This window comes from Sulfitobacter sp. PR48 (assembly GCF_028807335.1).
GTDB lineage: Bacteria > Pseudomonadota > Alphaproteobacteria > Rhodobacterales > Rhodobacteraceae > Sulfitobacter.
In genome coordinates, this window is sequence record NZ_JARAMM010000010.1 from 114074 (window position 1) to 170705 (window position 56632).

Genomic DNA, 56632 nt, shown 5'->3' on the forward strand with positions numbered 1-56632 from the left:
GCACCAGCAGGGTCCGGCTGGTCCGGTCCACTACCGTGTCGATGGCGGCCACTTCGCCGGTCAGGACGGTATCGCGCAGACCCAGCGGCATGACGGTGATCTGCTGACCCGGCCGTATCTTGCCCACGACCCGTTCCGGTACGCGGAAATCTATCAGGATGTCGGAGCGGTCGGTGATTGTTGCCAGCACGTCCTGCGCGTTCACGCGGTCGCCGACTTCGACATCGGTGATGCCGACCCGGCCCGAGATCGGCGCGGTGATCTGGCGCTGCGACAGGTCGAACTGCGCTTTGCGCACGGCCAGCTCGGCACTGCGCAGGGCCACTTCGGTTTCCCGCAGGCGCACTTCCGTCACCGCACCGGTGGATGACAGCTGTTTGATCCTGGTCTCTTCGCGCTGCGCCTCGTCAAGGTTGATCTGCGCTTGCTCCAGCGCGATCTCTTCTTCCTCGTCCAGCAGGCGGGCAAGCACGGTTCCTGCCTCTACCGCGATGCCCGGCGACAGGTTCAGTTCGGTGATGACCCCCACCGCATTGGAACGGACGGTGACCGACCGTTTTGCGCGCCCGTCGCCAATCGCGGTGATCCGGTCCGCGATCGCGGTTTCCCCCACCGTGGCAATCGTGACATTGGCCGGGCCGCCGCCGCCACGCGGCCGCTCCTGTTGTGTCGCGGCCTCGGCCTGAGGAAGCTGGATGCCCAGCAGGTCGGGAATGCCGCTGCGTTCAATCAGGGGGCGGGCCGCTGGAACATAGATGATCCAGACATAAAGGCCTGCACAGAGCACAGCCAGAAATATGAGTGTTTGTTGCAGGGCTTTCATCGGTGGTTTTGCTATCTCAGGTCAATGCGGGCGAAGCTTAACCCGTTCTTGCGGGGTAAGCATCATAATCATTAGGGTAAGGTGCGATCTGACGGATCACGCTTTTGTCAGACGCAGATAGAGCCTTTGCAGGTCGGATCGGGGCAATCCGATCTTTTCCAGGTAGCCCCTGACGCCGCCATAGTTCCGGTCGATGTGATCCAGTGTTGCGGCTATGGCGGTTGCGGGGCTTTCCAGCAGTCTGGCATAGCTTTCCACATCACCGCCGCGCGCGCGGGACAGGTCCAGGAATTCTTCCACCAGATCGGGGATGAGATCGGCGGTCAGGGCATAATCCGCGATGATCTGGTCGCGGTCCACATCCGCGATGCCCAGCAGCAGGGCAGCAATGATCCCGGTTCGGTCCTTGCCCGCGGTGCAATTGAACAGCACGGCACCCTCAGGCAGTTCGGCCATGGTGGACAGGACCTTGCAGATCGCCGTGGCCCGCGTTTCCAGCGCTGCCAGGTAAAAGGTCAGCAGGGGATGGGCATCTGCCACTTCGGCGCGGGCCATTGCCTGCGGCGACAGGTCGTCAAACAGCGGCAGGTTGGCAAAGTGAACATCCGCAAAGGCGGCAAAGGGATTGGGCGCGCTTTCGACCTCATCCGGCGTGCGCAGGTCGATGACCAGGCGCAGACCCTCGTCGTAGAGCCGCGTAACATCTGCCGGGTCGAGCCGGTGCAGGCTGTCGGCGCGCAGGAACCGCCGCCAGGGGATCACCCCGCCGCCCGCGGTGGTGTAACCGCCCAGCTCGCGGATGTTATAGGCCCCCCGGACCGGCAGATGTCGCGACATCGGTCTCATGTGAACGCCAGCAGCCTCTTGCGGTCGATCATGCGCAACTCGCGCGCGGCGGGCGACAGCGGCACAAAGCTGACCGACAGGCCCGAGGGGCGCCATTCGCAGATGCCCATGCCGGTGCCTTCGACAATGCGCAGGCCGTCGGTTGCCAGCAGGTCGATGGTGGAATCCTGACCGTTGGAGATGACAATCGGAATGCCGTACCAGTGGTTGACCTGGTTGATGTGGATATGCCCCGAAAGGATACCGGCCACCTTCTGGCCCTGCAGCATCTCTGCCAGCCGTTCGGTCGCCGGCATGTCGATGCTGCCCCAGGGCAGGCCATCTGCATCCACGCGCGGAGGGTGGTGCATAACGATCAGACGCGGCAAGTCAGAGTGGCGCGACAGCGCATGTGCCAGAAAGTCGAACTGCGCATCGCAGATCGTACCGGCCACATGCCCCGGCTTCATCGTGTCCAGCGTGATCACATGCATCCCGCCATGCACGACATCGTGGAAATAGGGTGCGTCCGACCCCGCATTGCCAAGGACCTCGTGGAACGGCGCGCGTTTGTCGTGGTTTCCCAGGGCCATCACCAGCGGCGGGGCAAGCGGTTCCAGGATCTCTTGCAGCAAGCGGTAGCTGGCGGCATCGCCCATGTTGGTCAGATCGCCGCTGGCCACCACAAATGCGGGCTGCCGCTCCATCGCGTTGATCACCTGCACCACCCGCCTGAGCGTTTCCACCGCGCCGGATTTGTCGCTTGGGTCCGGCGATCCGGGGTGCGAGATGTGCAGATCGGTCAGGTGGATGAAACGGGTCATATGGATACTCCGGCGGCCTTGAGCAGGGTTTGCGTGTAGCTGTGGGCGGGTTGGCGCAGGATGCGGGCGGCGGGTCCGGCTTCCAGCGCCTTGCCATGCTGCATGACCAGCAGATGATCGCAGATCGAGGCGACAACCGCCAGATCATGGCTGATGAAAAGGATGCCCAGCCCCAGGTCGTCCTGAAGATCCATCAGCAGGTTGAGGATCTGCGCCTGCACCGACACATCGAGCGCCGAGACCGCTTCATCCGCGATCAGCAGGGCGGGACGGGTGACAATGGCGCGGGCGATGGCGATGCGCTGGCGCTGCCCTCCCGAAAATTCATGCGGGTATTTGTCGCCGTCGCGCGGGTGCAGGCCGACCTGTTCCAGCGCCTCGGCTGTGCGACGCGGAGTGTCCGCATCCACGCCGATGGCGCGCAGCGGTTCCGCGATGGACCAGCCGACGGTGCGGCGCGGGTCGAGCGATCCGAACGGGTCCTGATAGACCATCTGGAAGTGTCGCCGCTGGCGGCGCAGTGCCGCGGCAGACAGGCTGTGCAGGTCCTCGCCCTGAAACAGGATTTCGCCCGCGTCGGGTCTCTCGAACGCCATGACCATGCGCGCCAGTGTGGATTTGCCCGAACCGCTTTCCCCCACGACCCCCAGCGTTTCGCCCGCGCGGATGGTAAAGCTGATCTCATCCACCGCCGTCAGCACCGGCGCGGCACCCAGCAGCGTGTTGCGCGGCAGCTTGTAGCGCCGGGTCAGGTTGCGGGCGTCGAGCAGGGGGGCGGTCATCTCGTCCCTTCCGTCAGCAGATGGCAGCAGGCGCTGCGGCCCTGGCCGAGGTCGGTCAGGCCGGGGCGGGTGCTGGCGCAGCGCGCGATCTCGACCGGGCAGCGCCCCGAAAAGCGGCAGCCCTGCGGCAGGTCCGGCAGCCCTGGCACGGTGCCGGGGATTGTTGGCAGGCGCGGACGTTTGCCGCCCGGTGCGCGGGTCTGTGCGACGGGGTCGGGACGTGCCGCCAGCAGGCCGCGGGTATAGGGATGGGCCGGGTCGGCCAGTACCTGATCGGTGGGGCCGCGTTCGACCATGTCGCCACCGTACATGACCACGATGTCACGGGTCGCGCGGGCGACGGCGGCAAGGTCATGTGTGATAAAGACCAGTGCCATGTCGCGCTGGCCGGCCAGCCGCACCAGAAGGTCGGTGATCCGCAAGGCGATATTGGCATCCAGAGCCGTGGTCGGTTCATCCGCGATCAGCAGCGCGGGATTGCAGGCAAGCGCCAGCGCGATCAGCACCCGCTGGCGCTGACCTCCGCTGAGTTCATGCGGGAACTGGCGCATGCGGGCTGCGGGGTCGGGAATGCCGACCTCTTCGAACAGCGCCAGCACGCGGGCCTTTGCGGCCTGGCGGCTGAGACCCTCATGGACCATGATCGGCTCTGCCACCGTGTCGCCCACCCGCACCAGGGGGTTCAGCGCCGCCATCGGTTCCTGAAAGATCATGGCGACACGCCGCGCCCGCAGGTGTTGCCAGCTGTTCTCCTCTGCATGGGTCATGTCCTGCCCGTCGATGCGCAGCGCCCCGCTCAGCTGCGCGCCATCGGGGGCCATGCCCATCAGACAGAGCGCCAGCATGGTCTTGCCCGATCCGCTTTCTCCCACGATGCCCAGCCGGTCACCGGAACGGATCGTCAGCTTGGCATGGCGCAGGGCGGTGGCAGAGCCGAAAGCGGCGGAGAGATTGTCGAGCTCGAACATCTATCGCTCCCGCGCCAGCCGGGGGTCGGTCATGTCGCGCAGCCCGTCGCCCAGCAGGCCAAAGCCCAGCACGGCAACGACAATGCACAGGCCCGGATAGATCGCCAGTTGCGGGGCGAGATACATGAGCGTCTGCGCCTCTGACAGCATGCGGCCCCAGCTTGATGCCGGGGGCTGCGCGCCAAGACCGAGATAGGACAGCGCCGCCTCGGCTAGGATGGCGACGGCAAATTCGATGGTGGCCTGCACGATGATTGCGGCGGCGATGTTGGGCAGGATGTGATCGCGGCTGATGGCAAAGCGGTTCATCCCCGCCGCCCGCCCCGCCGAGACGTAATCCAGCGTCCAGACCTGGTTGGCCGATCCGCGCGCCACGCGGGCAAAGACCGGGATATTGATAAAGGCGATGGCCAGCACCGCGTTGGTCAGCGACGGGCCAAAGACTGCCGCCAGCATGATCGCGAAAAGAAGCGCCGGAAAGGCAAAGCCGAGATCGGCCAGCCGCATAACGCCGTCCTCCACCCAGCCACCGATGGCCGAGGCCAGCAGCCCCAGTGTGACTCCGACCGATCCGCCCAGCAGCACCGCGATCAGCGCCACCGCCATCGAGTTGCGCGCCGCCGCCATCAGCTGGCTGACCACGTCGCGGCCCAGTTGATCGGTGCCCAGCCAATGCGCGGCGGAGGGGTCCGCGAACTTGTCGCGGATGTTCATCGCAGTGGCATCATGCGGTGTCCAGACCAGCGACAGCGCGGCGGTGCCGACGACGAGCGCGACCAGCACCGCGCCGATGACGAAGTTGGCGGGCAGGCGGCGGCGGGTCATGCGCGTGCCTTCAGGCGCGGGTCGATCACCACGTAAAGCAGATCGACGACGAAATTCGCCGTGACCACGATGGCAGCAAAGAGCATCACCAGCGCCTGCACCGTGGGCAGGTCACGGTTGGAGATCGACTGGAAGATCAGCCGCCCGAGGCCGGGCAGGTAGAAGACGTTTTCGATGACGATAGTGCCGGTGACAAGGGCGGCGAACTGCATGCCGACGATGGTGACGATGGGCACCAGCGCATTGGGCAGGACGTGCCGCCACAACACCCGGCGGCGTGACAGCCCGCTGGCGCGGGCGGTGCGGACGAAATCCTGCCGCATGACCTCCAGCGCGGAGGACCGCGTGACACGGGCCAGCACCGCCGATTGTACCAGCGCCAGCGCGATGGTGGGCAGGATCAGCGACCGGGCTGCCGCGACCGGGTCGGACCAGCCGGCAAAGCCGCCCGGCGGCAGCCAACGCAGCTTGACCGCGAACAAAAGCACCAGCAGCATGGACAGCCAGAAGGCGGGTACGGCGATCCCGAGCTGGCTGAGGAACATCACGCCCCAGTCCCCGATCCTGCGGTGCCGCGCCGCGGCACCGATCCCGAGGGTCAGGGCGATGGCAAGCGTTGCGATCATCCCGGCGACCGCCAGCGCGACGGTCATGCCAAGCCGTTCGCCGATCAGGTCGGAAACCGGCACGCGGAAGGAATGGCTGATGCCGAAATCGCCCTGCAGCGCGTTCCATATCCATGAGAAATAGCGCGTCAGCAGCGGCTCGTTCAGGCCCAGCTGCTCGCGCAGGGCCGCCAGCGCGTCATCGGTGGCATCCAGCCCCAGGATGGTCAGCGCCGGATCACCCGGCAGGACATTCATGACCGCGAATACCACCACGGACACCGCGAGCAGTGTCAGGATGAAACCGGCGGTCCGGCGGAACAGGAAATACCACATGAAAGATTACAATCGGGCCGGGGGGCTGCGCGCGCCAAAAGCCCGCGCAGCCGGTCCTGTCAGCCGCCGTTGCTGACCCCCTTGAGGGGCATGTAGAGCACGGGTGAGGAGGACCAGTAGCCTTCGACCCCGGTGCGGAACACGCCCAGCAGCGGCAATTGGAACAGGAAGGCATGAACCGACTGATCTGACAGATATTGCTGCCCCTGCTTCAGCAGCTCGTCCCGTTTCGCCGGGTCGGCCTCCGTCTCGATGCTGTTCCAGAGCGCGGTGAATTCCGCGTCGTCATAGCCATAGAAGTAGTCCGGCCCACGCGCAAAGTTGCCCATGTCGTTGGGCGAAGTATGGGCGATGATCGTCATGTCGTAGTTCTTTTTCTTGTAGACCTCGTCGATCCAGAAACCCCATTCCACGTTCTCGACCTTTGCGTCGATGCCCGCGTTGGACAGTTCCTGCTGGATGATCTCGGCAGAGCGCATGGCATAGGGGAAGGGCGGCACGCGCAGGGTCATCGTGGTGCCTTCGACACCGGCCTCGGCAAACATTGCCTTTGCTTTCTCGGTGTCATGGGGATAGGCGCCAGTCAGGTCCACATAGGCGGTGCCATGCGGCGGATAGAAGCTGCCGATGGGCACGGCCTGGCCGTACATCGCACCTTCGATGATCTCGTCACGGTCGATGGCGGTGGCCACCGCGCGGCGCACCTCGATGTTGTCAAAGGGGGGCTTGGCGTTGTTCATTGCCAGGATCACCTCACCCTCGGTCGAGCCGATGTTCACGCGAAAGCGGGGATCGGCCTCGAACTGCGGCAGCAGTTCCGGCGCGGGAAAGCCGGGGAAGGCGTCCAGCTCCTCGGCCATCATCGCGGCGGTTGCGGCAGCAGGGTCAGAGATGAAGCGGAATTCGACCTTGTCCAGCGCCACGCTGTCCGCATCGCGGTAATCGGCGTTCTTGACCAGTGTCAGCCGGTCGCCGCGCGTCCAGCTGTCCAGCTTGAAGGGTCCGGTGCCGACGGGGTTGGTGTTGTTGGTATCCGCCGATTCAGGGGCGACGATGGAACTGTCGCCCTGGCCCATGTTGAACAGAAAGAACGCATCCTTGTTCTTCAGCTTGATCTCGACCGTCTGCGGGTCCAGCGCGGTGACGGAGGCGATGGGTTTGAAAATGTCCTTGGAGGGGTTCACACTGTCCTCGGCCATGGCGCGGTCGAAGGAGAACACCACATCCTCTGCGTCAAAATCGGTGCCATCGTGGAACTTCACCCCCGAGGCGAGTTTGAACGTATAGGTCAGGCCGTCGTCGGAGACCTCCCATTCGGTGGCCAGGTTCGGCCCGACCTGGCCGTTCTCGGCCACGATGGTCAGGGATTCGTAGACGTTCATCGTCAGCATGCCGTCGATGGAGGCGGTGGCATCCGCTGTCGGGTCAAGCGAGGTTGGTTCCTGCTGAAGGCCGACCACCAGCGTATCCGCCAGCGCAGACAGGGGTGCGGCCGTCAGGCCGACGGACAGGGCCAGAACGGACAGGGCGGGAAGTTTCGATAAGCCAGGCATGTGCAGAACTCCTTGCTGAGCATGAGGTGAGGGGCGGCAGCCACCCCGCATGACAGCAGTTTGCGCAGCAGGATCGGCCGGGTCAACGCAGATGCACAGGAATCGCGAAAACATCGCAAAGCTGAAACCTGCCTGGGGGTCAGCTCAGACGGCTTTTCAACAGGTCGCCGGTTCTGGCCAGGATCGGATAGCCGACCATGGAGAATGCCGTGTTGATCTGCTTGAGCGAACGCAGGGTTTCCTGGTGGATGCTGCTGGTTTCGATGCTTTCGGCAAGCCCCTCACGCAACCGGCCTAGGTGGTTGCGTTGCAACTTCTGTTCCACCGCGCGGACCTTTTCCTTGGCTTCGACAAGGTCGCGTGCCTCGGCCGGGTTCTGGTTCATCATCACGTTGAGTGCCAGATGCACGTTGCCCTGCACCCGGTCGAGAAAATCGTTGATCTCATCGCGGCCGACCTCGGAAAAGGCGACGCCTTCGCTCTCGCGGCGTTTGGCCAGCGTCAGCAGGCTGCGCACAATGGTGTCGGAGGCCGCTTCCAGCGCGGTGGAGATGCCCGCCAGTTCCATCGACCGTTTGCCCAGATCCTCGTCCAGACCGCCGCGGCCAAGCTGGGCAAGGTAAAGCTTGATCTCGAAGTGGATCTTCTTGACCGTCTTGTCCTGTTCGCGGATCGCTGTGGCGGCGGCGCTGTCCCAATGGTCATAGAGGGGGCCCGTGGCATTCAGCATCCCTTCGATCTTCTGACCCATGCGCAGCAATTCGCGGGCGGTGGAATCGAGGCCGCGGCCGGGGCGGTCCAATGCATTCGGGTCCAGCGCGCTGATTTCTGCCAGTGTGGAGGTCTCCTTGTCGGAGGCGCTTGTGATCAGTTTTGCGCTGAGCGCGGACAGCGGGTGGATCAGCCCGAGGGCCGCCAGCGCCAGGACCGCGTTGAAGGCCAGATGCAGGTTGATGGCCTGACGGCTGGCATTCGCCCCCAGATACTGCAGCAGATCAGGTTGTCCCGACAGGACCAGCAGCAACAGCACAGCACCGCCGCCGCGCAGCATCAGGTTGGCGCAGATCATCTGCCGCGCCGGGGCGGGGGAGGCGAGGGTGAGCACATAGGCGATGAACCCGCCGCCCAGGTTGGCCCCCAGTACCATGGCGGCGGCCCCTTCGACCGGCAGCAGCGATTGCGCGGCGAGCGTCACGAACAGCAGCACCGCCGCGACGCTGGAATGCACCGCCCAGGCAAAGAGTGCGCCAACCGCGAAGGCGGAGAAGATGTCGCGCCCGAGATAGGCCATGACCGCCTGTGTGCCGGTGCTGTGGACCATGGGTGCGGTGGCATCCCGGATCATGTCCAGAGACAGGAAGATCAGCGCCAGACCGATCAGGATACGCCCTGTCTGGCGCAGGGTTCCTGACTGCCCGCGCAGGAACAGCGCGACGCCAGCCAGCAGCAGCAGCGGGATGAGAAAGGACTGCCGGATCAGCAGCAGTTGTGACACGATGGCAGAGCCAAGGTCGGCCCCCAGCAGGATCGCCAGCCCGATGGCGGGGATCAGGCTGCCCTTGGCGACGAAATTGGCAACCAGCACCGCCACTGCGGTGGAACTTTGCAGGAAGACCGCGGCCAGGGTGCCGGTGCCCGCTGCCAGCAGCCGGTTGCGGGAGGCGCGGCGCAGCGATTGGCGCAGCTGGGTGGCGAAAGCACGCTCGACCCCCGTGCGCACCAGACGCACCGACCAGATCAGCAGCGCGGCAGCCCCGGCAATATGGAGCAGAAAGGAAAGGAGTGCGGGTTCTTGCAATGGAAGACTTTCAATGCTGGCGGGTCGCAGGCCGCAATACGGGGCCGGACGAGGGTTTGTAACAGGTTTGTAAAGATAGGCCAGACGCGTCATCTGTCGACGTCAAAGCCGGCACCAGATCTGCCGGATTGGCAGCGGTAACCCAAGCGGTGCGGCGCATTTTTCTGCCCGTTTCCACCCTGCCCCGAGGTTGGCCCCGGCGTCATGGAAAAATCCCCCGGCTTTGCAGAAAACGTCATAAATTCGTTACAGAACAGGAGGATACAACGCCGCGCGCGAAAGATGAATGATGTGTTGCCAGCACAGGTAGTTACCCACTACGCTGGCGCAGCCACTGAAAATGGGGGAGAGATGTAATGATGATGCGAAACACGATGATGGCCAGCGTTGCGGCCATGATGGCGGCGGCGCCTGCCATGGCGCAGACCGAGGTCGAGTTCTGGCACGCCTTTACCGGCCGTCTGGGCGAGCTGGTGGCGGAGCAGGTCGAAACCTTCAACAACGCACAGTCCGACTATGTTGTGACCGCGACCCACAAGGGCAATTATTCCGAGACGTTGAACGCAGGCATCGCCGCGTTCCGCGCGGGCGAACAGCCGGACATCCTGATGGTCTTCGAGGTCGGCACCGCAACGATGATGGCCGCCAAGGGCGCGATCAAGCCGGTTTATGAGGTGATGGCGGATGCCGGTGCCGATTTTGATCCCGATGGCTTTATCGGTTCGGTCAAGGGCTATTACACCACTGCCGACGGTCAGATGTTGTCGATGCCCTTCAACTCCTCCACGCCGGTGCTCTGGGTCAACCGCGATGCGCTGGAAGCGGCTCAGATCGACCCCGATGTGGACCTGAGCACCTGGGAGCAGGTGGGCGAGGTGCTGGATACGCTCAAGGCATCGGGCAACGACTGCCCGCTGGTCACCGCATGGCAAAGCTGGATCCATCTTGAGAACCTCAGCGCCTATCACAATGTGCCCTTTGCCACCGAGGCCAATGGTTTTGCCGGGCTCGATACCGAGCTGTCGCTGAACGGCCCGGTCCAGGCCAAGCACATCGGCACGATGGGCCAATGGGCCAAGGACGGCAAGTTCATCTACACCGGCCGGCGCAACGAAGGCGGTGCAAACTTCCGCAGCGGTGAATGCGCGCTCTTTACCGAAAGCTCTGCCGGTTATGCCGGGATCAAGTCGGAGGCGACTTTCGACTTTGAAGTGCGACCGCTGCCCTATTGGTCGGATGTCGAAGGCGCACCGCAGAACACCATCATCGGGGGTGCATCGCTTTGGGTAATGGCCGGTCAGTCGGACGAGGAATACAAGGGTGTTGCGACCTTCCTGAACTTCCTGTCCTCGCCCGAGATCCAGGCCAAGTGGCACCAGGACACCGGCTATCTGCCGATCACCCAGGCAGCCGCCGACCTGACCCGCGAGCAGGGCTTCTATGAGGCGAACCCCGGCACCGACATCGCGGTCACGCAGATGACAGCCAAGGAGCCGACGGAGAATTCCAAGGGTCTGCGCCTGGGGTCCTTCGACCAGATCCGCGGCATCATCGACGAGGAGCTGGAAGCGGTCTGGGCCGGTGACAAGGACGCGCAGGCAGCGCTGGACAGCGCGAAGGCACGCGGCGACGAATTGCTCCGCCGTTTTGAGCAAGCGAACCGCTGAACGGAACGGGATGGGCAGGTCAGCCTGCCCATCCTTCTTCTTTGCCAAGACGGGCAACAATGTGTTTGAAATGATCCTGACCGCTCCTGAAAACAGCGAATATGCGGATGACCTGCATGTCCGGATCGGGGTGGAACCAGAAGATGCATCGTTCGATCGTGACGTGTCGTATGCCGTCCATGAGGGCAGGATGCTGAGTGCCGATCTGTGGCACGCCGACAAGCCGTTCTGCGAGGTCCAGCATCCTGACGATGCCGTCGCGCGCCAGGGCCATCGCTTCGTCCGGTGCATAGCCGAATGCGATCTGCGATTTCAGCAAATGCGCATGGTGCAGGTCGAGATCGGCGTAGGCTTCTTCGGAAATTTCAATCGTCCAGGTCAAACGTGCCCGCCTTTTGGTCCAGTGTCCGCATCATGTTCTCGCGGAACGTCGACAACGGCACGAAGCCGCCTTTCGCGCGGCGTTCGAGCAGAGTGCGAAACGCCTCTTTCTCCGCCTCATATTCCTCGTCCTCCTTGCGCTTGGCCTCAAGCGCCTGCTGGATTACCGCGGAAGTCGATGAAAACCGGCCCTCGGCCACCTGTTTGCGGGCATATTCGGCCTGTTGATCCGAGATGGAGACGGAAATCTTGACGGTCATGGCTGAACTCCTTTCCGATAAAGTGCTACTCAGTCGCACCGGAGTCAAGTGATGGAAAAGCGCGTCACCTTCAAGGGCATCTGGCTGCCCCTTCTGCTGGTTCTGCCGCAGCTGATCGTCACGGCGGTCTTTTTCTTCTATCCGGCGGGGCAGGCGATCTGGCAGTCGCTGTTCATTCCGGACCCTTTTGGCCTGTCGATGCAATACGTGGGGCTGGGCAATTTCGAATATCTGCTGGGCAATGCCTATTACCGGGCAAGTTTTGTCACCACTGCGATCTTTTCCATCGCGGTGACCGTAGTGTCGATGGGCGTGGCGCTCTACCTCGCGGTGCTGGCGGACCGGCTGATCAAGGGATCGGGCGTTTACCGCACGCTGCTGATCTGGCCCTATGCGGTGGCCCCTGCAGTGGCCGGTGTGCTGTGGCTGTTCATGTTCAACACGCGGGTCGGCGTGGTGACATGGTACCTGGGCATGCTGGGATATGACTGGAATCATGTCCTGAACGGGGAAGAGGCGATGGGCCTTGTCGTCGTCGCCTCCGCCTGGGGGCGGATCAGCTATAACTTCCTGTTCTTCCTGGCGGGTCTGCAGGCCATCCCGCGCAGCGTGATCGAGGCGGCGGCGATTGACGGCGCGCGGTTCTGGACCCGGTTCCGTACCATTGTCTGGCCGCTGCTGTCGCCGACAACCTTTTTCCTGCTGGTGGTCAACATCGTCTATGCCTTTTTCGAGACCTTCGGCGTGATCCACACCATCACCAGCGGCGGTCCGCAGCAATCGACGACGATCCTTGTCTACAAGGTCTACAAGGATGGCTTTGTGGGGCAGGACCTCGGCTCTTCCGCGGCGCAATCGGTGATCCTGCTGCTGATCGTGGGGGCGCTGACCATCGTGCAGTTCAAGTTCATCGAGCGCAGGGTGCATTACTGATGGCAGGCATGGTCGAAAAACGCGGTCTTGGGCACTGGATGACCCATCTGGGGCTGATCGTCGGGTTGCTGTTTGTCTTTTTCCCGATCTGGCTGGCCTTTGTCGCCTCGACCGTGTCGCAGCCGGAAATCGTCAAGCCGCCGATGCCGCTTCTGCCGGGCGACCAGTTCCTTGAAAACTACCGCAAGGCGCTGGTGTCGGGCATCAATGCGCCGGTGGCGCTGATGATGCTGAATTCACTGGTGATGGCGCTGGGGATCACCATCGGCAAGATCGTGATCTCGCTGCTGTCGGCCTTTGCCATCGTCTATTTCAGGTTTCCGGGGCGGCGCCTGTTCTTCTGGCTGATCTTCCTGACGCTGATGTTGCCGGTGGAGGTGCGCATCGTGCCGACCTATGAGGTCGTCGCGAATTTCGGGATGCTCAACAGCTATTCGGGCCTGATCTTTCCGCTGATCGCCAGCGCCACGGCGACCTTCCTGTTCCGCCAGTTCTTCATGACCGTGCCGGACGAACTGGCCGAGGCGGCGCGGGTGGACGGGGCAAGGCCGATGCGGTTCTTCTGGGACATCCTGTTGCCGATGAGCCGGACCAACATCGCGGCGCTTTTCGTGATCCTGTTCATCTATGGCTGGAACCAGTACCTCTGGCCGCTGCTGATCACGACCGACCCGTCGATGAACACCATCGTCATGGGCATCAAGCAGATGTTCCCCAGTGGCGACGACATCGCCGACTGGCCGGTGATCATGGCAACTTCCATCCTGGCGATGATCCCGCCGGTGATCGTGGTGATCAGCATGCAAAAGCTGTTCATCCGCGGTCTGGTAGACAGCGAGAAATAACACATGGCGACAGTCAGCCTGAAGGGCATCAAGAAGACATTCGGCAAGACCGAGGTGATCCACGGGATCGACATGGAGATCGAGGACGGCGAGTTCATCGTGATCGTCGGGCCATCCGGCTGTGGCAAGTCCACGCTGCTGCGCATGGTGGCCGGGCTGGAAACCGTGACCGGTGGAGAGGTGCAGATCGGCGGCGCGCGGGTGAACGAGCGTGAACCGATGGAGCGGGACATCGCAATGGTGTTCCAGAACTACGCGCTTTATCCGCATATGTCGGTCTTCGACAACATGGCTTACGGCCTGAAGATCGCAGGCACTCCCAGGGCCGAGATTGCCGAACGGGTGAACGAGGCGGCGGCGCTGCTGCAGCTTGGCGATTACCTTGAACGGCGGCCGCGCGAACTGTCGGGCGGGCAGCGCCAGCGTGTGGCCATGGGCCGGGCCATCGTGCGCAAGCCTTCGGTGTTTCTGTTTGACGAGCCGCTGTCCAACCTGGATGCAAAGCTGCGGGTGCAGATGCGGCTGGAGATCAAGCAGTTGCAGCGCCGTCTGGGGGTCACGTCGCTTTATGTGACGCATGACCAGGTGGAGGCGATGACCCTGGCCGACCGGATGATCGTGATGAACGCGGGCCGCGCCGACCAGATCGGCGCGCCGCTGGAGGTCTATGCCAACCCGGCGACCGAATTCGTCGCCGGTTTCATTGGCTCGCCGCCGATGAACTTCCTGCCTGCCGGTCTGGCGACGGACGCACCGGAAGGGGCAAAGACGCTGGGCATCCGGCCCGAGAACCTGGCGCTGGCCGGGCAGGGGACCCGGGCCACCGCGATCTATAACGAGGCATTGGGGGCGGAAACACTGGTGCATGTGGATCTGGCGGATGGCACCCGCGCCACCGTGCGGCAAGACGCCTCTGTTCCGATGCCGCCGGAAGGTGCCGCGGTGAACCTCGAATGGCAGGACGCGGATCGGATATTCTTTGACACGGGTGGCAGACGGTGCTGATCATGGCGCCATTGAGAACCCTTCGGGTGTCACACCGCTGTCATATGTGAACACTACGACCCAGGAAGCCCGGCGCGGCCTGACCGCACCGGCACAATTTGGAGAAAATCATGAAAACCATGCTGACAACCGTTGCCGTCCTGGCGCTCTGCTCTGCCGCGCAGGCGGACACGCTGCGCCTTTTGACCTGGGGCGGCTATGCGCCCGAGAACGTGATCGAGATGTTCGAGGCCGAGACCGGCCATACCGTCGAAGTGACCAAGTCCAACAACGAGGAAATGATCGCCAAACTGCGCGCGACCAATGGCGGCGGTTTTGACCTTGCCCAGCCCAGCCAGGACCGCATCGCGGGCCCGCAGGCCGAATTCGGCATCTACAAACCGCTGGACATGTCGAAGATCGACGCCAGCCTGTTCATCCCTTCGATGCTGGAAGCGACCAAGGGCAACACCACGGTGGATGGTGAGATCTATGCCGTGCCGCATGTCTGGGGCACTTCGGGCCTTGTGGTGAACACCGCGATGGCGGCTGACGTGAAGGACTATACCGACCTCTGCAACGCCGATGTCGCCGGGAAAGTATCTTACCGTCTGAAGCGTCCGACATTGATCGGATTCGCCTATGCGATGGGACTCGACCCATTTGCGGCCTATGGCGATGAAGCGGCTTACAAGGCGATCCTTGATCAGGTCGAAGCCAAGCTGGTGGAGTGCAAACCCAACGTCAAAACCTATTGGGATGGCGGCGACGAGCTGAAGAACCTGCTGCGTTCGGGCGAAGTCGTGGCGTCGATGGCATGGGACACCGGCGGCTGGCAGCTGAACGACGATAACAAGGACATCACCTTTGTTGCCCCCACATCGGGTGCGCTGGGGTGGATCGACACCTTTGCTCTGCCGGCACGGGGCCGTGCCGACGATGCGGCCTATGCCTGGATCAATTTCGTGATGAAGCCGGAAATTGCGGCGATGATCACCGCGTCAGCCGGAAACTTCACCGCCTCGCAGGGCGGCGATGAGGGCGTGGACGACGCGCTGAAGGCCAAGTATCAGGCCAGCTTCCCGCAGGAAGCCATCGACAACATCAAGTGGTATCCGACGGTTCCGGCTGGCCTTGAGGCGCTGGAAGGTGCGGCGCTCGACCGGATCAACGCGGCCAACTGATCGGCCATGAAATGACGCAGGGGGGAGCGCGGCAACCGCGCTTCCCGCTTTTATTGAAGGCCTCCCATGTCCGAAACCCCAGACCTTGAATGCCGCGACATCTGCAAGAGCTTTGATGATTTCAGGGCGGTGGACAACGTCAGTTTCTCCGTCCCGCAGGGCAAGTTTTTCTCCATCCTCGGGCCGTCGGGCTGTGGCAAGACAACGCTGCTGCGAATGATCGCGGGGTTTCAGAAACCCACCAGCGGTGACCTGCTGATCAAGGGGCGGTCGGTTGTGGATGTGCCACCGAACAAGCGGCCCGTGTCGATGGTGTTTCAGCACCTTGCCCTGTTCCCGATGATGAACATCGGCGCCAACGTGGGCTTTGGTCTGCGCCAGCGCGGGGTGAACAAGACGGATGCCAAGAAACAGGTGGAGCGGGTGCTGGAGCGTGTCGGGCTGGCCGGTGTTGCGGACCGGGCTGTCAGTTCGCTGTCGGGCGGGCAGAAACAGCGTGTCGCCATCGCCCGCTGCATGGTGCTGGAGCCGGACGTGCTGCTGCTGGATGAACCGCTGGGCGCGCTGGATCTGAAGCTGCGCGAACACATGAAGATCGAGCTGAAGCAGTTGCAGTCGGAATTCAACACCACCTTTGTCTACATCACCCACGATCAGTCAGAGGCGCTGGTGATGTCCGACCAGATCGCGGTGATGAACCACGGTGTCTTTGAACAGGTCGGCACGGCGAAAGAGCTCTATTATGAACCGCAGACCGCCTTTGTCGCCGGGTTCGTGGGTGAGGCGAACAAGTTTGCCGCCACGGTCGAGGAAATGGGCGGCGGGCTGCTGACCCTGCGCAGCGAGGCGGGCAGGGTGATCACGGGCGTCGCGGCGGGGCAGGGGTTGGCCAAGGGCGACAGGGTGCGTGTCTTTGTCCGGCCCGAGGCGGTGCGTCTGTCGCGCGCGCCGCAAGACACCATCGGAAACGGGGGCGAGGGGACGGTGCAAAGCGTGCTGTTCAACGGGGCCAATTCGCAGGTGCTGCTGCGCGATGCGCAAAGCGGCGCAGAGATCAGCGTGGCCCTGCCGCAGACCGGCGAATTCCGCGACCTGCAACAGGGCGATACCGTTCATTTCCGCTGGGACGCGGAGCAGACGCGGGTCTATGCCGATGGCTGACCGATCGAAACTGACGTTCTACCTGCTGCTGGCCCCGCTGCTGCTGTGGCTGGTGACGCTGATCATCCTGCCCCATGTGGGCATGTTCATCGTCTCCCTGCGTGAGAAGGTGGGCGTCCGGGAATACGAGACCAGCTTTGCCAATTATGCCGTGTTCTTCAACGAACCGCTCTACTGGAACACCTTCGCGCGCACGGCCTATATGTCGATCGCCTCTACGGTGCTGACGCTGCTGATCGGCTTTCCGATCGCTTATTACATTGCCAAGCTGACGCGCGGGCGCAGCAAGACCACGCTGTTCCTGATGTGCCTGATCCCGTTCTGGGTCAGCGAGCTGGTGCGCACCTTTGGCTGGATGATCCTGCTGCGCGAGACCGGGATATTTTCGAACCTGCTGCAATATGTCGGGCTGGCCGATGCGCCGGTGGAGATGCTGTACAACGATGCCGCCATCATGGTGGGGCTGGTCTATACCTCCATGCTGTTCATGGTGGTGCCACTGGTCACGACGCTGGACAGTCTGGACGACAGCCTGATCGAGGCGGGCTATGACCTGGGGGCCAGCGGCATCGCCATCCTGCGCGAGATCGTGATCCCCCATGCCATGCCCGGTATCGTGTCGGGCTGCATCGTGGTCTTCATGCTGAGCCTTGGCAACTACCTGACGCCGATCCTTCTGGGCGGCAAGGACAGCCTGTGGTTCACCGGGCTGATCTACAGCCAGTTCATCACCCGCTTCAACTGGGAGCTGGGATCGGCCTTTGGCTTTCTGTTGCTGGGGCTGTCGTCGCTGATCGTCTTTGTTGGCCTGAAACTGACCCGGCAATCTCTGGGCAAGACGATGGCCCAGACATGATTACCGGCATCCCCCAAAGCGGCGCATTCAAATGGACCTACCGGGCCTATGTCGCCCTGTTCTTCGTTTTCCTGGCGCTGCCGCTGATCACTGTCTGCGTCTTTGCCTTCAACGATTCCGTGTTTCCCTCGCTGCCCTGGGAGGGGTTCACCTGGGCCTGGTTCTTTGGCGATGAGGCACCCTATATCGGTGTCTTTCACGAAAGACCGATCCTGCGGTCCATCGTGACATCGGGCATCGTGGCCTTCTGGGTGGCACTGCTGTCGGTGGCGGTGGGCACCTGCAACGCCTTTCTCTTCGTGCGGCACGATTTTCCGGGCAAGGGCGTGCTTTATATCCTGATGCTTCTGCCGCTGATCATTCCCGGCATCATCCTGGGGATCTCGATCCTGGTGTTTTCATCCTCGGTCGCCAACACGTTGGAGGATGCGACGGGCCTGTGGTTCGACGGGCTGCGGCCCGGTCTGATCCTGGTGGTGCTGGGGCAATTTTCCTTCATCACGACATTTGCCACGCTGGTGATTTCTGCCCGGCTGCAAAAGTTCGATCCGGCGCTTGAGGAAGCGGCGCTAAACCTGGGTGCGACCCGCTGGGGGGCCGTGCGGGCGATCACGCTGCCGTTCCTCTACCCCGCAATGGGGGCCGCCGGGGTCGTGGCGGTGCTGATGAGTTTCGAGAATTTCAACACCACCCTGATGCTGGTCGGATCAGACGCCCCGCTGACGATCACCATGTTCGACCGGCTCAAGCTGGGTTCGACCCCGGTGCTGAACGCGGTTTCCCTGTTGCTGATCGTGGTGTCGGCACTGTTGGGGCTCGCCTCCCTCTTGTTGGAGAAACGACAGGATTGACGACCGGGGCCGGTAACGCCCCTGACAGGGGTCAGCCCCGGCCTTCGCGGACCGTGTCGATCATCAGCTGCACATTCTCGGGGTCGGCGTCAGGCGTGATGCCATGGCCGAGGTTGAAGATATGTGGCCCGCCCGACAATGCCTTGACGATGCGGCGGGTTTCGCTGACCAGCGCGTCGCCGCCCGTGACCATGTGAGAGGATTTCAGGTTGCCCTGCACGCAGCCTGCGGTCTGGACGTGGCTGGCCGCCCATTCGGCACTGACGCCGTCGTCAATGGCGATACATTCCGCGCCGATGGCCTTGTGCGCCCCTTCATAGCGCGCATCAGCTCCGCGCGGGAAGGCGATGACCGGCACACCGGGATGCATCTCGTGCAGGGCGCTGGTGATGCGCTGCATGGGCTTCAGGGAATAGGTGTCAAAGTCCGCCCCCTGCAGCGACCCGGCCCAGCTGTCAAAGATCTTGACCACCTCTGCGCCCGCCTTGATCTGTTCGGAGAGATAAAGAACCGTCGCTTCGGTGATCTTGTCCATCAGCGTCTCGAACACCGCGCGGTTCTCGGATTTCAGCGCATGGGCCGGCCCCTGGTCGGGCGTGCCACGTCCGGCAATCATATAGGTGGCCACGGTCCAGGGCGCGCCGGCGAACCCGATCAGCGTGGTTTCCTCCGGCAGGCCCTTGGACAGAATACCAACCGTCTCGTAGATCGGGCTCAGCCTGTCATGGATGGCCTCGGCGGGTTTCAGGGCCTCCACTTCGGCCTGGGTGGTGATGGTGGACAGGCGCGGCCCCTCGCCGGTGACGAACCACAGGTCGGCCCCCAGCGCCTGCGGCACCAACAGGATGTCGGCAAAAAGGATCGCCGCATCAAAGCCATAGCGGCGGATCGGCTGGAAGGTGACCTCGGCCGCCAGTTCGGGATTGTAGCAAAGAGACAGGAAATCCCCCGCCTGGGCGCGCGTCGCCTTGTATTCCGGCAGATAGCGGCCCGCTTGCCGCATCATCCATATGGGCGGGACCGGAAGGGTTTCGCCCGCCAGCGCGCGCAGGATGGTTTTTGTCTTGCTCATGGGGGTACTCTTGATGGAAGTGTTTCATCTATCATGCTTTTTCAGCGGGGGAGAGACAAGAGTTGTCAGCCCGTTAATGCAAATGTACGAAAGGCCATGACCTTTGATTTGCCCAACCCGAAGAACCCCCTGAACATCGGCACCCGAGGGTCCCCGCTGGCGCTTGCCCAGGCGCATGAGACCCGCGACAGGCTGGCGCAGGCTTTTGCCCTGCCGTTGGAGGCCTTCACCATCGTCGTGATCAAGACGACGGGGGACAAGATCATTGACCGCCCGCTGAAGGAAATCGGCGGCAAGGGCCTGTTCACGCGTGAGATCGAGGATGATCTGCTGGCAGGCAAGATCGACATCGCGGTGCATTCGATGAAGGACATGCCGACGCTTCAGCCGCAGGGGCTGCTGCTGGATACCTACCTGCCGCGCGAGGATGTGCGGGACGCGTTCATCTCGCCCCGTGCAAAGGGGCTGGCCGATCTGCCCGCAGGCACGGTGGTGGGGACCTCCAGTTTGCGCCGGCGGGCGCAGCTGAAACTGCGGCGGCCCGATCTGGAGGTGGTGGAGTTTCGCGGTAATTTGCAGACCCGGCTGATGAAGCTGGATCAGGGTGTGGCGGAGGCGACGTTCCTGGCCATGGCCGGGTTGAACCGGTTGAAGATGGATCAGGTGCCGGCGACCGCAATCGAGGTGGACATGATGCTGCCCGCCGTGGCACAGGGGGCCATCGGGATCGAGCGTCGGAGCGATGACACCCGCATGGCGGAAATGCTGGAAGCGATCCATGACCGGACCACCGGCCAGCGGCTCACGGCCGAACGGGCGTTTCTGCAGGAACTCGACGGCTCCTGCGAGACACCCATCGCCGGGCTGGCTGTGCTGGAGGGGGGCGCGCTGCAGCTGCGCGGCGAGGTGCTGCGCCCGGATGGGTCCGAAGCGCTGAGCGACGCGATCACCTGCCCGGTGGAGGATGGCGCTGGGGCGGGGCAGGACATGGCCCGCAGGCTGCTTGCGCAGGCCGGTCCGGGGTTCTTTGACTGGCGGGCGTGAGACCCGGCAGGGTGCCAGGCGCGCCGTACCCCGGGGCGGCGGCTGAACCGACCGCCGACAACCGGGCTGCAAAAACACAGATGCTGTGACTTTCGCGGCAATTGCCTTATGTGAAGCTATGGTAACAGCATCGCTTGCAGTCAGACCGCGAAGAATGAATGCAAGGCCTGACGGCGGTGTTGCGATGGCCGCTGTTGGCCATTGCATTTCCTGCCGTTTTGAAGCATCGCCGGTATCCCAAGGGCAGCCCTGTCACTGTGGTGAGTAAAGTAATGGCATCAAAGTTCGATCGGTATCTGGTTTTGGAACGGAATCCTGCCTATCGGCCGGTTGTGGCCGAGGACAAGGCCGGTGGCTATTCTGCGGAAGACGTGAACCGGTTGTTGCTGGATGCAGAGCAGATCTTTGACGCTCAGCTGCGCAAGGTGGAGGAGCGGGCGCGGTCCTTGCGCGTCACACTGGCGACGCGCGAACGTGAACTTGCGGACCTTGCCAATCTGGCCGATCAGCGCAGCAATGCGGCAGAGGCGGAACTGACCGCCCGTGCCAGTCAGTTGGAAGCGCAAGCGAGCGCGCTTGCAAAGCTGGAGGCCGAGTTGAAAGCCGGTGCAGCAGCGCTGGCCCGGCAGAAAGACGAAAGCGCCCTTGAGCATCAGCAGCAGGCCGGGGTTATCGCAGACCTCGAACAAACGCTTTGCGATATGCGTGCCAGCAGATCCTGGCGTCTGACCCGGCCACTGCGCTGGCTGGCACGCGGCCGGGGGCGGGGCTAGGCAATGCCCCAGGACCCGATCAAGGTCATCGAAGACAGCGCGTTGTTCGATGCTGGATGGTATCGCCGGACCTACCCGGATGTCACCTTGTATGACCGGTCGGCGGCACATCACTATGCGGTCTACGGCGCGAAGATCGGCCGTGACCCGGGCCCGGATTTCAGTTCCACGGGCTATCTTGCCCGCAATCCTGAGGTTGCCGAGGTCGGGCACAACCCGCTGTGGCATTATGAGCTTTTTGGCAAGCACGAGGGCAGGGAGGCATCGCCCAGCCTGCTGGCTGACAGCGCCCCGTTCGATCCGGTGATGCAATCCCTGATCGATCGCAGCGTGGCAGAACCCTTGCCTGCCGCCGCGCAGGAAACCCTGCAAAAGACATTTGCCGCCAGGCTGCATCAGCGGCCCCATCGGCTGATGACAACATTCGAACATGCGGCGGCCAGACGCTTCGTGAACGCGCTGAGCGCGCAGCACGATGCGGATCTGGTGGCGCGGAACACCTTCGTCAGCGTGATCATGGCGACCTACAATCGGGGGGCGACCCTGACCGCTGCGGTGCGTTCCGTGTTGGCCCAGTCGCACCACAACCTTGAGCTGATCGTGGTGGACGACGGCAGCACCGATTTCACAATTGACGTCCTGAAGGGCCTTTCAGCCGATCCGCGGTTGATCTGTTGTCACACCGAACATGCCGGGGTGTCCGCCGCCCGTAACGCGGGGCTGGCCCGGGCATCGGGCGAGGTGATTTTCTACCTCGACAGCGATAACCTGTGGACGGCCGATTTCCTGCGACTGATGCTGATCGCGCTGGAGACCTCCGGCGCGCGATGTGCCTATGCCGCGAGCCTGTTGCTCAACCGCGATGGCGCGGTGGCAGGCTACCGGGGCGAGCCTTTTGACTGGGCGCATTGCGTCGACGGCAACTACGTCGACCTGAACGTGTTCTGCCATCGGGCTGACATGACAGGCGAATTCGGCACCTTCGATGGCCAGTTGCGGCGGATGGTCGATTGGGATCTCATCCTGCGCTACACACAGGCAGAACGGCCTGTCTATTGCCCTTTCATCGGGTGCCTCTATTCCGACGACGCGCAGGACAAGTCGCGGATTTCCACTTCAAAGCCCTATATTTTCGAGCGGGTCGTTTCCTACAAGAACGCGCGTGGCTTTGCCACAATAGCAGAAACGCTGGCCGATCTGCGGTTTTCCATCGCGATCAAACAATCCGCTGCGCCACAGGGTGACACGACAAAGCGCCTTGTGACCGAACTTGAGAAGCGCGGCCACCGCCTGCAGGTGGACGGACCGGATACATGGGCGGCGCGCCATCCACATGTGAATGAGGTGGTGCTGATCCTGCCAGACGCATCGGATTACCCGCCGCATCCCGAACAGTTCAATCTGGCTTTGGGTGTGGCTGCCGATGATCGGGAGGTTGTCCAGGGGGTTGTCGACGCACTGGACCGCGACGCGGCGAGGATCGCTGACGAGATCGAAGCGCGGATCAGCGCGTACCTGCAGTTTCGCCACCCGGCATAACATGTGCCTCCCTGATAATATCGAGCGTGTCTAACCGTCCCGCAACGACGGGGGCGACCACAGGCACTGCCGCTTGATCCACTTCAACCGGCACAAATCCCATGCCCATCGAATTGGGAAACACCAGCTTGCCCTGCCGCACCATGCGACACCGATCCGCCACCGTGCTCGGAAACAGATCATAGCGCTGAGCCACCCTTTTGACCGTCTCACCCTCAATCAACGTCTCTGCCACAACCTTGGCACATTGATGCCGTCGGGGGTGGTCACATCATCAAGGCCCCCCAGACCCAAGACTGTTGCGCGATCAAGGGAATCGCCTGTAGGCTGCTGCACACCCGCAACCGCCAGAGGTCAGCCGTGCCCCGCGCCCCGTCCCACGCCGACAAGGTCCTGCAAGCAACACAGTCGTCTTCTGCTGCTGCCCGGTCCCAGATCGCGGCCAGCTGGCACCGGTCGGTGCAAAAACACGGGCTGACCCCCGACGAACACCGCGCGCCCGAACGGCTGGAGCAAAGCGCCCTGAACCAGCGCCGCACCGAGCTGGAACAATTCCTGAGCGTGGCCGCTCCGCGTCTGGACGCGCTTTATGCGCTGGTGGGACTGTCCGGCTTTGCCGTTCTGCTGACCGACAGCGACGGTGTGGTGCTGGACCAGCGCATCTCCGACGCTGACACCGCGGCCTTTGAACGCTGGGGCCTGTGCGCCGGGGCGAACTGGAGCGAGGAGCGCGAGGGCACCAACGGCATCGGCACCTGCCTGACCGAACGCCGCCGCGTCATCATCCACCAGGGCGATCATTTCCTGTCCCGCAACACCGACATGAGCTGTATCGACGCGCCGATCTACGGGGCCGATGGCGCGATCATCGGCGCGCTGGACGTGTCATCGGCCCGCGCCGACCAGACCGAGGCGTTCAACCGCCTGATCAGCGCGCAGGTCGCCCAGACCGCCCGCGCCATCGAAGAGGCCAACTTTCGCTCCACCTATACCCCCGCGCGGATCATCGCCGCAGGCAATGACAGCGACGCCGCCACGCTGCTGGCGGTGGACGGCAACGATCTGGTGGTCGGGGCCACCCGCGCCGCACGGGCGCTGTTCGGCATGGCAGGCACCGGCCCGCTGACCGCCCGCCCCGCCGCCGACCTGCTGGGGCGCGACGACGAGGTAACCGGCTTTGAACGGGCCGAACGCGCCGCCGTGCTGCGCGCGCTGGCCCGTGCCGGTGGCAACGTCTCGCAGGCCGCGCGACAGCTTGGCGTGGGCCGCGCCACCCTGTACCGGCGCATGAAGCGGCTGGGCCTCGACGAAACCTAGGCTCGCCTGTCTCACTTCCGAGACAGTTTTCCCGAACTTTCACTTTCCCCCTGATGACGGCTGCCCCGCGCCCCGTCACCTTGTGCGCAATCCGGGAGGGAGACCCGGTGCTATCAGGAGGAAACACACATGAAAGATCTCGCACATACCGAATCCGGCACCTACACATCGCCGTTCAAGACCCGTTACGACAACTTCATCGGCGGCGCCTTTGTCGCCCCCGTGAACGGGCGCTATTTTGAAAACGTCACCCCGATCACCGGTGAAAAGATCAACGACTGCGCCCGTTCGGACGCCGCTGACGTCGAACTGGCGCTGGACGCCGCCCATGCCGCCAAGGGTGCATGGGGCAAGACCTCGGCCACCGAACGCGCCAACCTGCTGCTGAAAATCGCAGATGCCATCGACGCCAACCTTGAGCTGCTGGCGCAGGCCGAAACATGGGACAACGGCAAGCCGATCCGCGAAACCATGGCCGCCGACATTCCGCTGTCCGCCGACCACTTCCGTTACTTTTCCAGCGTGCTGCGCGGGCAGGAAGGGTCAATGAGCGAGATCGACGCCGACACCGTCGCCTATCACTACCACGAACCGCTGGGCGTGGTCGGCCAGATCATCCCGTGGAACTTCTCGATCCTGATGGCTGCGTGGAAACTGGCCCCCGCATTGGCGGCTGGCAACTGCGTGGTGATGAAACCCGCCGAACAGACCCCCGCCGCGATCATGGTGCTGGCCGAGATCATCGCCGATATCCTGCCCGCCGGTGTGCTGAACATCGTCAACGGTTACGGGGCCGAGGTCGGCGCGGCGCTGGCCACGTCCAAACGCATCGCCAAGATCGCCTTTACCGGATCGACCGCGACGGGCCGCACGATCATGAAGGCCGCCACCGAAAACCTGATCCCCGTCACGCTGGAACTGGGCGGCAAAAGCCCCAACCTGTTCTTTGCCGACATCATGCGCGAGGATGACGCGTTCCTGGACAAGGCGGTCGAGGGGTTCGTCCTGTTCGCCTTCAACCAGGGTGAGGTCTGCACCTGCCCGTCGCGTGCGCTGGTGCAAGAGGACATCTACGACGCCTTCATGGAGCGCGTCATCGCACGGGTCAAAGCGATCAAACACGGCGACCCGCGCAACCCCGAAACCATGGTCGGCGCGCAGGCCAGCAAGGCGCAGCAGGACAAGATTCTGTCCTATTTCACCATCGGCCGCGAAGAGGGCGCCGAGGTGCTGATCGGCGGCGCGGCGGCAGAGTTCACCGGCGAACTGTCGGGCGGCAACTACATCCAGCCGACGATCCTGAAGGGCCACAACAAGATGCGCGTGTTCCAGGAGGAAATCTTTGGCCCCGTGGTCTCCGTGACCACCTTCAAGGACGAGGCCGAAGCCCTGGCGATTGCCAATGACACCATGTACGGGCTGGGCGCCGGCGTGTGGTCGCGCGACATGAACACCTGCTACCGCGTCGGCCGCGCGATCGAAGCGGGTCGGGTCTGGGTGAACAACTATCACGCCTACCCCGCCCATGCGGCCTTTGGCGGCTACAAACAGTCGGGCATCGGGCGTGAAAACCACAAGATGATGCTGGACCACTACCAACAGACCAAGAATCTGCTGGTCAGCTACAACCCCAACAAGCTGGGCTTTTTCTAAGATCCGGCGAAGCGGCCCCCCGATCCGGGGGCCGTTTTCGGTTCAATCCGGACGACTTGGCGCCACAACTGCGCTGCATGCAGTACACACAACACTTTCCCGGCCAGTTCGATTTCAACTTGGACAACGATAGCTGCTGTCACATCAACTTGCCTTGTCTGCGAGAGAGTTGGCGCCGTAAATCTGGACAGTCGGGACAGGTGGAGTTTCCGCGCTACAGCAGCATGATACGGATCCGTCGCAAAGTTTGCACTGACACGACGTAACGGGCAGCCCCCGCCGGGTTGCCCTTTCCGGATCATGTGCGCTGTTTCGATCCCCTGCGCTTCAGAAGGATGTGCAATCGCCCCTTTCGGGACATTGCCGCGCGATGCCCTGTCGGGCAGTGAATAGCCATACCGACGCTGCTCGGCAGCCAAGTCTTTCATCCTAGTCCGCAGTTCCGCATCGGCAAGGCGCTTCGAAGGCCACTTGTAAAAAATTGCATCGCTGACGCCGTGCTTTCGGCTCAACTCTTTAGCACCGAGCCCAGCCTGATGCTCTTTCAATATCCCAGTGATCTGTTCTTCGCTGAAACGGCTTCTCTTTATCGTCTGACTCCTCAGTTGGAGAACAGGCTAGCCTCAAATCGAGGGCCTTTCAGGGGAGCAGGTCAGCTGACTTGGAAAATCGCTCCACTACCGGCAAACTGCTGCTCCGACCCGCCGGCGAATTGTGATGGCGTAATAACAAGATCGAAATGAACCAGTCGGTGGCGCGGCGGCGCCACCTGCTTCTATGTGGTGGCCCGGTGTTGTCAGCGGTTGTGTCGCAAATGCCTGTATAGGCTGAAATGCCCCGACTTCTGGACAGAATTATGCTGCGCGTTCCGCGAATGGCCGGAATGCTGCGGTCCCGGCTCCTCGTCAAGCGAACCTGCGCCGGTCAAAGTACGGGGCCGATCGTGGCAATCACGTTATTCCAGATGCGCCTGTGCCGTGGCCATGCGGCCACCAGATCAAGGGTCACGGGAGCAGAGCGCGCGATATAATCCGCCTGGCGCTCGCGCACGGCCCGGGTCACATCCTGATCCTGCAGCAGAATGTTGTTCTCGTAGTTGAGGTCAAAGCTGCGCAGATCGAGGTTCGACGAACCCACAAGCGTCACCTTGCCATCCAGCGTCAGCGTCTTGGCATGCAGCAGGCCGCCCTCGAATTCATGGATCTCGCATCCGGCAGAGAGCAACCTGCGATAATAGCTCCGGCTTGCCGCGGCGACGATCCAGCTGTCATTTACCCTGGGAAAGATCAGCGTCACCCTGACGCCGCGATGAGCGGCGGAACACAAGGCTTCCAGAACGGTCGCATCCGGTACGAAATACGGGGTCGAGAGTGTCAGGCTGTCCTGCGCACAAGTGATGAGGTTTGAGAAAAGCTGCGGCGTGGCGCCCCGACGCTCGGTCGGGCCATCGCCCATCACCTGCGCCGGGAACCCCTCATCGGTCGGGCTTGCTGTCAGCGTGAAGCCATCGGGCGTGTTTCCGGTGGCCTGCATCCAGTCACTGAGGAACAACAGTTCATTCTGCGCGACAATGGCGCCTTCGAACCGCAGCATGATGTCGACCCAGGGGCCATACTTTGCCTTGACGAGAAATTCCGGATCGGCCGAGTTCCGGCTGCCGCAATAGGTGATCCTGCTGTCGATGACCGTGATCTTGCGGTGATTGCGCAGGTCTATGCGACTGGTCAGCAGCGTGCGGATCAGGTTCCCGAAAGGCAGGGCCACGGCCATCTGCACGCCCGCATCCTTCATCTGCTGCCAGAGCGGCGACTTGATCAGGGCCCGCGACCCCAAACCATCGGCCATGGCCCGGCAGGTGACACCGCGCTGTGCCGCGCGGATCAGGGCCTGCGCGACCTCCGTGCCGGTCCGGTCGTCGAGCCAGATGTAATAAAGCACGTGGACATGGCTTTGCGCGGCGTCGATATCGGCGATGAGATGCGCGTTCGTGGCTGCGGCGTCGGCCATCACCTCGGCCCGGTTCCCGGCAACCGCGTGGAAGCCGTTGATCGACGCCGCATATCGAAAGGCCGACCTGTAAAGCGGGTCGATCAGCCGCTCCGTATCATCCGGGTTCCCCATGAGGTGGGGTGCCCTGGCACGGATCTGGTCGAAAACCTCCTTGTGGCGCTGGTTCGCATGGTTCCCGACGTCGATTTCACCAAACAGGAAATAGATCACGGTTCCGACATAGGGCAGCACCGTAAGGATGATGAACCATGCCAGACGTGCCTGTGGCGAAAGATCATCGCGCAGCAGGATACGGAGCGTAAACCCGATCACGACCAAAATATGAGCCGTGAGCAGAATTGTCGTCATGTCATGGTCTCCGTGAAGGCAATGTCGATGACGACGGGCAGGTGGTCCGACGCGCGTTTCGCCAAAGTGGAATGATGCACATGTGCTGACACTGCGCGTAACCCCTTGCCGAGGACAAATCTGTCAAGCGCGGCGGTCGGACGGGTCGCGTGGAAGCTCGGTCCCGGAGAGACAACATCTGCCGGCGCATCGAAGGGCAACCGGCCGACATTCCACTCGTTGAAATCACCTGCCAGCAGAACAGGATGATCGCGATCTTTCATCACCTCTTGCAAGGTCGACATCTGTTTGCGCCGCATACCCGGCGTAAGCCCGAGGTGGACGCCGATCACCTCAAGCTGCGGTTGCTCCAGCCGCACCGAAACCGCCCCGCGCGGCTCCAGTGTCGGTAGCTCGATCCTCTCCGGGACATGATCCGCAAAGCGTGATCGCACCAGTATCGCGTTCCCGTGCCAGCCATGACTGAGCGGATGCAGGGAAACATCGGTCATGATGTAATCAAACTCGGTTTCCAGGCGATCCAGAGGCAGCACACCTGCCCGGGTGCCGACCCGCCGGTCCGCTTCCTGAAGAACGATGATATCCGCATTGATTTCAGCCAGGACATCAACAATCCGATCCGGGTCGCGCCGCCAATCAAGGCCAACGGCTTTGCGGATGTTGTAACTCGCGACCCGCATATATTCCTTTCCTGCGATATCTTTGCGGCCCCACTACCGCAGATCACCGATCGCGCTGTCAAGCTGGTTGTCCGCGACATACGCCCGCGTAGGGAACTTCATTTCTCACGCTCGATCTTTCCCGAAAGATGCAAGTGTTGCGCTTACCCGTTGAAACCGCCGGGCCCTATCGAACTTCACCACGCGTGCCGTGTCGGATGCGGCACTGGACAGCGCGGCGAGAAATTTCAACCTCATAGGGTCCCGTGTGCAGGTATCGGGCCAGCCCTGGATAGCGACGGCACTACATGGTCATTCCATCGTGAGCGCCTGTCCCGCCAGACGCGCCGTTGCCAGCAGCCTGTCCGCATCATGCCCTTCCCGCGCCATGGCAGAGAGGCCAGCCATGAGTGTGCCGACAAAATCGGTCACCCGGTCCGCTTCTTCCGGGGCGCGCGCGGCGACATAGGCGTGAATCTGATCCAGGGCCGCGCGATGGAAGACCCCTGCCGCAGCGCGTGCCTGCGCGTCATGGCAGCGGGTCCCTTCCAATACCAGACATCCCGGCGCTTCGGGATCTGCGCCGTAACGGCGCGCCGCTTCTTCCAGCAGCGCTTTCAGACCCTCGGCCACCGGCTGATTGTCGTGCAGGATCTCGGAAAACGGAATGGCACCGGTTTCAGCGTATCGGTCCAATACACGGGTGTAGAGCCCGTTCTTGTTGCCAAAGGCGGCGTAAAAGCTGGGTGGCTTGATCTGCAGGGCATCGGTCAATTCTGCCAGGCTCACCCTGTCATAGCCTTTCGCATGAAACAGCCCTTGCGCCATCGCGACAGCCTGATCCGGATCGAAACCTCTGGGCCGACCGGCAGTACGCCTAGTTTTTGTAGTAGTCACTATAAAACTCCTTGACTGGATCGGTAAAGTTAATATGTATTGAGCACTACAGAATTTCAACAAGGAATATCCAACCATGTCAGACGTAAGAACCGTATTGGTCCTGGGCGGCAGCCGGGGCATTGGCGCGGCGATCGTGCGACGCTTTGCCGGAGCGGGCGACAAGGTGACCTTCACCTATGCCGGCTCGCACGAGGCGGCCGAGCAGCTCGCCCGCGAGACCGGCAGCACCGCCGTCCGCGCCGACAGTGCCGACCGCGATGCGGTCATCGCCTCTGTGCGCGAAAGCGGGCCACTTGACGTGCTGGTCGTGAATTCCGGGATAGGTGTTTTCGGCGATGCGCTGGAGCAGGACCCGGACGCGATTGACCGGCTTTTCCAGATCAACATCCATGCGCCCTATCACGCAGCGGTCGAAGCCGCCCGGCACATGCCCGAAGGCGGCAGGATCATCGTCATGGGGTCCGTCAACGGCGACCGGATGCCGCTGGCCGGTATGGCCTCTTATGCGGTGAGCAAGTCGGCGATGCAGGGACTGGCGCGGGGGCTTGCCCGGGATTTCGGGCCGCGCGGTATCACGGTCAATGTGGTGCAGCCGGGGCCGATTGATACGGATGCCAATCCGGCAGACGGCCCGATGAAGGATCTGATGCACAGCTTTATGGCCATCAAGCGCCACGGTCAGCCCGAAGAGGTTGCGGGCATGGTCGCCTGGCTTGCCGGACCGGAAGCCGGTTTCGTGATAGGCGCCATGCACACGATTGACGGGGCCTTCGGCGCCTGAGCGCTGTCCTGCCCGGACCTCGCGTGCGCGGGCAGGGCAGGGCCCTCCGCAGGGCTGATCAAGATGATGCAACGAGCGGAATTATCGGCGCACACCGCCAGGTCGCATTTGTTTCACTCTATCCTGTTGCTGCGACAGGTGCGGGTCACGCACCCAGCAGGCCGCTCTCTCTGAATGTCGCGATGAGGTCGTCATAGCGCCCCAAACCGCCTGACCCGCGCGCCGTCAGTTGCGCCCCTGCAACCGCTGCATAGATCGCATCAGCGCGGCGCATGGCGATGTCTTTGGATACAAGCGTGGAAAGATGCCCGGCAAGCCATGTCACGTTGATATCAATGAATGCCCGGATCGCTTCGCGTATTTCCTCGGGAACATCATCGCTTTGGGCGGACAGGAAACTTGCCAAACAGATGCGCGTGTCACCCTCCAGTGCCTTGCGGAATATGCCCGGATACGCCAGCAGACAGGCGCGCGGTGAAGCGTGAGCTTGCGAAACCGCATCAAGGGCAGCCTGCACATCGTCACAATAGCGCCAGGCCACGGCAGCTCCGAGGGCCGCCTTGCTGGGGAAGTGGTGATAGAGGCTGGGTGCCCTGATACCAAGCATTGCCGCAAGATCCCGAAAGTTCAGGCCGTCGTAGCCATGCGCCTGCACGCGTGTTCGGGCGATGGCGAGCAGTTTCTCTTTGGTGTTTTCGGACATGGGCGCTGGCTTCCAAAATCTCGGTATTGCGGGAGATTGACTCTGTGTCGTTTCATGCCAATGTGCCTACCAACTGATAGGTAGTGGAGCAACCGCCAATGATGATTGTGCATGATTTCAACCGCGGTCCTTATCCGGCGCGCGTTCGCATTGCGCTGGCCGAGTTGGATTTGCAGGACAAGGTGCGGTTTGTCGAAGTGAACCTGCGAACGGGTGCCCATAAAAGGCCGGAGTTTCTGGAAAAGAACTATTCCGGCACCCTGCCGGTTCTTGAACTGGCAGATGGGACATTCCTGGCCGAATGCACGGCGATTACGGAATATCTGGATCATCTTGGCGACCAGCCCCGGCTGACCGGCGTCTCAGCACGCGAACGGGGTATGATCCACATGATGAACAAACGGGCCGAGATCGAGTTTCTGGATCCGATCAGCGTCTATTTCCATCATGCGACACCTGGACTGGGGCCGGATGTCGAGCTTTACCAGAACACCGAATGGGGCGAGAAGATGCGCGAAAGGGCGTTGCGTGGTGCGTGCTATTTCGACGAAGTCCTTTCGACGCGGCCCCATATCGCCGGCGAGACGTTTTCGATGGCGGACATAGCGGTTGTCGCCGCTTTCATCTTTGCGGACATCGTCCAGCTGGAGATCCCGGCCCAGCTCGGCCATTTGCATGAATGGCACAGCCGGATGTTGGCCCGACCAAGCGTCCAGGGGTGGCGGGGAATGGGACGCGCCACCTAAAGCAGTAAACATAGAGCCTAATGCAGGGCTTAGTGCCCGGGGATGTTTGCCGCCAGCATGTCAATAAACCGCCGCACGCGGGGTTCCAGGAACCTCTTGTGCGGATAGAGCGCGACGATGGGAACCTCGCCAGTTGCAACTTCTGGCAGAATGCGTACCAGCGCACCCGCAGCCAGGTCATTCTTGACCAATATGCTTGGCAACAAGGCGATCCCCATACCCGCCAGTGCGGCCTCGCGCAGAGCCTCGGCATTGTCAAGCCGCAAGGTGACCTGTCCCGGCGCATTGCTCCAGAACTCGGTGGCGTCCTGCAAGACCTAGACCTGGCGCTGTCCGACGCTTGAGAATTGAAGCAGGTCATGTGTGCTCAGATGATCAATTCTGTTGGGTGTTTCGCGGCCTTCCAGATAGGATGGAGAGGCACACAGCACGGGTCTGTCGGTCATCAGGGTGCGTGAGATCAGGGAGGTATCCGGCGAGGTGACCCCGATCCGAACCGCAAGGTCGAAGCCCTCCTTGATGATGTGACGCAGGGTATCGGAAAAACTGATCTCGAAACGAACCTCTGGCCAGTCTTGTTGAAACTGCCGCACAACGGGCATCAAAAGCCGCCGCCCAAGCGCGTCAGGTGCGGCGATGCGTAGGGTGCCCCTGGGAATGCCCTCGCCACCGGCCATGCTCAAATCGGCATCTGCAATCGCCGCCTGGATCGCCAGCCCCTGCTTGTACAGTCTTTGACCTTCCTCGGTCATGCTGATGGCGCGGGTTGTGCGGTTCAGCAGACGCAGGCCGTATCGGTCTTCAAGGCGCGAAACCGCTTTTCCTGCCGTTGACCGGGAAAGACCAAAAGCCCGTCCCGCTGAAGCGAAACTTCCCGTCTCTACGACGGATAGAAAGACCAGAATGTCATTTACCTTTGATTCAGCCATTTGCCCTCAATTGAAGAACTAAGTTCGCCTCAGTCACGAATTCTGTTCGCCTATGGTTTGGCTTACCTAGCGAGCATCAAGCAAAGCAAGGAGAATTGATGTGTCAAATGCAATCGCGCGAATGAATCCGGATACGCTGCCCGATGCCGGCAAGGTGGGCTATTCGCAAATATCCATCACCAACCCCGGCAGATTGGCGTTTGTCTCCGGACAGGTCGCCTGGAGTGCCGACGGATCTGCCGTGCCGGAAACGCTTGAGGGGCAAACCAGTCAGGTCATATCAAATCTTGCGGAAGCCTTGCGCGCCATCGCTGCGACACCGCGTGATATTGTCCAGATGCGCGTCTACATGACGGAGCTGAACGATGCGACGATGGTCATCGTGATGACCCAGATAACGGCGTTCCTTGGCCGAGAACAACCAAGCCTTACCGGTATCGGTGTCGCATCACTGGCCAATGAGGATCTGAAAATCGAGATTGAAATGGTGGTTCAGATACCCGCGTAGATTGCTGTGCTGGCCGTTGAGATTGATGATACCCGTCCGGCCGGCACCCTCAAATAGGTCGCAGATACGGGATCCCGAAACTGCCCGTCACACCTGAGCGGGTTCCTTGATAGACGTCAGCAAGTGTTACGGGGATGTTGAGGTCCTCAAGGGTGTGGGACGAAAGATTGCCGATGGCACTTTCTTTACACTTCTGGGCCCAAGCGGTTGCGGCAAGACCACTCTGCTGAGGATTGTAGCCGGTTTCGTCTCCCCGACATCTGGGCGGGTGACGTTTGGAAAAGACGATATGACCTTCGTGCCGCCGCATCGGCCCGCTGCGCGCCCGGAGGGCAACGCGGTGGAAGGAGAGCTGACGGGGCGTGTCCTTTCGCTTCAGTTTCAGGGGTATCGCACCAGCTATCACGTCGTTCTGCCGGAGGCCGACACGTGAACCGATTTTCCCCTGGGGTCTTCTTACCTGTCTTGCGCTGGCGTTCCTGCTCATTTTCGTCGGTGAAAGCGACGGCATTTCGTTCGACGGAATTGCGACTTTCCTGACCAGGGACCGCGCAATCGCGCAGCGGATCGTTGCCGCCAGCGCCGACGCGGACGTGCTCGTGGGTGCCGGAGATTTCGCGATGCGGGGGATCGGGCTATCGGATACACTGGATATCCTTAAGGGGGTGAGGGTTCCCTTGATTGTGGTTTCAGGCAACCACGACAATTCAAAAGAGCTGCGCCAGGCATGTGAGGCCGCCTCGATGCTACGCTATCTCGACGGGGACGGGGCGACCTTTGGCGGTGTGACATTTTTCGGGATCGGATGAGAGATCCCCTTTCAAAAGAACGCGCCTTGGAGCGAAAGCTACTCCGAGCAGCAGGCAGATGAGGCGCTGCAGGCCTGTCCCGAGGGTGCCGTCCTGGTCTCCCATGCGCCTCCGTTCGGAATTGCTGACCATCAGGCTGATGGCCGTCACGAGGGCAGCCAAGCACTCTTGGACGCTCTGACACGGAAAAAACCGAGGCTGCACCTGTGCGGGCATATCCACCATTGCGCCGGGTCCACCATTGCGCCGGGCGGAACGCGGTTCTGGATCAAACCAGGATATTCAACCTGGGACCGTCGCTTACGTTTGTCGAAATCTAGTCTTGGAAGGCGTTCCAGACGTCGTTTGCACCTGTCTTAGTCTCAGGACACCGTTACTCCTTATCGCCGCCAAGCTGTCTTATTGTCCCAATATTCTGTCGTAACGTTCGAGAGAAATGTTCGAGCCGCAGGCGATGATTGCCACTTTTTGCCCTGCGCAGATTTCCTTTAGCGGGCCGCAAACGGCGGCGAGTGCCGCAGCGCAGGCGGGCTCGGCAATCAAGCGCAGAGCGTCGAAGTAAAGCCGCATGGCGGATCGAATATCGTCGTCGGTAACGCGCGCAATGGCGCTGACATTTTGTCGGGAAATCTCAAAACTGTAGGGCAGCGCATAGGGTGAACCAAGGCTGTCGGCAATTGTGTCGACTTTTGCAATCGTCACAGGTTTGCCCTCTTCGAGGCTTCGGAACATCGTGTCCGCACCCACCGGCTCCACGCCAAAGATCTTTGCGTCGGGGCGCGCTTGGCGTACCACTGCAGAGATGCCACTGATGAGCCCGCCGCCACCAACCGGGATGACAAAAATATCTGATTCAGCGGCATCCTCTAGCAGTTCGATGCCGCAGCTTCCGGCACCGAGTGTCATGTGTCTGGCTTCAAAAGGGTGCATGATGGTGCGCCCTTCGCTTTGTTCCGTCTCCGACATCATGTCGAAGGCCTTGGCAATATCGGAGACAAGCGTGACTTTTGCGCCCAGCTTGCGGCACGCATCGATCCTTAACCGATCGGCCGTCTCTGGCATGAAAATCGAGGCGTTCACGCCGACAGCCCTTGCGGCCCATGAAACGGCGATGGCGTGATTGCCGCCACTTGCGGCGACGACTCCCGCGGAACGTTGTTCCGGGGTCAGCTGTCTTATTCCTAAAATCGCGCCCCTGGCTTTGAATGAGCCGGCATGCTGAAACAGTTCAAGCTTTGCACGCACTTGGACATCAGCCGGAAAACGCTCCCGGAAGGGCGCATGCGCTAAAGTCAGCGTAGGTGTGCGGATGACCTGGTCGCGCAATGCAGCATGCGCGGTCTGGAACTCTTCGACAGATGGCGCTTGCATGCAATAACTCCTGTTTAGGACAAGGCTCGATGGTCGGCGAAAACCAATCTCCAAGAAACGCTTATATTGGAGACGTTTACGCAATGATGTTTATTCACAGACCACACCTTTGGAAATCATTAATAGATTCTCCCTGCCTGTATCCGCCAAAAACTTCGGCCAAAGTTTGCAGCGCAATCCGATGATAGGTTTTGCTTCAAACCGATCATGCCGGATCTCGCCCGATCTGGGCGGAGCGCGGGATGCTGGCGGAAAAGCCACCAGGCCTGTGCCCTGGCTGTTTCTGGCCAGAGCCGTGGTCATTTCTTGCCAGGTATTATGGGTCCTCCGGCGGCATTTTCTTGTCTCTGCCGCCTGTCGCAACCGACTGTGGCCAGCGTCGGGCCCTCGGGCCTTCGATCATTTCTGGGAGGAAAACCATGATCAATTTCAAATCCGCTCTGCGCGGTTGTGCACTGGCGACGTCACTGGCGGCAGCTCCGTTTGCCGTACAGGCGCAGGAGTTCATCAACGTGCTGACCGGTGGCACATCCGGCGTCTACTATCCGCTGGGCGCGGGGCTGGCCAATATCTATGGCGAGAAGATCGACGGCGTGCGCACGCAGGTGCAATCGACCAAGGCCAGCGTCGAGAACCTGAACCTGTTGCAGGACGGACGTGGCGAGCTGGGTTTTGCGCTGGGTGACTCCGTCGCGATGGCCTGGGAAGGGAACGCGGATGCAGGCTTTGCGCAGAAACTGGACAAGTTGCGTGGCATCGCGGCGATCTATCCGAACTACATCCAGATTGTTGCCAGCACCGACAGCGGCATCACCGAGTTCGGCGATCTGGCAGGCAAGAGCCTGTCGGTGGGCGCACCGGCATCGGGCACCGAGCTGAACGCACGGGCCATTTTTGGCGCGATGGACATGTCCTATGAGGATCTGGGCAAGATCGAGTATCTGCCCTTTGCTGAATCGGTTGAGCTGATCAAGAACCGCCAGCTGGACGGTACATTGCAATCTGCGGGGCTTGGCGTTGCCTCGATCCGCGATCTGGCGTCCTCGGTGCCGATTACCGTTGTAGCGATCCCCGGCGATGTGGCTGAAAAGCTGGGCGCGCCCTATGTTGCGGCCACCATCCCCGCAGGCACCTATGACGGTCAGGAGGCTGACGTGCCGACCGTTGCCGTGTCAAACTTTCTGGTCAGCCACGAGGGCGTCAGCGACGAGATCGCCTATCAGATGACCAAGCAGCTGTTCGAGAACCTGGATACGCTGGTTGCGGCCCATCAGGCGGCGGCGCAGATCGACATGGCGAAAGCGCTGGAGGGCATGCCGATTCCGCTGCATCCCGGCGCAGAGCGGTATTACCGCGAGATGGGCATCCTCAAGTAAGCACGCCCGTGTTTCGCATATGGTTGGGGTGCGCCGTGTGGCGCATCCCATCCGGTCTCTTTGATCTGTCCAAGGTGTTCTCATGTCCAATCCCGTTTCACCCCCCGACCCGCTAGAGGGACACGAGGTGTCGTTTGGCGCTGGTCCCGTTGGCCGTCTGCTGTTCTGGATCGGGGTTGTGTTTTCGGTCTTTCAGATCGTCACCGCCGCGCATCTTGTCGATCTGTCCAGCCAGATCACACGCGCTGTGCATGTCGGCTTTCTCACGTTGCTGGCCTTTCCGCTGATCGCCTATGGCCGCCGCATGTCGGTGTCGCTGAAGGCTCTGGCCTGGGGTTTTGCCCTGGCGGGTGTTGCGGTGGCGCTCTACCATTGGTGGCAGTACCAGCCGCTGATCCTGCGTGCCGGGCGTCCGCTGACGCAGGATATTGTCGTAGGCGTGGTGGCGCTGGTTGTGGTCTTTGCAGCCGCCTGGACGATGATGGGCTTTGCCCTGCCGCTGATCGCGGGGCTGTTTCTGGCCTATTGCCTGTTTGGTGAATATCTTCCCGCGCCGCTGAATCACCGTGGTTACGATTTCTCTCAGGTGATCGACCACATGGCCTATGGGACCGAGGGGATTTACGGCATTCCAACCTATGTATCCTCGACCTATATCTTTCTTTTCATTCTGTTCGGCTCGTTCCTTGAACGGGCCGGGATGATCCGCCTGTTTACCGATGTGGCGCTGGGTCTGTTCGGTCAGCGGCAGGGCGGAGCGGCCAAGGTTGCGGTGGTGTCCTCGGGGCTGATGGGGACGATTTCGGGCTCGGGCGTTGCCAACGTGGTGACCACAGGTCAGTTCACGATCCCCCTGATGAAGAAATTCGGCTACCGGCCCGCCTTTGCCGGGGGGGTCGAGGCGACGGCCTCGATGGGCGGGCAGATCATGCCGCCGGTGATGGGGGCTGTTGCCTTCATCATGGCCGAGACGTTGGACGTGGCCTATGTCGAAGTTGTCAAAGCCGCGCTGATCCCCGCGATGCTCTATTTTGCCTCGGCCTTCTGGATGGTTCACCTTGAAGCCGGGCGTCACGGGTTGCGCGGGCTGAGCAAGGAAGATCTGCCCTCTGCCCGCAAGGCGATCCGGGAAAACTGGATGCTGCTCGTGCCTTTGGGTGTGCTGGTTTACCTGTTGTTCGGTGGCTACACGCCGCTGTTTGCGGGCACCATCGGTCTGGGGCTGACCGTGCTCTTGATCCTGGGCGGGTCCGCCGTGCTGAACCTTCCTGCGGGGGCCATGCGTACCGTATTCTGGCTGTGTCTGGGCCTTGTCGCCGCCGGGTTCCTGCAATTTGGTATCGACGTGCTGATCGCGGGACTGGCTGTGCTTCTTGTCTGGTGTGCCCTGTCACGCGGCGGGCGCGAAACCCTGATCCTGTGCCGGGATTCCCTGGCCGAGGGGGCCAAGACCGCGCTGCCGGTTGGGGTTGCCTGTGCGCTGGTCGGCATCATCATCGGGACAATGACCCTGACCGGGGCGGCCAATACATTTGGTCAGTTCATTGTGGCAGTGGGGCAGAGCAGTCTGTTGCTGAGCCTGATCCTGACGATGTTCACCTGCATCCTGCTGGGCATGGGGATCCCCACGATCCCCAATTACATCATCACCTCGTCGATTGCGGGGCCTGCCCTGCTTGAGCTTGGCGTGCCGCTGATTGTCAGCCACATGTTCGTCTTCTACTTCGGCATCCTTGCGGATCTGACACCACCCGTGGCGCTGGCCTGTTTTGCGGCGGCACCCATTGCCAAGGAAAGCGGGCTCAAGATCAGCCTGGAGGCGATCAAGGTGGCGGCCGCCGGTTTCGTCATTCCCTTCATGGCGGTCTATACGCCTGCGCTGATGTTGCAGGCGGGCGGGCCTTTGGCCGAAACGATCGGGTATTGGCCGGCCGTCGCCTATATCGTGTTCAAGACGGTCCTGTGCATCGGGATGTGGGGCGCTGCGGTGATCGGCTGGCTGGGCCGTCCGCTGGGCTGGCCCCTGCGCATCCTGGGCATCGTCGCGGCTGTCACGCTGATCGCGGCCTTGCCTGCCACCGATGAAATCGGCTTTGCCCTGGCGGCGCTCTTTGTCGGCGGGGTCGTCATCATGCGGCGCAGGGCGGTTGCGTGACCGGGTGCCTGAGCGTGGGGGCCGCAGTGCTGCATCTGGCGCTGGGGTCCTTCACGCTGCAATGGACCCATTCGGTCGAACATGTCGCCTGGCAGGAAGACTGGCGCGTCGATGGTGACGTGCTGACGCTGGAAGGCTCGCGCCTCAAGGGCTCTGGTGCGGGGATGGAGCCGGGGCCGGATGCGGTTCTGAAGGATGGCTGGTGGGTCTCTGCCGGCCATCTTCAGGTTCCGGCGCTGATGCTGGCGGCCTCCGGTGCGACGGGGGCTGGCTGGACGCTCTGCGCGGACGGTCGCTGTCAGGTCATCGGCGCTGATCGTGCGGCGCCGATCATGGTCGCGCCTTGTAAAACGGAGGCTGTAAAACGTACCGAACCCGTGCCAGACTGAGGGCCATGATCCGTACCGGCCATATACGCACTTTCCTGTTCATGCTGTGCTTTGCGCTGCTGGTTGCGGGCATGGGCGGGATGGTGGCCTATCGGGTGGAGATTCTGCGCCTTGCCGAGACGCTGGACCAATCGCTGACCCTGACGCGTCGCTCCATCGAGACGGAGATCGACCGGTTCCGGTATCTGCCGGAAGTGGCGGAACAGGACGTGCGGATCAGCCGGGCGGTCACGGCACCGCAGGATGCCGGGGCGGTTGCTGCCGCAAACCGGTATCTTGAGACGATTGCCGCCGTATCGGGTGCCAACCAGCTGTATCTGCTGGATCAGTCGGGCATCGCCATCGCGGCCAGCAACTGGAACACGCCGGATAGTTTCGTGGGGATCGACTACAGTTTCCGGCCCTATTTCCGCGATGCGATGGATGCGGGCGCCGGGCGCTTCTACGGGATCGGGGTCACCACGGGCCGACCGGGATATTTCCTGTCCTCGCGTCTGGATCTGGGGGGCGGGGATCTTGCCGTGCTGGTGGTCAAGATTGACCTGACGCCCCTGCAGGCAACCTGGCGGCTGGCCGCCGTCGACACGGCGATTGCCGATGCGGACGGGATCATCTTTCTGTCGGGTCAGCCTGACTGGCTTTACCGGCCGCTGTTTGCCCTCGGGGCGCAGGCGCGTGACCATATTGCGGTGACAAGGCGCTATGAGGGGGTCAATTTCGACACGGCCTACGCACTTTTGGCGGCGGCGCCGTCGTCGCTGGCCGATGTGCAACCTGTGGACCTGTCAGGGCGGTCGCTGCTGCTGCGCCGTCTGGCGATGGAACAGGAGGACTGGCAGGTGATCCAGGCCAGCCCGGTTGCCACCGCACGGCTGACCGCGCTGGCAACGGCGGCGATCCTCGGGCTGACAACGCTGGCGGCGGCGCTGCTGGTGCAGACACTGCTGCAGCGCCGGCGGATGATCCGCATGCGGTTGCAGCAAAGCCGGTTGCTGGAGCAGCAGGTGGAGCGGCGGACCCGCGAGCTGGCCGCCGAGATCGAAACGCGCATCGCGGCGGAACAGGAGCTGAACCGCGCCCAGGACGCGCTGATCCATTCCGAGAAGATGGCCGCACTGGGCCGGATGTCCGCCGCCATCGTCCATGAAATCAGCCAGCCGCTTGCCGCGATGGAGGCGACCCTGGCCGCCGCTGCCATTGGCGGGACGCGGGATGCCGGCGGCACGGCGAAACGGATCGAAACCACACGCGGCCATATCCGGCGGATGCTGCGGACCATCAAGCACCTCAAGAGTTTCAGCCGCAAGGATACCGGGACATTGACCCCGGTGAACATGGACCGGGTGATCGACAACGCCATCGAACTTGTCCGCCACCGCGCCGATGACATCGGGGCCAGGCTGACCTGTGATTGCCCCGGTGACGCGCCGCCAGTGATGGGTGGCATGGTGCGGCTGGAGCAGGTGTTGGTGAACCTGCTGCTGAATGCGCTGGACGCGGTGGTTGCCAATGCGGCGGGGCAGGTCGTGGTCACCCGGAGGGTGACCCCCGAGGCGGTGATCGTGACGGTGAAGGACAATGGTGTGGGCCTGGACGCCGAGGCGATTGCCAAGATCGGAGAGCCTTTCTTCAGCCGCAAGCAGGAAGGCGAGGGGCTGGGGCTGGGCGTTGCGATCAGCCAGTCCATCGTGCAGGATTTCCACGGCACGCTGCATTACGACGCCGCTCCGGGGGAGGGCACCTGCGCGACCGTGACGCTGCCCCGCGCTGAGCAACGCAACCGAAAGACCGCCGCATGAGCCGGGCCGAAATCTGGGTGGTCGATGACGACGACGATCACCGCGAGGGTCTGTGTGATCTGATCGCGGCGGCGGGGCATCATCCGGTCGGCCTGTCGGGGGGCATTGCCGCGCGTGATGCGTTGGAAGGTCCGCTGCCTGACCTTGTCCTGACGGACCTGCGGATGCCCGGCCTTGACGGCATCGGGGTATTGGATGCGGTCCGGGAAGTGGCGGCCGATCTGCCGGTGGTTCTGCTGACCGGACACGGCGATGTTGCGCATGCCGTGCGTGCGATGCAGCGCGGGGCACAGGATTTTCTGGAAAAACCCTATGATGCCGATCATCTTTTGACGGTGGTGGAGCGCAGCCTTGCTTCCGGGCGTCTGCACGCAGAGATCCGGATGCTGCGCGAGCGTCTGAAGGTCGAGGGTGCGCATCTGATCGGGGAGACCACCGCCATCGCCGCCGTGCGTGCGCGGCTGACGGAAATTGCGGGCCTGCCCGTCGATGTCATCCTGCAGGGCGAAACCGGGACCGGCAAGGAACTGGCGGCGCGCAGTCTGCACGACCAGTCGGGGCGCAGCGGCCCGTTTGTCACGATCAATTGCGCAGCCTTGCCGAACAGCGGGTTCGGGGTGGACCTGTTCGGGCGCATTGATGCCACGGGCACCTTGCAGCCGGGGCGCGTGGGCCTTGCCGAGGGGGGGACATTGTTCCTCGACCAGATTGATGTGATGCCGCTTGAGTTGCAGCCGCTCTTGTTGCGCCTGCTGCAATCGCGGCAGATCGAACCGGTGGGCGGGCAGGCACCGATTGATGTCGATCTGCGGGTTGTGGCCTCGGCCAGCGAGGACCTGAAAGAGCTGATTGCAAAGGGGGCTTTTCGGCAGGACCTGTATTATCGGCTGGCAGGGGTCGAGATTCAACTGCCGCCGCTGCGCCAGATCGCGCCGGATATTCCGGTTCTGTTTGTGCATTTCATGACCCAGGCGGCTGTGCGCCACGGTGTGCCGGTGCCCGAGATCACCTTTGCGGAGCGAAAGGCACTGCAGAGCCATGACTGGCCCGGCAATGCCCATCAGTTGCGGCAGGCGGCGCAGCGGCGGATACTGGGGCTGGACGGGGTTGCCGACACCCGGGATCTGGCGGTGAAAGGCACCTTGAAGGACCGCGTGGCACGTTTCGAGGCATTGGAGATCATGCGTGTCCTCGATCAATGCCGGGGCAACACCGCGCGGGCCGCCGCACAGCTGGGCATTCCGCGCCGGACCCTGAACGCCAAGATGAACCGCCAGGGGATCAAACCCTGAGGCGATGCCCGGCTTGCCCCTGCAAGGTCACAGGATGCGTTTGCGCAGGTACATCGACACCACTTCACCCAGGATGACGAAGGCAAGGATCGCCAGCAGTATGGTCGAGACTTCGGGCCAGTTGAAGGTGTCGATGGCGCCCTGAAGGATGATCCCGATGCCACCCGCACCGACCAGCCCAAGCACCGTGGATTCGCGCAGGTTGATGTCCCAGCGCAGGATCGAGACGGCAAAGAATGTGGGCATGACCTGCGGCACGATGGCATATAGCACCACCTTGAAGCGCGTGGCACCACTGGCTTGCAGGGCCTCGACGGGACGCGTGTCGATCTCCTCGATGGCTTCGCCCAGCAGTTTGCCCATGAAGCCGATGGACCGGAACATGATCGCAACGATCCCCGCGATGATGCCGGGGCCGAAGATGGCCACGAAGAGCAGCGCCCAGATGATCGTGTTGACCGACCGTGACGAGACAAGGATGAACCGGCCAATCCACAGGGTCACGACATTGGGCGTGGTGTTGCGCGCGGCGATATAGGCGACGGGCAAGGACAGTATCACAGCGAAGAGCGTGGCAATCGTGGCGATGTTCACCGTTTCCCACATGGCCTGCAGGATAGACGGCAGGTTCTGCGGATCGGGCGGCACCATGCGGCCGAAGAGGTCAGCCATCTGTGCGGGTGAATCCCAGACCCATTCCCAGATCACGTCGATGCTTTGCAGCGCCCAGGCGACCACCAGCAGGGTGGCCAGCAGCACGGCGTAGCGTTTGATGCGCTGTTTCGGGGTGAAGCGGGACCAATGGTCCAATGCGGCGGAGTTGTTCATGCCAGTTTCTCCCGAATGATGCCGCTGACGGCTTCGGACACCAGGATAACCCCGACGATCACCATGGTGATGGCCAGCGCAAAGTCGTAATCATAACGGCCAAAGGCATTGGCCAGCGTTGCCCCGATGCCGCCCGCGCCGACCAGACCAACCACGGCGGAGGCGCGCAGGTTGCTGTCGAGCTGATAGATCGACAGGCCGACCTGACGGGCCAGAATCTGCGGCGCAATGGCGTAGATCAGCGTGCTGAAAAACGGTGCCCCGGCAGAGCGCATCGCCTCGACCTGACCAAAGTCGATCTCTTCGATGCGTTCGGCCAGCAGTTTGGCGACAAAGCCGATGGAATAGACGGTCAGCGTCAGAACTCCGGCAAAGGGGCCAAAGCCCACGGCTTTGACAAAGATGATGGCGACGATGACGGGGTGGAAGCTGCGGGCGATGATGATGGTGGCGCGACCCAGATAATAGACGGGCCGGGGTGCGATGTTGCGCGCGGCGCAAAAGGCGATGGGGATCGACAGGGCCACACCGGCGACGGTGGCCAGCAGTGCGATCTTCAGGCTTTCCATGAAACCGTCGATCAACAGGTCGGCGCGGGCAAAGCTGGGCGGAAAGGCCCCGCTGAAGATCCGCGCGGCGCGGCCCATACCGGCCGAGACGCGTTCCCAGTCAATCGGCAACGTGGCCATGGTAAAGACCACATAGGCCAGAATGGCGAGCCACAGCCCGCGCCGGAGCAGGGTGTTGCGGATGAACGGCGGTTTGCGCCATGTGTCGGGAAAATCGCTCATGCCGCTGCCCCCTGGGCCGCGCGGTCCTCGGCGGGCACACCGGCATAGATTTCATCCATTGCGGCGGCGTTCAGTGCGTCGGGCACATCGTCAAAGATGATCCGGCCATAGCGCATGCCGACGATGCGGTCGGTGTATTGCTTGGCCTCGGTGACGTTGTGGATGTTGATGATGACGGGCAATTCCAGTTCGTTCGCCAGATCGCGCAGCAGCGCCATGATCTGTTCCGATGTCTTCGGATCGAGCGAGGCCGTGGGCTCATCCGCCAGCAGAATTTCGGGCTGCTGCATCAGGGCGCGCACCACGCCGACCCGCTGGCGTTCGCCACCCGACAGTTCGTCGGCGCGTTTGTTGGCGTAATGGGCAATGCCCACGCGCTCCATCAGCTCATATGCGCGACGGATGTCCTCTTTGGGATAGCGGCGCGTCAGCGCGGCCCAGGTCGAGATATAGCCCAGACGCCCTGACTGGACGTTTTCCATGACTGTCAGGCGGTCAACCAGATTGAAACTTTGAAACACCATGCCGATGCGGCGACGGGCCAAACGCAGTTCCGATTTCTTCAGCTGGGTCAGATCGGTGCCGTTCAGCGTGATCGTGCCCGATGTGGGTTCGACCAGACGGTTGATGCAGCGCAACAGCGTGCTTTTGCCCGCGCCGGATGACCCGATGATCGAGACGACCTCTTGGCCGCCGACCTCTAGGTCGAGGTCTTTCAACACGGGATCGCCGCCGTTGTAGCGTTTGACCAGTTTTTCGATTTTCAGCATGGTGACCTCTTACGGACAGATGGGCGCGCGCAAAGGGGCACGGGGCAACCGCGATGGTCGTCCCGTGCCATGTTTGACGCTTAGTTGGCAGCGAGGCCTTGGGGTGTATATTCCACGCCGTTGCTGGCCTGGATTTCGCGGATCACCGCCCATTGGTCCTTGTAGGTGATCGGGATGAACTTGCTCACGCCCTGGAATTCTTCACCCAGCTTGGTGCCTTCGAACTGGAAGCTGAAGAAGGCTTGCTTGATCTTTTCAGCCAGTTCCGGGTCCAGATCATGGGCCACGGTGAAGGAGGTCGTCGGGAAGGGCGCGCTTTCCCAGATCAGGCGCACGTCGGCGGGGTCGTAAAGACCACGTTCGGCCATGCGCTCGACCACTTCCGAGGCCACCGGAGCGGCATCATAATCGCCTGCAACCACGCCCAGCATGGATTGGTCATGGGAGCCGGAATAGGTGACCTCGTAGTCGGTGTCGGGTGTCACACCCAGACCGGGAAACAACGCGCGAGGGGCCTGGTTGCCCGAGTTCGAGGTGGGTGAGGTATGGGCGACGCGCTTGCCCTTGAGATCGGCCATTTCCTTGATGTCGGAATCGGCCTGGGTGAAGACCTGCAGCTTGTAACCGAACTGCCCGTCATCCGCGCCCATGATCGCAAAGGGCACCGCACCGGCAAGGTTCACCGCGAAAGGTGTGGGGCCGGTCGAAAAGCCCGCGATGTGCAGACGGCCCGAGCGCATGGCCTCGACCTCGGCCGAGTTGGACTGAACGGCAAAGAACTGCACGTCGCGGCCTGTGGCCTCTTCCAGATGCGCGATGAACGGTTCCCAGATGTCGGCGTAGACCGCGGGGTCTTCGACCGGGGTATAGGCGAAGACCAGCGTTGACGGGTCGTTCAGCTTGGCCGGGTCGGTGGGGGTGTCGGCAACCAGATCGCCGTTGGCGTCGCAATAGATGGTGTCCAGCACGCCACGTTCGGCGCAGTCGTCCTGGGCAAAGGCGGCCGTGCTGCCAAGGGTTGCGGCAATGGCGGTACCAAGCAGGGTTTTGGTGATATTCATTTTGTTCCTCCCGTAAATACATGTGTCGACCGGCAGTCAGGGGTGCCCATTCCTCCGCAGCCCCTGGGTGGTCGATCCGGGCCGATGCTAGTCGGCAATGACCCGCGCGAGCCACTGCACAAGTGACTAACAGAGTTACCGGGGTGCGGCGCAATGTTAACAGAATTACAATACGGGGGCGTTTGGTTGGTTTTTCACCACGTCACCCTTTCAGGACGCTTGGCGGCTGTGCCCGTGCCGTGACATAGCTTGGTCATGACACGTACCGCTCCACAGCCCCGGATTGCCATTGTCGATGACGATGCCCAGGTCCGGCAGACGCTGTCCGCCTTGCTTGAGCAAAGCGGCTACCGGGCGATTGCCTGCGCCGACAGTGCTGCATTTCATGCGCTGGGTGATCCGCCCGCGATTGAGCTTGCGCTGATCGACCTGCGGCTTCGGGGCGAAAGCGGGTTGATGCTGGCGATCCACATCCGCGAGAAATACAACCTGCCGATTGTCATGCTGACCGGCGTCGGGGATGAGATCGACAAGATCATCGGGCTGGAAACCGGCGCGGATGATTACCTGATCAAACCCTTCAACCCGCGCGAACTGGTGGCGCGCATTCGTGCGGTGCTGCGCCGCTATGGCCATGGCGCGGTAACGCCGCCCGCGACGGGTCACGAGATCGGCTTTGGCGACAAGCGGGTGGATTTGCAGAAACGCGAGTTGCAGGACGCGGCGGGCAACGAGATTCCGCTGACCAATGCGGAATACCGGCTGCTGGATTACTTTGTGCGCAATCCGGGCCGGATCATCCCGCGCCCGGAACTGCTGGAGGAACTGGGCAGCGACACCGAACGCTATCTGGACCGTACCATCGACGTGCTGATTCTGCGCCTGCGCCGCAAGATCGAACCGATCCCCTCCAAGCCGGTGCATCTGCAAACGCGCCGTGCGCAGGGCTATATCTTTGTGCTGGACGGGCGCAGGGCATGACAGGCGCGGGCCTGTCGCGGCTGAGCATCCGCACGCGGCTGCTGGGGGCCATCGGGCTGTTGTCGGTGGCGGCGGCGGCGATCGGGATCATCGCCTTTTACACGCTGGAGCGGGCCGACCGGCAAATCGAATTGCTGCACGGCGTGACCCTGAGCGAAGTGTCGCGGGCGCTGGAATTGTCACAGAATGCCGCGACCCTTTCGAAGTCCGCGCCCTTTCTGTTGTCGCTGAATCCACCCTTCGGGATAGCCACCGAAACCGATGAAATCTATGCGGCGATCACCCGGCTGGAAGCCATGGCCGAGGGCGATGCGGAATTGTCGCTGTCGGTGGCACGGATGCGGGCGGCGGTGGATGATCTGGTCGAGATCATTCCGCAGCGCAACCAGATCCGTCAGGATATCGCCGGGATAGATGCGGCGCTTGAGGTGCTGCTGCGCCGCTATCGGCAGTGGATCACCACGCGCGAGGCCACGACCTATCAGCGGCAGGCCTGGGCCGCGTTGCAACAGCTTGCGATGGAGGCGGTAGGGACCGCGCGCGCCAATACGCTGACCTCGATCTGGGAATTCCGTCTGGGGTACAGGAACATCCGTGCCGACATTCTGGCGGTCGCCACGCCGCAGATAGCCGACAATGTGCAGGAGATCGACCGTACCATCAGCCGCGATGATACGCTGTTCAATCTGGTCTATCGCAGCCTGGCGATTTCGCTGGACGCGGAAAACGCCCTGTTCCGGATTCGGACCGAGGCGGAGCGGATCAATCTGCTGGCCGCACAAAAGGTGACCGCTGCGCGTGAACGGCTTGAGTTGTCACAGGCCGACACCCGCGCCCGTCTGGCGCTGGCGCAATGGGTGATGCTGGTGCTGATGGCGGTCAGCGTGGGGGTGGCGGTGGTCTCGGCCGTGTTTGTCTCGCGCTATGTGGTGATGAACCTGCACCGGATCGCTCAGGCCATGCGCAGGCTGGCGGCCGGGGATCGTGCGACGCGGCTGGAACGCAGGCTGGAAAGCGAGGACGAGATCGGGCAGCTGTTCTCGGCTTTTCGCATCTTTCGCGCCAATGCGCTGCGGCTGGACCGCAATTCACGGCTGATCCGGCGGCAGAACACGCTGTTTTCGCGGGTGTTCGAGAACATCACCGACGGGGTGGTGATCACGGCTGCTTCGGGGCGCATCCTGGCGCAGAACCAGCGCATTCGCGCGCTATTGCGTCTGCCCGAGGGGGCGGGGGCAGTGGAAACGGTGGAAGATCTGCTGGCGCAATCGCCTTTTGAGTTGCGCGAGACGGCGGTTACGGCGGCGGGTTATCAGGAATATGAAAGTGCGGCGGGTCACGTGATGGAACTGCGCCGCTCGCCCTTTCCCGAAGGCGGCGCGGTCTGGTTGTTTTCAGAAGTCACCGAACGGCGGCTGGTCGATGCGCGGCTGGCGGAAATCCAGCGGGTCGAGACCCTGGGCAAGGTGACGGGCGAGGTGGCCCATGACTTTGGCAACATCCTCTCCACGATCTCGGGCAATCTGCATCTGCTGGAAAGCGCCGAAGGTGATGCGGCCAGGCGCCTGCGGGCGCGGATAGAGGATGCAGTGGATCTGGGCGTGACCCTGACCGAACGGTTGCTGGCCTTTGCCCGCAAACAGCATCTGGAGCCGCAGCGCACCGATATTGTTGATTTGCTTCATGCAATGCATGATCTGCTGGAGATTGCCCTGCCCGAGACGGTCACGCTCACGGTCACTGCGCCGGACGGGCCGGTCTGGGCGACAATCGACCCCGGCCAGCTGGAAAGCGCGATCCTGAACCTTTGTGTCAACGCGGGTCAGGCGATCAGCAGCAGCGGGCATATCGAGATTTCGGTCACCGAGCGGGAGGATGGCCATATCGCGCTGGTAGTAGCGGATGATGGTCACGGCATGAGCGCGGAGGCCTTGCGCTATGCGACCGAGCCGTTCTTTACCGCGCGCCGCGATGGCAGCGGCACCGGGCTGGGCCTGTCGATGGTGGATGGATTTGTGCACCAGTCAGGCGGCAGTCTGCACATCGCCTCGGTGCCTGAGGAGGGGACGCGTGTCACTCTACTGTTCCCGCCGGCGGCTGAAGAAACCGCCGTGATGCAGCATCGGGGGCGGGCTCTGGTGATTGATGACGATCCCCGCGCGCTGGCAGCTGCCGCCACGGCACTGGAAACGCTGGGCTTCGAGGTGAGCACCGCCGCCGATTTCGCGGGCGGCCATGCGGCGCTGGAAAGGGCGCCCCGGCCCGATCTGGTGTTGAGCGACCTGAAGCTGGATGCGCAGCACAGCGGCTGGGATCTGATCCGCAAGGCGCTGGATGGTCACCCGCAGACCCGCGCAATTGCCATGTCGACTCAGTTGCCCGCCGCCGACCGGATCGGGGAGGCCGACCGGGGCCGCTTTGCCCGTGTGGACAAGCCGGTGTCTGTCGACGCCTTGGCGCAGGCTTTGGCAGGGATCTGACCCAGCCCCATCCGGTGGCGTTCAGAGCTTTGCGAGCGCCGATTCCATCCTTGCGTATACTTCTTCCGGATCGTGGCAGGCATTGAGCCAGAGGCAATTGTCGGTCTTGCCGGTCTGGCGCAACCAGTCCACGACGGTCATGCCTGTTGTCAGCTCTCCGGCGCATTCGATATCGACAGGGCATAACCTGCCATCGAAGAGCTCGGGCCAAAGGAGAGCGGATACAGCGATTGCGTCATGCAACGGGCGGGTTGCAGTGCCGTACTTGGCGTTGCCGTAGCGTTCGAAGAATTCCATCATGCCGGCGCAGGCGCGCATGACCGGGGTGCCGTGATCGGCCAGGGTCTGTGACCAGCCAAGCGGGGCAGGCGCCTTGTGGGTGCAATCCAGCGGTACGGCAGTGATCGGAACCCCGGACCCCAGCACGATGCGCGCGGCTTCGGGGTCGACGAGGATATTGTATTCTGCCGCGGGCGACATGTTGCCGCCTTCGAAAAACCCACCCCCCATGAAAACGATCCGGTCGATTTGCTTGGCAATCTCGGGCGCGCGGCGCAGTGCCAGCGCGATGTTGGTCTGCGGGCCAAGCGCGATCAGCGTCACGGGGTCCGGATGGCTGCTGATCGTATTTATGATGAAATCCACCGCATGACCCGGTGCAGGGGGATGCGCGGCCGGGGCCCAGTCCCAGCCGTCGATCCCGGTGTCGCCGTGGATCTCCGGCACCGGGCGGGGCGCGCGCAACAGCGGACGCGGCGCGCCCGCGTGAACCGGTGTGTCGCCCCGACCGGCCAGTTCGACGATGCGACGGGCATTATCGGTTGTCTGCGCCAGCCCCATGTTCCCGGCGACCGTTGTCAGGCCGAGCACGTCAAGTTCTGGGGCGGCAAGTGCCAGCAGAATCGCAAAGGCATCATCCTGTCCGGGGTCGGTGTCGATGATGACGGGTTTGGGCGGCATGGCGGTTGTCCTTTTGATTGGGAGCGGAGGAGAAGATCGAATTTTAGGCGTTGCGGGGTTTTTGCCCTTGAAGGGCCGGATTTGGGAATGGAAAGAGTTGCCCTGCCCTCATTTATGTACATTGTATACAGAATTGGCATAAGGAGAGAGTCCATGAAAGGCGATTTCGACAATATCCCGATCGTCAGCCTTGCCGGTCTGGCTGATGATGCAAATTCAGGCGACAGGTTCAAAACCGTTGCGGCCCTGAAAGAGGCGCTTGAGGTTTCCGGCTTTGCCTATCTGTCGGATCACGGCGTGTCCGAGGATCTGGTGGAGCGGATGCGGCAGCAGAATGTGGCCTTTCACGATCAGCCGATGGAAGAAAAGCTCAAGCTGAAGATCAATGCGTTTCACCGTGGGTACATGCCCATGTCCACCTCGACGATTGTGACCTCGTCCGTTGCCAAGGTGACCAAGCCGAACCGGTCTGAAAGCCTGATGTTCATGCATGAGGTTCCCGAAGACGCTCCCTATGCGGGCGAACCCTTGCAGGGGCCGAACCAGTTTCCCGAAAACCTGCCGGAGGTGCGCAGCACCGCGCTGGAGTACATGACCCAGATGACCGCGCTTGGCGCACGGCTGGCCGGTGGCATTGCCGAGGCGCTGGGGCTGCCGCGCGACTGGTTCAAAGAGCATTTCGACAATCCCACGTTGTTCCTGCGCCTGCTGCATTATCCTGAACAGCCCGACGAGGAGGAATTGTTCGGATCGGCGCCGCATACCGATTACGGCTTTGTCACGCTGCTCAAGCAGGATGATGTCGGCGGCCTTGAAGTGCGCAACAAACGCAACGAATGGATCCCGGCACCGCCGATCAAGGGTACATTCGTGATGAATGTCGGCGACATTCTGGCGAAATGGTCGAACGGGCGGCTTGTCTCCACCCCGCACCGGGTGCGCAACCTCAGCCGCCGCGACAGGTATTCGCAGCCCTTCTTCTATGACCCGTCGATGAGCGCATTGGTCGCCTGCCCGGAGGAGATGCTGGACAAGGGAGAGACCGCGAAAATGGAGCCGGTGCTTTATGGCGATTACCTGCTTGAGCGGCTCAACAAGAACTACGACTACCGCAAAAAAGCCTCGTGAAGGGCGCGGGTTGCATCATGCATCATAAAACCACAGGGAAACTGAAATGACACAGATGAACCGACGTACAATGTTGACGGCATTGCTTGCGCTTGGCGGCGCAAGCGTGCTGCAGGTCCCGGGCGTGCGCGCTCAGGCAGAGAAGCTGGTGATCACCACCTATGGCGGGTCCTGGGAGAAATTCTGGCGCGATACGCTGATCCCCGGCTTTGCTTCGGAGACGGGCATAGACCCGCAGCTGGATATCGGGCTGGGGCGCGTCTACACCACCAACCTGCGCGCCGCCGGGAAGGACAACCCGCCCTACAGTTGTCTGATGACGAACGAGATCTATTCCACCGTCCTGCGGGACGAGGGGTATTTCGAGAAGCTGGACCTGTCGATGTTGCCGAATTATGCCGATCTCTATCCGGTGGCGACCAAGGCATCTGATGGCTATGCGGCGGTCGGGCTGATCTCGCCCATCGGGATCGGCTATCGCACCGACCTGATCCAGACGCCGCCGACATCGTGGAAAGACCTTTGGGAGAACCCGGAAGTTGCCGGGCAACTGGGGCTTTACAATATCCAGAACTCGGCCGGGAAAATGTTCCTGATGCTGACCTCGATGATCTATGGATCGGGGATTGATGACCTTGAGACAGGCTTTGCCAAGCTGGCGGAACTGGGGCAGGTGTATCAGACCGATTTCAACATGAGCACCGCGCTGGCCACCGGCGAAGTGGCGATTGCCCCCTTCGATTTCGGCGAGATCGCGCGCCTGCGGGCGCAGGGCCTGCCGGTGGATTGCATCATTCCCGAAGAAGGGTTGATGATGTGGGACCAGACTTTCAACATCTGCGTGAACGGTGCCGCGCGCGAGGATGCCTATAAGTACCTCAACTTTGTTCTGGGCCCGGTGGGGCAGGATCTGTTGATGCGTGAATTCTTTGTGTCGCCGGTCAACCGTAACGTCGAGGTGCCTGCAGATCTTCAGCGCGACGTGCCGGTCCATGGCGAGGCGATGGCGCAGTTCATCGACTGGGACTGGAAGCTGATGAACGCCAACGCCGAGGAAATCGCGCGCCGCTGGAACGAGATTTTCGGCGCGTGAAAAACAACAAATGCCTGCCCCACAGGGGGCAGGCGATGCCGGAAAGAGGGCTCCCTGCATGACCGAAGTTTCGCTGCTGTCGCTTGTCAAATCCTATGGCAAGTCGACGGCGCTCAAGGGGATATCGCTTGACGTGGGCCATGGCGAGTTCGTGTCGCTACTTGGGCCGTCGGGATGCGGCAAGTCGACGACGCTGAAATGCATCGCCGGTTTCGAGGATGTGACCGATGGCAAGATCCTGTTCGACAGCAAGGACATCTCGCGCAAATTGCCCGAGGATCGTGATATCGGGATGGTGTTCCAGTCCTATGCGCTGTTCCCGCATATGACGGTAGAGCGCAACCTGGCCTTCGGGCTGGAAATGCGCCGCATGGCGCGGTCTGAAATCGCCGAACGTGTGGCCCGCGCGATGGATATGGTACAGTTGACGCCCTATGCGGACCGCTATCCCAAGGCCTTGTCGGGGGGCCAGCAACAACGTGTCGCTCTGGCCCGCGCGCTGGTGATCGAACCGGCGATCCTGCTGCTCGACGAACCACTGGCCAACCTGGATGCCAAGTTGCGCGACGAGATGCGCGGGTTTATCCGCGATTTGCAAAAGCGGGTCGGGATCACCACGATCTATGTCACCCATGACCAGAACGAGGCGATGACCATGTCGGACCGGGTCGTTGTCATGTTTGACGGCAAGATCGCACAGGCGGCACCGCCCGAGGATGTCTATGACCGGCCTGCATCGGAACGGGTTGCACGGTTCGTGGGCAATGCGAATATCCTCGACCTCGCCGTGGCGGGCCAGATGCATGGGCGCACCTCGCTGAGCGTGCCGGGCGGCGGCAGGCTGGCCGTAACTGGCGGCGGCGATACGCCTGCGACCCGGCTGCGGGTGATGGCGCGGCCCGAACAGATCGCGCTGACCGGGCCCGGTGAGGGGCATCTCGACGGGCGGATCACCAAGCGGTATTTCAGCGGCGGCCATGTGGAGTATCATGTGGAAACCGACTGCGGGACACTGAACGTGCTGTCCCCGACGACACAGAACATGGCCGAAGGGGCCAATGTCGGCCTGACTTTCGATACCCAACGCCTGTGGCCACTGCCCGATTCTGCCCGCGCGGCGGAGCCTGCCGCATGAAGCGCGCGCGCATCCTGATGCTGATCGCCCCGGTTGCGGTGCTGATCTTTCTGTTCATCGTGCTGCCCTATGTCACCGTGCTGCTGATGAGCTTTCGCGCCCCCGCCGATGGCCAGCCCTATGGCGCGGGGTTCAGCGTGGAGGGGTATCGCCAGTTCTTCAGCCAGAGCTACTACGCGCTGTCCTTGCCGCAAACGATGGGGCTGGGCATCGTGACCTCGCTGGTGTGCCTGCTGCTGGGCTATCCCGTGGCCCTGCATATCGCCACGGCACCGAAACGCTGGCGCGGGCTGCTATACGGCATCGTGCTGTCGCCGCTGCTTGTGGGGATCGTGGTGCGCAGCTACGGCTGGACCATCCTGCTGGGCAATGCCGGCGTGATCAACACGACGCTGCGCAATCTCGGGCTGATCGAGCGGCCGCTGCCGCTGATGTATAATGAATTCGGCGTTGTGCTGGCGCTGGCGCATGTCTTTCTGCCCTTCATGGTGCTGCCGCTTCTGGCGTCGTTGCAGACAGCGGATCCGGCGGTGCGGCAGGCGGCGCGGTCGCTTGGGGCCGGGCGGTTCACGGTGTTTCGCCGGGTGACCCTGCCGATGTCGATGCCGGGCATACAGTCAGGCTGCATCCTGGTCTTCGTGCTGGCGATTTCATCCTATGTGACGCCCGCACTGGTGGGCGGCATGCGGGTCAAGACCACGACATTGCTGGTGGTGGATGCGCTGATCGACCAGTTCCAGTGGCCCTTCGGGTCGGCAATGGCGCTGACGCTGGCCATCAGCGCGGGGATCGTGGTGCTGATCTTTGCCCGCCTGACCCGCATCAGGTGGAGCTGAGCCATGGGTCTTGTCACACCGCTGCTGTCGCTGCTGCGCGCGCTTGTCTATGTCTTTCTGCTGGCCCCGATCGTCGTGGTCGTGCTGGCTTCGTTGAACGCGGGCAATTTCCTGACCTTTCCGCCGCAGGGCCTGAGCCTGCGCTGGTTCTGGACCTTCCTGAACAACGATGTCTTCATCGACGCCATTGTCTATTCACTGATCCTTGCGGCGCTGGCCACGGCGGTATCGCTGGTGCTGGGCACGATGGCTGCGCTCTACTTTGTTCGTCATGCCCGCCGCGAGGCCGAAGTGGTGCGCATCGGAGTGCTGCTGCCGCTGATCCTGCCCGAGATCCTGACCGCCATCGCCTTGCTGTTCTTTTTCTACGAGATCGGCATCGGTACGCAGTACAAGATTGCGCTGTTCACCGGCCACGTGCTGATGACACTGCCGTTTGTATTTCTCAACGTGACCACCTCCCTGCAAGGGCGCGACGATGCGGTCGAACTGGCGGCGCGCACCCTTGGCGCTTCGCGGATGACGGCGTTCCGGCGCATCACGCTGCCGCTGATCGCGCCGGGCATGGCGACCGGTGGCGTGTTTGCATTCATTATCAGCTTTGATACCTTCGGAGTTTCCTTCATCCTGAAGGGAACCGGATCAGCACCGCTGCCGATCCAGCTTTATGACTATCTGCGTTTCAATTTCACACCCGAGGCTGCTGCCGTGTCCACTGTTTCCATCCTGCTGACCCTCGTCCTTGTCACCCTCTCCAACATGTTGTTCGGGCGCGATTGACCGGAATGGACGATACTGTGGATACATCACTGGGGCTGCGGCCCATCGGGGTCGAGGTCGCGGACCGTCTGGAAGCCGCCATCGTGCGGGAGACTTTCGCACCGGGCGAAAAGTTGCGCGAAGTGGACATTTGCACACGCTTCGGCGTGTCGCGGTCGCCCCTGCGCGAGGCATTCCAGATCCTCGAAGCGCGTGGTCTGGTAGAGCGGCGGCCGCGGCTGGGCACGCGCGTGACCGAGATGACCGTCGAGGTGCTGGACGAGATCACGACCTGCCGTCTGGCGCTGGAATGCACCTGCAGCCGGTTGCTGGCAGAACGCGAGGATCACGCCGAGATCGCCGACACGCTGGATCAGGTCCTGGCCGAGATGCGCAAGGCCAGGGCGCAGCGCGACTTCAGATCGGGGTTCGAGGCCAACGTGCGCCTGACAGCCCTGATGCACAAGCAATGCGGCAATTCGGTGCTGATGCGTCTGCTGGATCAGCTCGACACATCCGCCCTGCGCTATCGGTTCCGGGCCTATCTGAGCACGGCGGGGATGCTGGATGACATGATCGAGGGCAACAGGGCGCTGATTGCCGAAATCCGCAATGGCCAGGGCCAGCGGGCCGCCGAGATGACCGACCGGCTGATCCGCTCCGCATGGCAGACCACCCGAGATCTTTTCCTGAGCACTTCCGAAAGTACAAAGACATGAACAGACCCGACGTCGCCTTCCTGGGGTTCAAGATGGATACGGTGGTCACGCAGGTCGCTGCATTCGCCACCCCCGTGCTGGCGGATGATATTGCCGCGCTGTCGCCGGAACGGCGTGCCGCGATCACCTGTGCGGTCACATCGGCGGTCAACGGTGCATCGGGCGAGCTGCTGGATCTGTTGCCCAACCTCTCTCACATCGTATCCGCCGGTGCCGGGCTGGACCGGTTCGATTTTGATGACCTGCGGGCGCGGGGCATCACGCTGAACGATACCGGGCATCTGGTCAGTTCGGACACCGCGGAAATGGCGGTGATGTTGCTTTTGGCGATGGCGCGGGATGTTGTCCGGGCGGATGATCATGTGCGCAGTGGCCGCTGGGCCGACGGGCATTTCGGCTATCGCATCCGGGTGGCGGGCAAGACGGCGGGGATTGTTGGCCTGGGCCGGATCGGGCG

At 62.3% G+C, this 56632-nt stretch carries 54 protein-coding genes and 2 pseudogenes (2 of these 56 cut by a window edge); 32 read left to right on the forward strand and 24 right to left on the reverse strand.

Annotated features, from left to right (window positions below; translation table 11 throughout):
- The 9 genes from PVW51_RS14635 to PVW51_RS14675 all read right to left on the reverse strand — a co-directional run.
- Nucleotides 1-823: the 5' portion of an efflux RND transporter periplasmic adaptor subunit gene (locus tag PVW51_RS14635; protein ID WP_274575785.1), read on the reverse strand. 341 nt of this gene lie to the left of the window's left edge; only the first 823 of its 1164 coding nucleotides appear in the window; it begins with the start codon at nt 821-823; its stop codon lies off the left edge, out of view.
- 96 nt (nt 824-919) lie between these two features.
- The gene (locus PVW51_RS14640) at nt 920-1660 is read right to left on the reverse strand and encodes a tyrosine-protein phosphatase (protein WP_274575786.1); all 741 of its coding nucleotides are present in this window, start codon (nt 1658-1660) and stop codon (nt 920-922) included.
- 5 nt (nt 1661-1665) lie between these two features.
- The gene (locus PVW51_RS14645) at nt 1666-2472 is read right to left on the reverse strand and encodes a metallophosphoesterase family protein (RefSeq protein WP_274575787.1); all 807 of its coding nucleotides are present in this window, start codon (nt 2470-2472) and stop codon (nt 1666-1668) included.
- Nucleotides 2469-3254 (reverse strand): ATP-binding cassette domain-containing protein, encoded by a 786-nt coding sequence (locus PVW51_RS14650; RefSeq protein ID WP_274575788.1) that lies wholly within the window; start codon nt 3252-3254, stop codon nt 2469-2471. Before PVW51_RS14650 ends, PVW51_RS14645 begins: the two co-directional genes overlap by 4 nt.
- Nucleotides 3251-4222 carry an ABC transporter ATP-binding protein gene (locus PVW51_RS14655; protein WP_274575789.1) on the reverse strand — a complete coding sequence of 324 codons (972 nt, stop codon included), beginning with the start codon at nt 4220-4222 and terminating at the stop codon, nt 3251-3253. Before PVW51_RS14655 ends, PVW51_RS14650 begins: the two co-directional genes overlap by 4 nt.
- Nucleotides 4223-5047, reverse strand: coding sequence for an ABC transporter permease (locus tag PVW51_RS14660; protein ID WP_274575790.1), 825 nt, complete (start codon nt 5045-5047; stop codon nt 4223-4225).
- Entirely contained in the window at nt 5044-5988 is a 945-nt protein-coding gene (locus tag PVW51_RS14665) for an ABC transporter permease (protein ID WP_114276700.1), read from the reverse strand. The genes PVW51_RS14660 and PVW51_RS14665 overlap by 4 nt, the downstream gene beginning before the upstream one ends.
- 59 nt (nt 5989-6047) lie before the next feature.
- Entirely contained in the window at nt 6048-7541 is a 1494-nt protein-coding gene (locus PVW51_RS14670; RefSeq protein WP_274575791.1) for an ABC transporter substrate-binding protein, read from the reverse strand.
- A 139-nt stretch (nt 7542-7680) separates the two neighbouring features.
- Entirely contained in the window at nt 7681-9339 is a 1659-nt protein-coding gene (locus PVW51_RS14675) for a Na/Pi cotransporter family protein (protein WP_269360916.1), read from the reverse strand.
- A 359-nt stretch (nt 9340-9698) separates the two neighbouring features.
- On the opposite strand from PVW51_RS14675, the gene ugpB reads away from it, so the two are divergent.
- Nucleotides 9699-11006 (forward strand): sn-glycerol-3-phosphate ABC transporter substrate-binding protein UgpB, encoded by a 1308-nt coding sequence (gene ugpB / locus PVW51_RS14680; RefSeq protein WP_443069507.1) that lies wholly within the window; start codon nt 9699-9701, stop codon nt 11004-11006.
- A 19-nt stretch (nt 11007-11025) separates the two neighbouring features.
- On the opposite strand, the gene PVW51_RS14685 is transcribed toward ugpB, so the two are convergent.
- Both PVW51_RS14685 and PVW51_RS14690 read right to left on the reverse strand, forming a co-directional pair.
- The gene (locus PVW51_RS14685; RefSeq protein ID WP_269360914.1) at nt 11026-11388 is read right to left on the reverse strand and encodes a type II toxin-antitoxin system RelE/ParE family toxin; all 363 of its coding nucleotides are present in this window, start codon (nt 11386-11388) and stop codon (nt 11026-11028) included.
- Entirely contained in the window at nt 11372-11647 is a 276-nt protein-coding gene (locus PVW51_RS14690; protein ID WP_274575793.1) for a ribbon-helix-helix domain-containing protein, read from the reverse strand. Before PVW51_RS14690 ends, PVW51_RS14685 begins: the two co-directional genes overlap by 17 nt.
- A gap of 51 nt (nt 11648-11698) precedes the next feature.
- Here PVW51_RS14690 and ugpA point away from each other — a divergent pair, with 51 nt between their 5' ends.
- The 7 genes from ugpA (at nt 11699) to PVW51_RS14725 (ending at nt 18461) form a co-directional block, all read left to right on the forward strand.
- Nucleotides 11699-12580, forward strand: a complete 882-nt coding sequence (gene ugpA, locus PVW51_RS14695; RefSeq protein ID WP_274575794.1) for a sn-glycerol-3-phosphate ABC transporter permease UgpA — start codon at nt 11699-11701, stop codon at nt 12578-12580.
- 8 nt (nt 12581-12588) lie between these two features.
- Nucleotides 12589-13425, forward strand: coding sequence for a sn-glycerol-3-phosphate ABC transporter permease UgpE (gene ugpE / locus PVW51_RS14700; RefSeq protein ID WP_114277507.1), 837 nt, complete (start codon nt 12589-12591; stop codon nt 13423-13425).
- Between the two features lie 3 nt (nt 13426-13428).
- Complete coding sequence (gene ugpC, locus PVW51_RS14705; protein WP_274575795.1) at nt 13429-14430, forward strand: sn-glycerol-3-phosphate ABC transporter ATP-binding protein UgpC; 1002 nt, start codon at nt 13429-13431, stop codon at nt 14428-14430.
- A gap of 110 nt (nt 14431-14540) precedes the next feature.
- A complete protein-coding gene (locus tag PVW51_RS14710; protein ID WP_274575796.1) occupies nt 14541-15593 on the forward strand; it encodes an extracellular solute-binding protein in 1053 nt (350 codons plus the stop codon).
- A 66-nt stretch (nt 15594-15659) separates the two neighbouring features.
- Entirely contained in the window at nt 15660-16754 is a 1095-nt protein-coding gene (locus tag PVW51_RS14715; protein WP_274575797.1) for an ABC transporter ATP-binding protein, read from the forward strand.
- Nucleotides 16747-17610 carry an ABC transporter permease gene (locus PVW51_RS14720; protein WP_443069504.1) on the forward strand — a complete coding sequence of 288 codons (864 nt, stop codon included), beginning with the start codon at nt 16747-16749 and terminating at the stop codon, nt 17608-17610. The genes PVW51_RS14715 and PVW51_RS14720 overlap by 8 nt, the downstream gene beginning before the upstream one ends.
- On the forward strand, nt 17607-18461 hold the full coding sequence (locus PVW51_RS14725; RefSeq protein ID WP_269360901.1) for an ABC transporter permease: 855 nt from the start codon (nt 17607-17609) through the stop codon (nt 18459-18461). Before PVW51_RS14720 ends, PVW51_RS14725 begins: the two co-directional genes overlap by 4 nt.
- 31 nt (nt 18462-18492) lie before the next feature.
- Here PVW51_RS14725 and hemE read toward each other — a convergent pair whose 3' ends face one another.
- Nucleotides 18493-19533, reverse strand: coding sequence for a uroporphyrinogen decarboxylase (gene hemE, locus PVW51_RS14730; RefSeq protein WP_114276710.1), 1041 nt, complete (start codon nt 19531-19533; stop codon nt 18493-18495).
- Between the two features lie 96 nt (nt 19534-19629).
- Between hemE and hemC the strand changes: the two genes are divergently transcribed.
- The 5 genes from hemC (at nt 19630) to adh (ending at nt 25859) form a co-directional block, all read left to right on the forward strand.
- Nucleotides 19630-20577, forward strand: a complete 948-nt coding sequence (hemC, locus tag PVW51_RS14735) for a hydroxymethylbilane synthase (protein ID WP_274575798.1) — start codon at nt 19630-19632, stop codon at nt 20575-20577.
- A gap of 272 nt (nt 20578-20849) precedes the next feature.
- Entirely contained in the window at nt 20850-21350 is a 501-nt protein-coding gene (locus tag PVW51_RS14740; RefSeq protein WP_274575799.1) for a hypothetical protein, read from the forward strand.
- Between the two features lie 3 nt (nt 21351-21353).
- Entirely contained in the window at nt 21354-22889 is a 1536-nt protein-coding gene (locus PVW51_RS14745) for a glycosyltransferase family 2 protein (protein ID WP_274575800.1), read from the forward strand.
- Nucleotides 22890-23249: 360 nt separating this feature from the next.
- Nucleotides 23250-24206 (forward strand): GAF domain-containing protein, encoded by a 957-nt coding sequence (locus PVW51_RS14750; RefSeq protein WP_274575801.1) that lies wholly within the window; start codon nt 23250-23252, stop codon nt 24204-24206.
- Between the two features lie 129 nt (nt 24207-24335).
- Complete coding sequence (gene adh / locus PVW51_RS14755) at nt 24336-25859, forward strand: aldehyde dehydrogenase (protein WP_274575802.1); 1524 nt, start codon at nt 24336-24338, stop codon at nt 25857-25859.
- Nucleotides 25860-26263: 404 nt separating this feature from the next.
- On the opposite strand, the pseudogene PVW51_RS14760 reads toward adh, so the two are convergent.
- The 4 genes and pseudogenes from PVW51_RS14760 to PVW51_RS14775 all read right to left on the reverse strand — a co-directional run.
- Nucleotides 26264-26449: pseudogene (locus PVW51_RS14760) on the reverse strand (transposase); the annotation flags it as partial.
- Nucleotides 26450-26783: 334 nt separating this feature from the next.
- The gene (cls, locus tag PVW51_RS14765; RefSeq protein WP_274575803.1) at nt 26784-28217 is read right to left on the reverse strand and encodes a cardiolipin synthase; all 1434 of its coding nucleotides are present in this window, start codon (nt 28215-28217) and stop codon (nt 26784-26786) included.
- Complete coding sequence (locus PVW51_RS14770) at nt 28214-28897, reverse strand: endonuclease/exonuclease/phosphatase family protein (RefSeq protein ID WP_274575805.1); 684 nt, start codon at nt 28895-28897, stop codon at nt 28214-28216. The genes cls and PVW51_RS14770 overlap by 4 nt, the downstream gene beginning before the upstream one ends.
- Nucleotides 28898-29188: 291 nt before the next feature.
- Nucleotides 29189-29773 (reverse strand): TetR/AcrR family transcriptional regulator, encoded by a 585-nt coding sequence (locus tag PVW51_RS14775; protein ID WP_274575807.1) that lies wholly within the window; start codon nt 29771-29773, stop codon nt 29189-29191.
- Between the two features lie 76 nt (nt 29774-29849).
- On the opposite strand from PVW51_RS14775, the gene bdcA reads away from it, so the two are divergent.
- Complete coding sequence (gene bdcA / locus PVW51_RS14780; RefSeq protein WP_274575808.1) at nt 29850-30557, forward strand: SDR family oxidoreductase; 708 nt, start codon at nt 29850-29852, stop codon at nt 30555-30557.
- Between the two features lie 145 nt (nt 30558-30702).
- On the opposite strand, the gene PVW51_RS14785 is transcribed toward bdcA, so the two are convergent.
- On the reverse strand, nt 30703-31260 hold the full coding sequence (locus PVW51_RS14785) for a TetR/AcrR family transcriptional regulator (protein WP_274575809.1): 558 nt from the start codon (nt 31258-31260) through the stop codon (nt 30703-30705).
- A gap of 98 nt (nt 31261-31358) precedes the next feature.
- Between PVW51_RS14785 and PVW51_RS14790 the strand changes: the two genes are divergently transcribed.
- Nucleotides 31359-32006: a glutathione S-transferase gene (locus PVW51_RS14790; RefSeq protein ID WP_274575810.1), complete on the forward strand. Its 648-nt coding sequence runs from the start codon at nt 31359-31361 to the stop codon at nt 32004-32006.
- A gap of 29 nt (nt 32007-32035) precedes the next feature.
- Here PVW51_RS14790 and PVW51_RS14795 read toward each other — a convergent pair.
- Nucleotides 32036-32935 (reverse strand): annotated as a pseudogene (locus PVW51_RS14795) (LysR family transcriptional regulator).
- A 100-nt stretch (nt 32936-33035) separates the two neighbouring features.
- On the opposite strand from PVW51_RS14795, the gene PVW51_RS14800 reads away from it, so the two are divergent.
- The 3 genes from PVW51_RS14800 to PVW51_RS14810 all read left to right on the forward strand — a co-directional run bounded on the left by PVW51_RS14800 (nt 33036) and on the right by PVW51_RS14810 (nt 34252).
- Nucleotides 33036-33443: a RidA family protein gene (locus tag PVW51_RS14800; RefSeq protein WP_274575811.1), complete on the forward strand. Its 408-nt coding sequence runs from the start codon at nt 33036-33038 to the stop codon at nt 33441-33443.
- Nucleotides 33444-33597: 154 nt separating this feature from the next.
- Nucleotides 33598-33876 carry an ATP-binding cassette domain-containing protein gene (locus PVW51_RS14805; RefSeq protein WP_274575812.1) on the forward strand — a complete coding sequence of 93 codons (279 nt, stop codon included), beginning with the start codon at nt 33598-33600 and terminating at the stop codon, nt 33874-33876.
- A complete protein-coding gene (locus PVW51_RS14810) occupies nt 33806-34252 on the forward strand; it encodes a metallophosphoesterase family protein (protein WP_274575813.1) in 447 nt (148 codons plus the stop codon). Before PVW51_RS14805 ends, PVW51_RS14810 begins: the two co-directional genes overlap by 71 nt.
- 399 nt (nt 34253-34651) lie before the next feature.
- Here the strand turns inward: PVW51_RS14810 and PVW51_RS14815 are convergent, their stop codons facing one another.
- The gene (locus PVW51_RS14815) at nt 34652-35623 is read right to left on the reverse strand and encodes a threonine ammonia-lyase (RefSeq protein WP_274575814.1); all 972 of its coding nucleotides are present in this window, start codon (nt 35621-35623) and stop codon (nt 34652-34654) included.
- Between the two features lie 419 nt (nt 35624-36042).
- Between PVW51_RS14815 and PVW51_RS14820 the strand changes: the two genes are divergently transcribed.
- The 5 genes from PVW51_RS14820 (at nt 36043) to PVW51_RS14840 (ending at nt 42634) form a co-directional block, all read left to right on the forward strand.
- Nucleotides 36043-36999 carry a TAXI family TRAP transporter solute-binding subunit gene (locus tag PVW51_RS14820; RefSeq protein WP_269360870.1) on the forward strand — a complete coding sequence of 319 codons (957 nt, stop codon included), beginning with the start codon at nt 36043-36045 and terminating at the stop codon, nt 36997-36999.
- Between the two features lie 82 nt (nt 37000-37081).
- Nucleotides 37082-39154, forward strand: a complete 2073-nt coding sequence (locus PVW51_RS14825; RefSeq protein WP_274575815.1) for a TRAP transporter permease — start codon at nt 37082-37084, stop codon at nt 39152-39154.
- Complete coding sequence (locus PVW51_RS14830) at nt 39151-39543, forward strand: DUF1850 domain-containing protein (protein WP_269360865.1); 393 nt, start codon at nt 39151-39153, stop codon at nt 39541-39543. The genes PVW51_RS14825 and PVW51_RS14830 overlap by 4 nt, the downstream gene beginning before the upstream one ends.
- Before the next feature lie 5 nt (nt 39544-39548).
- Nucleotides 39549-41342 carry a sensor histidine kinase gene (locus tag PVW51_RS14835; protein ID WP_274575816.1) on the forward strand — a complete coding sequence of 598 codons (1794 nt, stop codon included), beginning with the start codon at nt 39549-39551 and terminating at the stop codon, nt 41340-41342.
- Nucleotides 41339-42634, forward strand: a complete 1296-nt coding sequence (locus PVW51_RS14840; RefSeq protein WP_274575817.1) for a sigma-54-dependent transcriptional regulator — start codon at nt 41339-41341, stop codon at nt 42632-42634. Before PVW51_RS14835 ends, PVW51_RS14840 begins: the two co-directional genes overlap by 4 nt.
- A gap of 27 nt (nt 42635-42661) precedes the next feature.
- Here PVW51_RS14840 and phnE (PVW51_RS14845) read toward each other — a convergent pair whose 3' ends face one another.
- The 4 genes from phnE (PVW51_RS14845) to phnD form a co-directional block, all read right to left on the reverse strand.
- Complete coding sequence (phnE, locus tag PVW51_RS14845; protein ID WP_274575818.1) at nt 42662-43462, reverse strand: phosphonate ABC transporter, permease protein PhnE; 801 nt, start codon at nt 43460-43462, stop codon at nt 42662-42664.
- Complete coding sequence (gene phnE / locus PVW51_RS14850; protein ID WP_274575819.1) at nt 43459-44253, reverse strand: phosphonate ABC transporter, permease protein PhnE; 795 nt, start codon at nt 44251-44253, stop codon at nt 43459-43461. Before phnE (PVW51_RS14850) ends, phnE (PVW51_RS14845) begins: the two co-directional genes overlap by 4 nt.
- Nucleotides 44250-45023: a phosphonate ABC transporter ATP-binding protein gene (gene phnC, locus PVW51_RS14855; protein ID WP_274575820.1), complete on the reverse strand. Its 774-nt coding sequence runs from the start codon at nt 45021-45023 to the stop codon at nt 44250-44252. Before phnC ends, phnE (PVW51_RS14850) begins: the two co-directional genes overlap by 4 nt.
- 80 nt (nt 45024-45103) lie before the next feature.
- Nucleotides 45104-46084 carry a phosphate/phosphite/phosphonate ABC transporter substrate-binding protein gene (phnD, locus tag PVW51_RS14860; protein WP_274575821.1) on the reverse strand — a complete coding sequence of 327 codons (981 nt, stop codon included), beginning with the start codon at nt 46082-46084 and terminating at the stop codon, nt 45104-45106.
- Between the two features lie 255 nt (nt 46085-46339).
- On the opposite strand from phnD, the gene PVW51_RS14865 reads away from it, so the two are divergent.
- Nucleotides 46340-47065, forward strand: coding sequence for a response regulator (locus PVW51_RS14865; protein ID WP_269360851.1), 726 nt, complete (start codon nt 46340-46342; stop codon nt 47063-47065).
- Complete coding sequence (locus PVW51_RS14870; protein WP_274575823.1) at nt 47062-49545, forward strand: ATP-binding protein; 2484 nt, start codon at nt 47062-47064, stop codon at nt 49543-49545. Before PVW51_RS14865 ends, PVW51_RS14870 begins: the two co-directional genes overlap by 4 nt.
- Nucleotides 49546-49566: 21 nt before the next feature.
- Here PVW51_RS14870 and PVW51_RS14875 read toward each other — a convergent pair whose 3' ends face one another.
- A complete protein-coding gene (locus PVW51_RS14875; RefSeq protein WP_274575824.1) occupies nt 49567-50505 on the reverse strand; it encodes a nucleoside hydrolase in 939 nt (312 codons plus the stop codon).
- Between the two features lie 153 nt (nt 50506-50658).
- Here PVW51_RS14875 and PVW51_RS14880 point away from each other — a divergent pair, with 153 nt between their 5' ends.
- The 7 genes in view from PVW51_RS14880 to PVW51_RS14910 are tightly spaced (at most 58 nt apart) and all read left to right on the forward strand, a layout consistent with a single transcriptional unit that may run on beyond the window.
- Nucleotides 50659-51633, forward strand: a complete 975-nt coding sequence (locus PVW51_RS14880) for an isopenicillin N synthase family dioxygenase (RefSeq protein ID WP_274575825.1) — start codon at nt 50659-50661, stop codon at nt 51631-51633.
- A gap of 46 nt (nt 51634-51679) precedes the next feature.
- Entirely contained in the window at nt 51680-52726 is a 1047-nt protein-coding gene (locus tag PVW51_RS14885; protein WP_269360844.1) for an extracellular solute-binding protein, read from the forward strand.
- 58 nt (nt 52727-52784) lie between these two features.
- Nucleotides 52785-53861: an ABC transporter ATP-binding protein gene (locus PVW51_RS14890; protein WP_274575827.1), complete on the forward strand. Its 1077-nt coding sequence runs from the start codon at nt 52785-52787 to the stop codon at nt 53859-53861.
- Nucleotides 53858-54697: an ABC transporter permease gene (locus PVW51_RS14895; protein WP_269360841.1), complete on the forward strand. Its 840-nt coding sequence runs from the start codon at nt 53858-53860 to the stop codon at nt 54695-54697. The genes PVW51_RS14890 and PVW51_RS14895 overlap by 4 nt, the downstream gene beginning before the upstream one ends.
- Nucleotides 54698-54700: 3 nt before the next feature.
- Entirely contained in the window at nt 54701-55477 is a 777-nt protein-coding gene (locus PVW51_RS14900; protein WP_269360839.1) for an ABC transporter permease, read from the forward strand.
- A gap of 5 nt (nt 55478-55482) precedes the next feature.
- Nucleotides 55483-56175, forward strand: a complete 693-nt coding sequence (locus PVW51_RS14905; RefSeq protein WP_274575828.1) for a GntR family transcriptional regulator — start codon at nt 55483-55485, stop codon at nt 56173-56175.
- A protein-coding gene (locus PVW51_RS14910; RefSeq protein ID WP_274575829.1) for an NAD(P)-dependent oxidoreductase crosses the window boundary here: on the forward strand, nt 56172-56632 show its start. 463 nt of this gene lie beyond the right edge of the window; only the first 461 of its 924 coding nucleotides appear in the window; its start codon is at nt 56172-56174; the stop codon falls past the right edge of the window. The genes PVW51_RS14905 and PVW51_RS14910 overlap by 4 nt, the downstream gene beginning before the upstream one ends.

Coding starts and splice junctions, on each gene's coding strand:
- PVW51_RS14880 (WP_274575825.1), top strand. CDS start 50,659: ATGAAAGGCGATTTCGACAATATCCCGATCGTCAGCCTTGCCGGTCTG.
- adh (WP_274575802.1), top strand. CDS start 24,336: ATGAAAGATCTCGCACATACCGAATCCGGCACCTACACATCGCCGTTC.
- PVW51_RS14710 (WP_274575796.1), top strand. CDS start 14,541: ATGAAAACCATGCTGACAACCGTTGCCGTCCTGGCGCTCTGCTCTGCC.
- ugpE (WP_114277507.1), top strand. CDS start 12,589: ATGGTCGAAAAACGCGGTCTTGGGCACTGGATGACCCATCTGGGGCTG.
- ugpC (WP_274575795.1), top strand. CDS start 13,429: ATGGCGACAGTCAGCCTGAAGGGCATCAAGAAGACATTCGGCAAGACC.
- PVW51_RS14885 (WP_269360844.1), top strand. CDS start 51,680: ATGACACAGATGAACCGACGTACAATGTTGACGGCATTGCTTGCGCTT.
- PVW51_RS14900 (WP_269360839.1), top strand. CDS start 54,701: ATGGGTCTTGTCACACCGCTGCTGTCGCTGCTGCGCGCGCTTGTCTAT.
- phnC (WP_274575820.1), bottom strand. CDS start 45,023: ATGCTGAAAATCGAAAAACTGGTCAAACGCTACAACGGCGGCGATCCC.
- ugpA (WP_274575794.1), top strand. CDS start 11,699: ATGGAAAAGCGCGTCACCTTCAAGGGCATCTGGCTGCCCCTTCTGCTG.
- phnE (WP_274575818.1), bottom strand. CDS start 43,462: ATGAACAACTCCGCCGCATTGGACCATTGGTCCCGCTTCACCCCGAAA.
- PVW51_RS14820 (WP_269360870.1), top strand. CDS start 36,043: ATGATCAATTTCAAATCCGCTCTGCGCGGTTGTGCACTGGCGACGTCA.
- hemC (WP_274575798.1), top strand. CDS start 19,630: ATGACCTTTGATTTGCCCAACCCGAAGAACCCCCTGAACATCGGCACC.
- PVW51_RS14715 (WP_274575797.1), top strand. CDS start 15,660: ATGTCCGAAACCCCAGACCTTGAATGCCGCGACATCTGCAAGAGCTTT.
- PVW51_RS14890 (WP_274575827.1), top strand. CDS start 52,785: ATGACCGAAGTTTCGCTGCTGTCGCTTGTCAAATCCTATGGCAAGTCG.
- PVW51_RS14870 (WP_274575823.1), top strand. CDS start 47,062: ATGACAGGCGCGGGCCTGTCGCGGCTGAGCATCCGCACGCGGCTGCTG.
- PVW51_RS14670 (WP_274575791.1), bottom strand. CDS start 7,541: ATGCCTGGCTTATCGAAACTTCCCGCCCTGTCCGTTCTGGCCCTGTCC.
- PVW51_RS14725 (WP_269360901.1), top strand. CDS start 17,607: ATGATTACCGGCATCCCCCAAAGCGGCGCATTCAAATGGACCTACCGG.
- PVW51_RS14690 (WP_274575793.1), bottom strand. CDS start 11,647: ATGACCGTCAAGATTTCCGTCTCCATCTCGGATCAACAGGCCGAATAT.
- PVW51_RS14740 (WP_274575799.1), top strand. CDS start 20,850: ATGGCATCAAAGTTCGATCGGTATCTGGTTTTGGAACGGAATCCTGCC.
- PVW51_RS14745 (WP_274575800.1), top strand. CDS start 21,354: ATGCCCCAGGACCCGATCAAGGTCATCGAAGACAGCGCGTTGTTCGAT.
- PVW51_RS14660 (WP_274575790.1), bottom strand. CDS start 5,047: ATGACCCGCCGCCGCCTGCCCGCCAACTTCGTCATCGGCGCGGTGCTG.
- PVW51_RS14875 (WP_274575824.1), bottom strand. CDS start 50,505: ATGCCGCCCAAACCCGTCATCATCGACACCGACCCCGGACAGGATGAT.
- phnD (WP_274575821.1), bottom strand. CDS start 46,084: ATGAATATCACCAAAACCCTGCTTGGTACCGCCATTGCCGCAACCCTT.
- ugpB (WP_443069507.1), top strand. CDS start 9,699: ATGATGCGAAACACGATGATGGCCAGCGTTGCGGCCATGATGGCGGCG.
- bdcA (WP_274575808.1), top strand. CDS start 29,850: ATGTCAGACGTAAGAACCGTATTGGTCCTGGGCGGCAGCCGGGGCATT.
- PVW51_RS14655 (WP_274575789.1), bottom strand. CDS start 4,222: ATGTTCGAGCTCGACAATCTCTCCGCCGCTTTCGGCTCTGCCACCGCC.
- hemE (WP_114276710.1), bottom strand. CDS start 19,533: ATGAGCAAGACAAAAACCATCCTGCGCGCGCTGGCGGGCGAAACCCTT.
- PVW51_RS14790 (WP_274575810.1), top strand. CDS start 31,359: ATGATGATTGTGCATGATTTCAACCGCGGTCCTTATCCGGCGCGCGTT.
- PVW51_RS14650 (WP_274575788.1), bottom strand. CDS start 3,254: ATGACCGCCCCCCTGCTCGACGCCCGCAACCTGACCCGGCGCTACAAG.
- PVW51_RS14665 (WP_114276700.1), bottom strand. CDS start 5,988: ATGTGGTATTTCCTGTTCCGCCGGACCGCCGGTTTCATCCTGACACTG.
- phnE (WP_274575819.1), bottom strand. CDS start 44,253: ATGAGCGATTTTCCCGACACATGGCGCAAACCGCCGTTCATCCGCAAC.
- PVW51_RS14835 (WP_274575816.1), top strand. CDS start 39,549: ATGATCCGTACCGGCCATATACGCACTTTCCTGTTCATGCTGTGCTTT.
- PVW51_RS14825 (WP_274575815.1), top strand. CDS start 37,082: ATGTCCAATCCCGTTTCACCCCCCGACCCGCTAGAGGGACACGAGGTG.
- PVW51_RS14865 (WP_269360851.1), top strand. CDS start 46,340: ATGACACGTACCGCTCCACAGCCCCGGATTGCCATTGTCGATGACGAT.
- PVW51_RS14645 (WP_274575787.1), bottom strand. CDS start 2,472: ATGACCCGTTTCATCCACCTGACCGATCTGCACATCTCGCACCCCGGA.
- PVW51_RS14895 (WP_269360841.1), top strand. CDS start 53,858: ATGAAGCGCGCGCGCATCCTGATGCTGATCGCCCCGGTTGCGGTGCTG.
- PVW51_RS14815 (WP_274575814.1), bottom strand. CDS start 35,623: ATGCAAGCGCCATCTGTCGAAGAGTTCCAGACCGCGCATGCTGCATTG.
- PVW51_RS14640 (WP_274575786.1), bottom strand. CDS start 1,660: ATGTCGCGACATCTGCCGGTCCGGGGGGCCTATAACATCCGCGAGCTG.
- PVW51_RS14785 (WP_274575809.1), bottom strand. CDS start 31,260: ATGTCCGAAAACACCAAAGAGAAACTGCTCGCCATCGCCCGAACACGC.
- cls (WP_274575803.1), bottom strand. CDS start 28,217: ATGACGACAATTCTGCTCACGGCTCATATTTTGGTCGTGATCGGGTTT.
- PVW51_RS14905 (WP_274575828.1), top strand. CDS start 55,483: ATGGACGATACTGTGGATACATCACTGGGGCTGCGGCCCATCGGGGTC.
- PVW51_RS14840 (WP_274575817.1), top strand. CDS start 41,339: ATGAGCCGGGCCGAAATCTGGGTGGTCGATGACGACGACGATCACCGC.
- PVW51_RS14770 (WP_274575805.1), bottom strand. CDS start 28,897: ATGCGGGTCGCGAGTTACAACATCCGCAAAGCCGTTGGCCTTGATTGG.
- PVW51_RS14720 (WP_443069504.1), top strand. CDS start 16,747: ATGGCTGACCGATCGAAACTGACGTTCTACCTGCTGCTGGCCCCGCTG.